Source organism: Exiguobacterium sp. s189 (genome assembly GCF_018617615.1).
In the GTDB taxonomy this organism is placed as follows: Bacteria; Bacillota; Bacilli; order Exiguobacteriales; family Exiguobacteriaceae; genus Exiguobacterium; species Exiguobacterium aestuarii_A.
Map to the genome: position 1 here is coordinate 115,344 of NZ_JACSKM010000002.1, position 56,493 is coordinate 171,836.

A 56,493-nucleotide genomic window follows, 5' to 3' on the forward strand; every position below is an offset into this window, starting at 1 on the left:
GACCAAAATCCTTAATTGCAGCTTCCATCAGCTTACGAGAATGACCTTTCCCTCGATGCGTCGCTTTCGTGACGACACGTCCGATGGCGACCGGAGAGGCTTCCGTCAACACGCGAAGGGCGGAGACAATCTCTCCATCTTCTTCAATCCAATAATGGATGGCTTGTTCATCTTTTCCATCGATTTCTTGATACGGACAGTTCTGTTCGACGACGAAAATCTCAGTCCGTAGCGCCAGTAAGCGATACAATTCTAATGTTGTCAGTTCATCAAATGCTTTTTTCTTCATCAATATCCCCCTAATCAATCGTCACCCCGAGTGCTCGGGCGACATGTAACCCGCTCGTCATTGCGCCAATCGTCCCCGCCCCTGGAAATACGGTATCCCCGCATACATAAAAGTTCGGCAAGCCAGTGCGATAACTCGCGGCACGGAACAACGCCTGGCTTGGTGTCTGGGCATATCCCCCAACTGCACCATGCGGTCGCTTCGTATACTTCACCCATGCCCCTGGTCCACCAGGAAGGAGAAGTGACGACTCACGGTCCCAATCGGGAAATGCAGTCGCGACGACGTCGACGAGACGATTGGTCCAATCTTGTTCTAGTTTCTCATATGCCGCCCGGTCTTTCCAATGTTGCCATTCTGATAAATCGATATGCGTGGATACCGTAATGGTCCGTTCCGGTTTTTCTGTTCGCAACACGTCATCCGGCGCCGACATGGATATGAACGCATGCCCACTCGGTAATCGCTCGTGATAGATTTGTTGAAATAGTGGTTGCTGTTGACAGACATCCTCAGGCAAGACGAGGTAGAGACTGAACGTGCCCCATTGTGATTGTTTCAATTGCTTACGATATTGCCGTTTAAACTTTCGCTGTTCCTGTCCTCGTAAAATCTCGCTCGTCCGCTCAATCGGGATGGCGGAAACAATCACATCGACCAGTTCAAGTCGTCCTCTTCGATCGGTGATGAGCCATCCATCCGTCACTCGTTCGATGGACTGGACGTCTCTCCCTAATTTCGTCTCGCCACCAAACGTTCGGACGGCGCGCTCTAACGCATGAGCCAATTGATACAGCCCACCTTCAACATAGTACGCTCCTTCGTGATAGACCGACAGCGCCACTGCACCGAGTAAATGACTCGCTTCTTTCGCACCGGTCTGCAAACTATCGAGCAGGATTCCATCGATAAATCGCTCGAACATCGTACCGTTTAATCCATGACGAGCCAACGTTTCACCGAGTGGCCGCTGGAGTTTCAGGAGCGTGGTAAGTTGGTTCGGTCGGAACCCCTTCATTGCGTATACCATATCCGATGTCGTGCGAAACGGAAGTGCAGGTAACTGCTGAAACAACGGACGAATCTTCTCAAAGTCACCCCACACTTCACGATAAAACTCATGGATTGCCTCGTGGTTCTCTGGGAACGCATGACTGAGCTCATCAAGCAGACGTTCTCGGTCGCGATAGTAAGTGAGGGTGACGCCAGGCAGATGAATGTCCATCACCTCATCCAATAAAGTGACCTCGACCGATTCGTCCAATTTCTCAAGGACACGCTGATGGACTCCACATTTTTCAAATCCCATTCCGAGCGTCGCGCCTGCCGGGAACAAGTAGTCACCCCGTTGAAACTTGCCGGCACATCCGCCCCATTCACGCGATGCTTCAAAGACGATTACGTCATGCCCTTTTTGCTGAGTTAGCGCAGCTGCCGTTAAACCCGCGACACCTCCACCTATGACCCCGATTTTCATGTACATCCCTCCTCTCTATATCATACCTGCTCATTCAAAAACTTGAAGAAATGAATCGGTTTTTGAGATTCCAGCGTTCTTTTGAAGGGAACTGATTCTCTTATGCAGAAATAGTTTACAGTCTGAAAAGGTAAGGTGATGAAAATGCGTAGTCGTGTCATGGTTTATTTATTGATTCCTATCCTCATCTTTATTGGTATACTGATTACCCCACCTTCCGAGGAATCGCTCAAGCTCGCGACGATGACAGTCGTCAGCATCCAGGAGATGATTCCTTACGAAAAAGAGTATACGGCACAGAAAGTGCTAGAAGAACGATCAATGGACGACAAATCAGCCATCATCGAAGAATGGCGTCTCGAGCAAGGAGCGAGGACGTCTTATAGTTATGTGCTCAGACTGAGAGGATTTGACCATGTGACACAGATTGATGCAGGCGCAGCCAACACGCGATCGGACGGGTATTACGCGATGCAGGCGCATAGCCCTATTTTCGAGACGGACAAACCCGTGTCAACGAACTATCCGATCGTCATGTTCAGTTCGGAACAACGACTCGTCATCGGACAGATGGATGTCCGCGTCATTTATGAAGAGGATGAGCAATTGAAGAAATGGATTGTATTGGAGGATGAACAAGAATAGATGAGCAACTTACCAATTAATCGCAATACAAGCATGAAACGAATCCTCATCATCGGTTCTGGCGGTGCAGGAAAGTCAACACTTGCCCGTCAACTCGGTGAACGATTACACCTCGATGTCTATCATTTGGATGCTCTCATGTGGAGACCGGGATGGGTGATGGCGCCGAGAGAGGAACGAATCGATATTCAACAACAACTCGTGAAGAAAGATCAATGGATCATCGATGGAAACTTCGGGAACACGCTTGATTTACGTTTACAGGCAGCAGATACCGTCATTTTGATTGACCTCCCGCGACTCGTTTGTGTATATCGCGTCCTCAAACGAGTCGTCCGATATCGTGGTACGACGCGACCAGATATGGGCGCTTCCTGTCAGGAAAAGCTCGATTTCGCATTCCTGAAATGGGTGTGGAATTTTCCTGACGTTCAACGGCCACAACTGTTACGACAAATTCAACAACATCCGTCACAACCTAATTTGATTCATTTGAAATCGTCACGGGCAGTCAGAAACTACTTGAAATCAATTTAGAACGCTTTCATTTCAAAAGCGTTTCTCTTTTTAATATTTTTTGTATTTTTATGCTTTACAATTAATAATCATACATATACACTTAGTCTCATCTACAACAGGGAGGCATTATACACATATGAAAAAATGGTTATTAGCAGGTACACTTATGTTGAGCGCGGCTTTACTCGGTGCATGTAGTCAAGAAACAGAAGGTGAAGCGACAGAGCAAAAAACACTAGTCATGGGGACGAGCGCCGATTACTTCCCATATGAATTTGTCGATACGGCAAACGGGGATGCGATTGTCGGATTTGATATTGAAATTGCAGAAACGATTACAGAACGTCTCGGTTACGAATTGAAAATTGAAGATATGGACTTCGGTAGCTTACTCGGGGCCTTGAACAGCGGGCGTGTCGACTTTGTCATGGCAGGGATGACACCAACAGAAGAGCGGAAAGAGAACGCCGACTTCTCAGATATCTATCTTTCCGCGACAAACTTGATTATGACAAAAGACGAGTCGCTTCAGGCAATCGAAGATTTGTCTGGTAAGAAAATCGGTGTCCAAACGGCTTCGATTCAAGAAAACATCGCAAAAGAACAAGCGCCTGACGCTGAACTCGTATCGTTGAACAAGATCCCTGAAATCGTTCAAGAGTTGAATACAGGTCGAATCGATGCAATGGTCATCGAAGACACGGTCGCACAAAAGTATCTCGATCAAGACGACAGCTTCTATACATTCGCTTTAAAAGAGGATGGCGAAAAAGGATCAGCTGCTGCCTTCAAATTAGATGATGAGTTACGCGACCAGTTCAACGAAGAATTGAACAAGATGATGGAGTCTGGCGAAATCGATGAATTGGTGAAAAAATGGTTCTCGATGGAGCCGACTGAATGAGACAAGTCAAGCTACCGATCTATCCCGTCGTTTATCCGACGGGACATCGGTTAAATCAAAATGAAAGTCAGTTCCCGTTACCTGACCGAATCAAGAGCCAGCTTGATTCGTTGACGTATCATGACTTACACGAATATCCAGTCGAACCAATCAATGAATTGTTCGAACAATACGCTGCCTACGTCGGTGTGACACCTGAGCAACTGCTCGTTGGTTGTGGGAGTGATGAAATGATTCATGTCGTGACGCAATCATTGCTCGCACCAAATGACATCGTCTTGTCCCCGGCACCTGACTTTTCGATGTATCCCATCTTTACGACCATCGCCCACGGGCAACATGTTCAAGCCGTTGATTTATCATATGAGGCAATTGTAGAGGCAATCGAGACGCATCATCCGAAGCTTCTTCTTCTCTCGAACCCGAACAATCCAACCGGGAAACTATGGACCGTAGCAGAATTGACGCACCTCGCCTCACTCGTTCCGTACCTTGTGGTGGACGAGGCTTACATGGACTTCACACCGGATGGCAGCATGATCCCGTTCATTGCGAACCATCCGAATCTCATCGTGCTTCGCACGATGTCAAAAGCGTTTGGACTGGCAAACGTACGAATCGGATTCATGGTGACAAACAACGAACTCGCACACTATTTCCGTCAATTTATCCCACCGTTCAACATTAGCGGGGTGAGTGCAAAGATTTGCAACATCTTCTTAAAAGATGCGACTTATCTTCAAGAAACAATCGAATGGCATGACGAGATGCGTCAAAAGTGGGCATCCGCATTTAATTCAATTGGTCATGTCCTACCTGCCTCAACAAACTTTTTGTACATCGAACTCGAGCAACCTGAAGCGGTATGGACGCATTTGACAGCATTAAACGTACACACGTCGAAACAACCGACGGGCATTCGAGTGACCATCGGTGACGAAGCGGCACTCCATCTTGCACATACAGCAATTCAGCATTTTATAGAAACAAGTCACGTAAAAAACTCCTGAACCTCATGTTCAGGAGTTTTTGTCAGTCAATCGTTTTAATCACGCGCGCCGGATTTCCACCGACGACTGTACGAGGTGCAACGTCTTTTGTGACGACCGCACCAGATGCGATGACGGCCTCATCACCAATCGTTACCCCCGGGTTGATGATGGCTCCTCCACCAATCCATACGCGGTCGCCGATGGTCACCGGTTTCCCGAACTCATACCCAGAAATCCGCTCGATCGGATCAATCGGATGTGTCGCCGTATAGATATGTACACCTGGTGCAAGCATACAGTCATCCCCGAAAATGATCGGACAGATGTCTAGAAAGACACAGTCAAAGTTCGCATAGAATCGTTCACCTAAGTGTATATTGTACCCGTAATCACATTTGAAATTCGGTTCGATGTAATACGACTCTTTCGTCGAACCGAGTAACGCACTAAGAATTTCTTTCCGCTCAGTCAAATCATCAATCCCGGAACGATTGAATCGCTCGGTCAATCGCCGGGCATGCTTCCGATCTTTAACGAGCGTCTCATCACTAGCTAAATATAATTCACCACGAATCATCTTCTCTTTTTCCGTCATCATGATCCCTCCTTACACTCAGTATAGAGGATTTTCAAATCATTTAGGGAATAGAGACAAGGATGAGCAGAAGGAGGAAGATGTGATGAAACGTATTTTAGAGTGTCGGGCAAGTGATTTTATCACGTTTAATCGTCAAGATTTAGTCGGATCGATTCGAAAGGCGGAAGGACGAACGGTCATGGCCGAGGTAATCCCAACGATTCAACCGCTCTACCCAGAAGTCACGAATGCAGAACTCGCGCGAGCGTTCGGTGCCGACTTGATCTTATTGAACATGTTAGATGTGTTCCATCCTTATATTAAAGGACTTGAAAGTCATGCGCTGTTCGGCGACATACCAGGTGATGAGATGAGTGACCATCCGATTCTGGAACTAAAACGACTGATTGGGTTACCGATTGGAGTCAATTTAGAACCTGTCGACTTTTCAGAGAGATCGTCTGAGATGAATGAAGTGAAACGAGGCAGACTCGCTTCAGTCGAAGCGTTCCAAAAAGCGTCTGAGCTCGGGATCGATTTCGTTTGTCTGACAGGCAACCCGAATACCGGTGTTACGAATGAAGCAATCGAACAAGCGATTATCCGAGGACGTCGTGAATTCGCCGGGATCATCATTGCCGGAAAGATGCATCAGGCCGGTGTCGGCAGCGTGTTAGATCGCGACGCATATATCCGCTTCGTTGAAGCAGGGGCTGACATCATTCTTCTGCCGGCTCCAGGAACCGTACCGAGTGTCCGTGAAGAGGCATTCCACGAACTCGTACAAGAACTTCAAGGACTTGGAGCACTCACGTTAGCCGCAATCGGGACATCTCAAGAAGGGGCTGATGTAGCGACTGTTCGTGAGATTGCACTCTCTTCAAAGCGTGGAGGCGCAGATATCGTCCATATCGGTGACGCCGGATTGTCAGGGATTGCCGTACCAGAGAACATTCAGGCACTTTCAATTGCTATTCGCGGGCGACGTCATACATACATTCGCATGGCTGCCTCGGTCAATCGTTGACATAAAAAAGGAAGGAGCGCGTCTCCTTCCTTTCGTTTACCATTCCGTGACGTCTCTTCGCGGCTTCGCAGGCGTCGTCGTACCGTGACGCTTGGCAAGTAACGCTTCTACATCTTCTAAGCGCACACCTTTAGCTGCCAATAAGACGAGTAGATGATACAGAAGATCAGCTGATTCTTCGACCAAGTCTTCGTCCGTCATTGCGGCAATCACGACCTCGAACGATTCTTCACCGAACTTCTTCGCGATTTTTTCGACGCCTTGTTCAAACAAATACGTCGTATATGAACCTTCTTTCGGTTCATTTTTTCTGGACTCAATCAATTGCTCCAATTCATGAATCATACGTTTACCTCCGTAAAGAAACAACTTCGATTTCCGGTATGACAAGTCGGACCATTCGCATGGACACGAACGAGAAGCGCATCCTGATCACAGTCGACGTGGATACTGACGACGTCAAGTGTGTTGCCGCTCGTCTCCCCTTTCATCCATAGCCGACCTTTTGAACGAGACCAGAATGTCACGACCCGTTCACGTAGCGTCTGACGGATGGCCTCATCGTTCATATATCCGAGCATGAGGACCGCATCATCCTCTTCTGAGACAATGATAGCGGGAATCAGTCCATTTTCGTCGAAACGAACCGCATCGGCAAGTTGTGACTCGTGCATACGTGCTTCACCTCTTCTACTGTCGTTTTTCGGTCATGTAAGATGGAGGCAAGTAGTGCGGCATCGACCTTCTCGAGCGCTTCGACTACGTGCTCGGCATTCCCCGCCCCACCTGAGGCGATAATCGGAATGTCGACGACTTCGCGAAGTTGTTCTAAAATTGCAAGGTCATATCCGCTTTGCTTTCCGTCTTGGTTCATGGACGTGACAAGAAGTTCACCCGCCCCGAGTGCTGCCACTTGTTTCGCCCATTCGACCGCTAATAGTTCTGTCTTCTGTTTACCGCCATATGTGTACACATAGTATTCCCCGTCTTCAAACTTCACGTCGATTGCAACGACGATACATTGTGACCCGAAACGATCGGCCGCTTCTCGAATGAGACTTGGGGATTCGACAGCGAGCGTGTTCAACGATACTTTATCCGCTCCTGCTTTTAATAATGACGAGATGTCATCAAGTGAACGAATCCCTCCACCGACCGTCAACGGGATGAATACTTTCCGTGCCACTGCACTGACGACATCTAGCATCGTCTGGCGGCGTTCCGTACTTGCCGTGATGTCGAGAAAGACGAGTTCATCGGCTCCGGACTCATCATAATACTTTGCGATTTCGACCGGGTCACCGATGTCTCGTAGTTGAACGAATTCAATCCCTTTGACGACACGGCCTTCCTTCACATCGAGACATGGAATAATTCTGCGTTTAAGCATAACGCGCCTCCCATTCAATCAGTTCATCGATACTTACTTTACCGGACAGAAGTGCTTTCCCAACGACGGCCTCATCAATCTTGGCCATCTTCAGTTCCTTCACGTCCTCTTCGGTCGTCACACCGCCTGAGGCAATCAGTGTGACGTTGACGATTTGGCGTAGCGCCTTCATGCGCGCAACGTTCGGTCCATTCAGTTTTCCGTCGGATCCGATGTCCGTATACAGAATCGTCTCGATTCCACGTTTTACGAGGTCTTGAGCGACCGAGATGTCATCGAGCTTTGTCGCTTCCTGCCATCCATTGATGGCGACCTTTCCGTCATAAGCATCGAGTGCCACAGCAACTCGTTTGCCATACTTTTCAATCGCCTTGTCTAAAAAGTCAGGATCCGTAAATGCCTTTGTCCCTAAGAGGACACGGTCCGCACCGGTTTCCATGACCGCATCGAGTGAGGCTTCTGAACGAATTCCACCACCTGTCTGTACGAGAAAACCAAGAGACTTCGCATAACGAACGACATCTAAGTGACGCGGTTCGCCTGCCTTAGCCCCTTCTAAGTCGATCAAGTGAATCATCGGCACTTTTCCTTGCCACGCTTTTAATAATTCATACGGGTCACCGTATTGTTCTTCCGTCGAAAAATCGCCTTCCGTCAAACGGACAATCTTGCCTCCAATTAAATCAATGGCGGGTAGTAATTTCACGCTCGACCGCCTCCTTCCATTCTTGAAGTAAACTGAGACCGAACGCCCCACTTTTTTCCGGGTGAAACTGCATGCCCGTGACGAGTCCTTTTTGAACAATCGCAGGAACACGTTCTCCCACATAATCCGCTTCCGCCACGATATAGGCATCGTCCGTCACGGCGTGATAAGAGTGAACAAAGTAGACGTCCTCATCGCGAAGGATCGAGTTCCATCCAACGTGTGGAAGCCGCTTCGCACGCATACGTTCTACCGTCCCTGGAATCAAACCGAGACCTTTCGTCGGCATTCCTTCCGTGCTTGAGTCAAACAACAACTGCATCCCAAGACAGATCCCTAAAAACGGCTTCGCTGTCGCCATCTTTTGTAATAGCGGGATGAGCCCCGTCTGTTCGAGTGATTGCATCGCTTGCGGGAAAGCACCGACCCCAGGAAGTAAAATGGCGTCCGCTTCTTCAATTTGGCTTGCATCATTCGTAATCACGACGTAGCAACCGATGGCCTGCAACGCACGTTCGACGTTGAATACGTTACCCATTCCATAATCGATGACCGCTACTTTCATCCTTCAATCCATCCTTTCGTAGAAGGGAGACGATCCGTCCCATCGCTCGAGACCGCCTCAGCAAGTGCTCGTCCGAACGCTTTGAACAACCCTTCAATCATGTGGTGTGAGTTCGATCCATACAGGACCGCGAGGTGAAGCGTGAGTCGACCGTTCATGGCAACCGCTCGGAAGAATTCCTCAGCGAGCTCGGTATCAAAATCCCCAAGCTTCGGATTGCGGATATCCGCCTGATAGACAAGGAAGGGACGTCCTGACACATCGACGACCGCTCGCGCTAACGTCTCGTCCATCGGCATATAACTCGACCCATAGCGGCGAATCCCGACTTTGTCTCCGAGAGATTTGGCGATGAGTTTACCGAGCGCAATCCCCACATCTTCCACTGTATGGTGGGCATCGACCCATGTATCTCCTTCGACTTTCACCTCTAAGTCCATCTGACTGTGAAAGGCAAGTAACGTCAACATGTGGTCAAAAAAACCGACTCCTGTTTGGATGGTGCTTTCTCCTGTACCATCTAGATTGACTCGAATCTCAATTTTTGTCTCTTTCGTCTCACGCTTTAGTTCAGCTGTTCTCAACAGAATTCACCTCTTCAATCGTTTGTCGGATATAGGCATACGCCTCATCTGTTCCTGCACTGACACGTAATCCATCCGGAAACGCACGTACATGGACGCCTTTTTCAAAGAAGCGGGATGCCCACCCTTCACTGTCATCGGTTTTGACATAGATAAAGTTGGCACGACTCGGTAAAATCTCACCGATCGGTCGTAACAACTCAGTTAATTTCTCACGTTGCGCCGTATGGAACTGAATCGACTCTTGGATATACGTCTCATCACGCAATACAACGTTGGCGACCGCGGCACTGAGTCCACTCACGTTGAACGGCGAACGGAACCGGTCGATCTGTTCGATGATTTCTTCTGACGCAATCATGAATCCAATTCGAAGGTTCGCAAGACCGAACGCTTTTGATAACGTCCGTAAAATAATGACGTTCGGATGCTCGTTCAAGCGAGACACAAATGAATCCTCCATCGTGAAATCGATATAGGCTTCATCCACAACGAGATAAGGAACACGTGTCGCAATGTCCGACAATTCTTCAAGTGTCCACATCTTACCGGTCGGGTTATTTGGATTCGAAATCAGAACGAGCTTCGGCTCATTCGTTTGAATGAGTTCGGTTAGCGCATCGTAACTCAATCCATGCTTCTCCGGTTGCATGAAGTGCCCTCTCGCAATTTGAGTGTAGATCCCATACATCGAAAAATCAGGTGCCGGAGCGAGGACACGGTCCTCTGTATCTAAAATAGCCTGACTTAAAATCGCCAACAGTTCGTCGCTCCCGCTTCCAACCATGAGTTGTGTCGATGCGACTCCTGCATAGTTCGCATAACTCGCTTTTAAGGCAATCAATTCTTCAACTGGATAGCGGCTGAGCGCCTCGAGTGAAACGTCTCGAATAGCTCGTTCAAGCCGCTCTGGTAACGGATATTGACTTTCATTTTGATTCAGCGCATACCCTGATACGGCGTGGGGCACATATCGCGGGATGTTCTGATAATTTCGTCTCATATATCCTCCATCCGAACAGCCATCGCACGGGCATGTCCTTCTAATTGTTCTTGTTTGGCGATTCGAATCGCAGCCTTTGTGATCGCCTCATCAAGCTCTGTCATCTCAAGGAACGTCTGACGGCGATAGAAATCATCCACGGACAATCCGCTCGAGAATCGCGCCGTCCCACTTGTCGGAAGGACATGGTTCGGTCCAGCGATATAATCCCCGAACGCTTCCGCCGCCTCGTGACCGAGGAAGAACGACCCGCCGTGACGTATCGCACGCATTAACGTTTCAGGATTTTTGACGGCCAACTGGACGTGCTCCGCAGCCATCGTGTTCGCGTACTCGATGGCATCTTCTAGTGATCGAACGATGACTCCGCCACGTTTCAATGATTCCCTGGCAATCTCTTGTCGTGGTAAGAGCGAAAGTTGACGCTCAAGCTCTTGGTCTACTTCATCACGAAGCGTTTCTGTCGTGACGAGTGCGATTGCCGTCGCTTCTACGTCATGTTCTGCTTGTGCGAGAAGATCCGCGGCAACCCACTTCGGATTTGCCGTTTCATCGGCAATGATCAACACTTCGGACGGTCCCGCTACAGAGTCGATCCCGACGATGTGCGAAACGAGCGCCTTCGCCGTCGCGACATACGCATTACCGGGTCCGACAATCTTATCGACCGGACGAATCGTTTCTGTCCCATATGCGAGTGCGGCAACGGCTTGCGCGCCTCCGACTAGAAAGCACTCATCAGCACCTGCAATTTTTGCTGCAATCAAGAGGGAAATGTCGATCCCATCTGCTTTTGGTGGGGTGACCATGACGACTCGTTTGACACCGGCCACTTTCGCCGGAATGATATTCATCAGGACGCTCGACGGATAGACGGCTGTCCCACCCGGTACGTATACACCGACCGAGTCGAGTGGCATATAGCGTCTTCCGAGTCGGAACATCGTATCTTCGAACACATCATCTTGACGTACTTGATGCGCGTGGAAGGCGCGAATTCGTTCTGCCGCTAAGGTCAACGCTTCCGTCAGTTCAGCATACGCTGCCGGCGGGGTAAAGCGAGACAAATCGACAGACTCGATTCGGTCGACCCCATCGAATTGACGCGTCCATTCAAGGAGCGCTTCATCTCCGCGTGCCTCAATCGATTCTACGATTGGTTTGACGGCTTCCGCCCAAGCTTCTCGCCGTGATCGGTTCGTTTCTGTACTCATGCGTTCTCCTCCTGACTCAGCTTTCGAATCCATGCCTTTAATTCGTCAGGCTGCTCTGCCAAAGCCGTTTCGCTCGTGATGAATTTTGCATTGATTGAAAAAATCGTTTCATATTCCTCTAAGTCATTCGCTGCTAGCGTCGCACCTGTCTCGACGATGTCGACGATGCAATCCGCCAGTCCCGTTAACGGAGCGAGTTCCACAGATCCATTTAACGCGATGACTTCTACGTTTTGTCGCTTTGACGCGAAGTGTGAGATGGCGATGTTCGGATATTTACTCGCCACTTTTAATTTCTTTGTGCCATTACGCCGAACTTTCGGACCACATACGGCCATCCGACAGCGTCCGAACGGTAAGTCGACGACTTCGAGTACACCTGGCGTTTTCTCTCGTAAAATATCGCCACCAACAATCCCGACATCAGCCGCTCCGTGCATCACATATTTATAGACGTCGTCCCCTTTGACGAAAATAAATTCATGATCTCCTGCTTTTACTGTGAGTTCACGTCCCCGCTTCTCTGGCCAAACGGGTAAATCACGTTCGACAAAAAATTGACGAGCTGCTTTTTCGATTCGTCCTTTCGCGACCGCTACCTTCATTTGATCACCTCATCTAACTGTTCTAAATCGAGTGACATGCCGAACGCTCGTCTTGAGTGTCCGAAATGACCATATAGAGAATCGTATCGTCCCCCTGAAAGGACACGCTTTCCTTCTACACTTCCCGTCACGGTCAAACCTGAATAGTAATCGAAATCTCCCGTTTGACCGAAATCGTACGATACGTCTAGACCGATTTCACGCAAATGTTGTACGGCCTCATCGACTTCATCGATGGCATCGTTTAGAGTACCTGGTGCCTCAGCACGTAATTCTTCGAGCGCTGAATTCCCAATTAAAAATGGTAGTTTTGCAATCAATGGATAGCGATACGTTTCGGCTAACTCACGTAGCGATTCTAAATTTCGAAGTGCTAAAATTTTTCGGAATGTCCGTTCTTGAATGCCCGTCTCTTTCGCAATGAGCGAGATGACAGCCGCTGATCCGATTTTGATTGTCAAACGCTCAGTAGGCAGGACTCCTTCCGTCATATCGAGAAATGATTCGATAAGATGACTGTCCTTCATTTCCCCGTCGACCCACTCGAGTCCGAGCTGTTGTCGTTCATGTGGTTGACCGGAATGCTTAACTGTACGACGATAGACGGCCCCAGCGTACGCGACACGCATCGGTTCATGACCGTCTGCTAGTTTTCTTGCGATTTGCAATGTATAGTCAGGGCGCATGACAAGGAGTTCCCCGTCATTCCCGAATAAACGATAATAGGCCGACTCGTCAAAGAGCGCCAAATTTTGATAGTGAGAATAGTATTCGAGTAACGGCGGGTCGATGACGGCATAACCGCTCGCCTCTGCCTTTTCTAAAAATGACAGCATCCACCGCTTTGGTCGAATGACATCTCCTGATTGTAGTTCATACCATCCTTCTGGAATTGAACCTTTCGAATTTGACCAAATCATGACAACCACCCTTTATCTTATTATCACTTTACCAAACTAAAGTAGTGTGTTAAATTTATCAAACAGAGAAACACCTGTCAACCAATTGAACTGAAAAGGACGTGTAACAGATGTTTAACTTTACCCATGATGGTCATGTGCATACCCCTTATTGTCCACACGGTACAAAAGACCCGATTGAACACTATATTCAAGTCGGGATTGAAAAAAACCTGCAAACGATGACGTTCACAGAACACGCACCGTTCCCACAGGCATTTACCGATCCGGTGCCGAATCAAGACTCCGCGATGTCGATTGACCTCCTTCCTGACTACCTTAATACGTTGCATCAGATGAAAAGTCAGTATCAAGAGGTCATTGACATTAATGTAGGACTAGAAGTCGACTTGTTACCACATCTAGAAGAAGAGACAATTGCTTTGTTAAAACCATATGCTCCCCTTCTTGATGAAGTCATCTTGTCCCAACACTTTTTATTGGTAGATGGTGTGTATATGCCGATAGATTATTCTGCTGAAACGTTTGACGACCTCGTTCAAGCGCTCGGTTCATTTGAAAACGTGATGAAAGCTTATTATGACTCGATTGAACGTAGTCTTAGCTTTCCATGGGAAACGATCCAAGTCGCTCGGATTGGACACATCGACTTACCGATTAAATATCAAAAAAATTATGACTGGGATCGTTCAGCAGTCAGACAAGAGGAAGAACGTCTCTTGCGAGCGATTGCCGGCAGAGGATTCGGTCTCGATTTTAATACCGCCGGACTTAGAAAGCCTGATTGTGGTGAGCCATACGTCGCAGGACTCGCCAAATATGCGAGCCAATTGAATATCCCTTTCACGTTAGGATCAGATGCTCACCTCGCTAAAGATGTAGCCGCTGGATTCGACATCATTGCACAAAAAAAAGCCACGTTCCTATGAACGTGGCTTTTTGACAGCGATCTAGCTATCTAGATCCCCATGCTTATGGTTGACAACGATATGGCGTTCCATTTCTTCATCTGTAAATATCATACCATAACGAAGAATAGATGCAACAAAAAATTGGGTGAAATGGTTCACCCAATTAATATCACATCGCTGCGTATAAAGTTTTCAAGTCGTTTGTCGCTGCCTCATCCATTTGGAGGGCTACAAGTTCAACATATTGAAGGGCAGGATCTTGATCTTTTGATAAAGCAACGATTTCAGCGGCTGCCTTATCGAGTGCTAACAAAATGCCTGACACCCCGAGTGTCGGATAGTAACGAAGAAGTGCACGGACATGCTTAATCTCAGAAACTTCATTTCCATTGATGGTCAACGATTTGACTGCCAATTCCTGATGCATGCCAATCGCAAATTTATCTTCCCATACTTCTTCAAGTGTGATTAACGCTTCTACTTCATATGCACCATCTGTAAAGCGAACGTGTTTTTCCATGAACAAATTCCCCTCTCCTGAATCTACTTTTATTATATAAGAGATTTTAGAGAGTATATTGTGAAATATTGAACATTATGTGTAAAGTTTGTCTCACTTCATTTTGAACAACAAAAAAGGCCCCTCCGAAGAGGGGCGAATAATGGAAGAGTAAAACACCATTGGCAGTACATTAATAATATATCATCTAATGAAAACGTTTACAATGTATTTTTGTACATTTTTTCAAGTGGCATATGTAACACTTCGATCCCACTCTCACGCATTAATTCTAATCCATCACCATGCTCATATCCGACCGCATAAACGACGCGGGCGACGCGCGCTGCAATCAGAGCAAGAGAGCAGGCATGACACGGTGAATGAGTGACGTAGGCCGTTGCACCGAACGCATTCGTCGAATCAGCAGCCAATTTTCCGATCGCATTGATTTCGGCATGAATCTCATGTTGCTTCGACCAGTGATGATGATCATACGGGTCCGTACATTTGATATATGTCACACCATCACGGATGAGCCGAGCGGGCTCATTGATCATATCGAGATCCGACGATGCAACGTAGTCGGCATGCTTATAGAAGCCGTCTTCTTGCTTGATATAAATCTCATTACAGTTCGTATGACCAGAAGGTGTACCGTTTAGACCAATTGAAATCGGTTTTTCATCTTTGACGATGACACAGGCAACGCTTTTCGATGCACACTTCGAATGTCGTTCTGCCATCATATCAGCGAAAAGTAGCCACGTCTCGTCCCACAATCGTTGTTTCTCCATATAAGCCCCTCCTCGTAGAAAAGGAAAGTCTGATTGCTCAGACTTCCCTTCTTAATATCCTGTATCTTTTGGCAGTTCTTTATTTTTTGAGGCAATCTCAATGACTTTCTCTTTGAGCTCATGCTCCATCCGATCAAGTTCACGCTCGGCGTCACGACGCTTTTGTTTACCTTCTTGTTGAATGCGTAACGTTTCATCAAGTGTCGAGAGTAAATTCTCGTGAGCGACTTTAAGGGATTCCACAGAGACAATCCCTTTTTCATTTTCTTGAGCGATTTCAATCGAAGAGTCTTTGAGCATCTTCGAGTTCTGCTCAAGCAACTGATTGGTCGTCTTCGTCACGTCCTGTTGCATGCGAAGTGCCGTCTTTTGACGCGTCAAACTAAGCGCGAGAACGACTTGGTTCTTCCAAAGCGGAATCGTATTGACGACCGCTGACTCGATTTTCTCAGCGAGGATTTGGTTGTTCTGTTGGATGACTCGGATTTGCGGCGCCATCTGCAGACTGATGGTACGGCTCAATTTCAAATCATGTAGCTTCTTCTCAAAACGATCTGCCAATTGAATCATATCGTTCAACTGTTGAAGTTTAGACTGATCTTTTGAAATTTCTACTTCTTGACGAAGTGGCGCGATTTCATGTTCACGTACATGATCAAGTTTCGTTTCACCCGCAGCGATATAGACGTTCAACTCTTCAAAATACCTCTTATTCTTATCATACATTTGATCGAGCATCGTGATGTCTTTCATCAGACCGAACTTCGCACGATCGAGGTTATGGATGACCTCTTCCAAATAGACGTTCATTTTTTCGAATTGAAGCTTATAGTTTTCGGCTTTCTTCTTTGCACGACCGATGAGCGGGATGTTGTCCATAAAACTCTTTTTCTCCGGTTGAAGCATGTCCGGGTCCATTTTTCGGACGTTCTGCATTAAGTCAGACAAGAGTTTCCCCGCATCCCCACCATCTTTCATTCGAACTTCCGTCAGAATTTGGTCAGAGAATTGTGAGAGTTCACGTTGAACGTTCGAGCCAAACAACATGACCGAATCTGTCTTTTTAATATCAATCGACTCCGCCAATCGCGTAATTCGCTCACGGTGCTCTTGAGGCACGTCTGGTTTGGCTTGGATGGCAGGTACTTCGTGAGGTTGTGAAACAGATGACCATTCCACAGATGGGTCACTAAACCCCTCTGTTTCTGTTTTCGTTTTCGTATCAGATGTCAGCTCTTCTTCCGGCCATGACTGCCAGTTCGTTTCATTCGATGAAGTCATGTTTCTTTCTCCCTTCCGGCTGATCAGATAAGACTCGCTCCATCATGATCAGTTCGCGTTCAAAGTCTACGGCGTCATCTTCAAGAAGACGTCCGCGTTGTTCTTTAAATTTATCGACAATTAGTCGCATATTCGTGATTAATTGCTCTCGAGTCTCTTCTTGAATGACGACTCGTTTTCCTTCAAGTTCTTTAAATTTCAAGACGACCGAGACGAGGGAATCTAAGTAGAATGTGAACAAGTCTCGAACATGTTTTGCGTCTTGTGGATTTTCGAAAAGTTCTTCGAACAATTCGTGTGCTTCTTTAGAGACAGCTTTCATCTCACGCCTTACTTCCACATCTTTGATTTCAGGAAGGACGCGGTCAATCTGTTGTAGCTTCTCATACCCTTGTTCAATCGTCCGTTGCAAAAATTGAAGTTCTAGATCGTCCGTCGCCTCGAATTGACGCGCCGGGACGGGTTCCTCAATCGGCTTGAGGATTCTTGAACCTGAGAAAGGTTCGTCCTCATCGAGCAACAGTTTTTTCTTGGCACGCTTTGCGACCATTGTCGGTGTTCGTTGACGGTTTTTGCGCTTGTTCGTCGACCAGACTTCATTCAAGACGAGCGCCCCTACTATAATGAATAACCAGGAGAAATCGAATACGTTGATGGCAAAGTATATGACTGCCCCTGTCAGGGCCCATTTCATCCATGTTTTCATTCTTTTCACCTCATCTCATGTTACTTCTATTGTACATTACGAAACCTATCAAAAAAAGTTTCGTCATCCCTATCATTTTAGCATAATAAAATTCGCTGTTCCCTCCGTCCACAGGTGTAAAAACGAGTACCTATATCGACTTCTTTCCCGTTGTGCTATGAAAAAAACCGTAGACCTTTAAGCCTACGGTTTGTCTATTATGTTGTGACCCACGTTGATACCATAACAATGGCTACTGTCACAGGAATGACGTAGCGAATGAGCGCATGCCAGATCGGATAAAGCTTCTTACCCGGTTCTGACGTTTGAATCTCATCTTTCAAAATACGTTGATCGACGACGTATCCGACAAAAATCGATGTCAAGAGCGCCCCGACCGGCATCAAAATATAGCTGACGAGGTAATCCATTGTATCGAAGAACGTACGCCCATTCCAAATCTGTAAATCACTCAATAGTCCGAATGACAATGCAGATGGAACGCCTACGACGAACACGAGAATGGCTGTCGTTACGGTTACTTGCTTTTTCGTCCAAGTCGATTTCTTTTCGTTCAACCGATCTGTCACACCCGCGACAACAACTTCTAACATCGCGATTGACGACGTGATTGATGCGAACGCGAATAAGAGGAAGAACAACACCATAAAGAACCCGCCAAGTGGTACTTGGTTAAAGACAGCTGGTAATACGACGAACAGTAACGCCGGACCTTCAGCCGGATCAAGTCCTGAAGCGAAGACTGCCGGGAAAATGGCAAGTCCGGCTAAGAGTGAAACCGTGATGTTCAATAGAACAATCATATTCGCAGAACGATTCAACGTCCCTTTCGTCTTAATATAAGACGCATATGTCAACATCGCTGCTACCCCTAACGATAAGGAGAAGAAGGCTTGTCCTAGGGCAAATAGTACCGATTCACCCGTCAATGCAGAGAAGTCAGGTTGTAAGAAGAAGCGAACTCCTTCCATCGCTCCGTCGAGTGTCAATGAACGGACGACGAGTACGATGAAGCTGATGAACAAGAGCGGCATTAAGATCTTGCTCATCCGTTCAATCCCTGCTTCGACCCCGCGTAAGACAATCAATAACGTGATCAATAAGAATAAGAATTGTCCGAGCACCGCGATGCCAGGTGTTGACACGACATTTCCGAATACATCTCCGAACTCGTCAGCTGTACGCCCACTTAATGTCCCACTCAAACCGAGACCGATATAAATGAGGACCCATCCTCCAATAACACTATAGAAGGAAAGCAACAAGAAACATGCGATGACTCCTAAATAACCGATAATACTCCAACGACCATGCCCTAATTGTTTGAAGGCAAGAAGTGCCGTCTTTTGAGTTGAACGTCCAACGATGAATTCACCAATCAATAATGGCAGACCAAGTAATAATGTGAACGTCAAAAACATGAGTAAAAAGGCACCGCCCCCACTAGTTCCAGTGACATATGGAAATTTCCATATCGCCCCTAAACCGATTGCCGACCCTGCGGCAGCTAGAATGAATCCAATTTTTGAGGCGAATGAGTTTTGCGCCATGATTACCCCTACTTCCTGTTTTTCATTTCATTTTCATAATAATAGTGAAATACTAACACGGTTCAAGGGTCAGGACAACATAAAAACAGAGAAAAGTCTGAATACTTTTCTCTGTTGATGCTTTATGGCGTTAAAAATGTGAGAGCCCGCTCTCGAATCTGGATTGCTAAGTGATCTGTTTCAAAATGTTCACCGTCGATATCGATAACTTGTGGCTCATTCAACTCAACTTCGACATATGAAATTTGAAAGTGATTCCACTCCTCTGATTTTTGATCGAGACCGAGCTGCTGGGCCAACAATTGTCGGATCATCGGAAATCCAATTGACGAACTGTGAACAACTTCTAACATGCCATCTGAAAACGATTGCGTCTCCAATTTCGTCGGTACGGTTCCGAGATAACTCCCGTTCCCTACATATAAGAAGCTGACGTCTCCATCGTAAAGAAGTTCATCTCCTCGACGTAAGCGAATCTGAAACGGGTCAGCTTCACGAAATTGGCGGATAGTTGCCAAAAAGTAGCCGATTGAACCTAAAGATTCTTTCTCATCCGGGTCGATTTGGCGTGAGGTATCTGCAATCAATCCGACTCCAACGAAATTGAGGGCATACATCTCATCTACTTGAATCACGTCCACATGTTGCTCATGGTTCGATTTGATGATGCTCGCGGCTTGTGTTGGTTGAATGGGAAGTTCGAGCGCTCGTGCGAAGTCATTACACGTCCCTGCAGGAATGATTCCTACTGTCGGTCGCTCCTCAAGGTCTAACGTCATCAACCCATTGACTACTTCATTGAGTGTACCGTCTCCCCCGATGACAATCAGATGGTCGAACGATCCACTTTCTTTTGCAAATCGAAGTGCGTCCCCGATTTCTTGTGTCTTCTTGATGATGATTTCTTCGTAGAGCGATTCAATCGTTCCGATGACTTCCCCGAGCATCGTTTCGCTCGTACCAGACTTCGGATTCGAAATAATCAATGCTCTCATAATAACCCTTCCTGTTCTAAGAAGTCTTTCGCTACATCATAGGCGCGTTCATTTCCGTACGCGACACGACGGTTCAATTCAGACATTTGTTCGTCTGTGATTTTACCTGCGAGCTGATTGAGTGCATCCTCAATTTCTGGATACTCTTCAAGCGTCTCTTCTTTCAAGAGCGGTGCCCCTTGGTATGGCGGGAAGAACTGTCGATCGTCTTCTAGAACGACAAGGTCGTTCTCGGCGATATCAGGATCCGTTGCATAAGCGTCTACTAAATTGACATCGCCTCGTGAAATGGCACGATAGCGTAATTTTTGCTCCATCGAGACGACGGATGGGAAATCAAATCCGTACTCGTTTTGAAGTCCTGGATATCCGTCTTCACGGTCGGTGAATTCAAGTGTAAAGCCTGCTTTAATATCTGACTGAACGTTTCGTAAATCTGAGATGGCCGAAATACCTTCTGCCTCGGCATAGTCACGTGGGATTGCGAGTGCATACGTATTGTTGAACTGCATCGGTTCGAGCATGACGTACCCGTCTTCGGCAAGCGCCTCTCTAGCTTGTTCATAGACTTCACGGGCATCGTTTGATTCTGGCGTCTCCTTGACGAGACTCGCGAGTGCCGTTCCGGTGAATTCTGGATAAATGTCAACATCACCAGATTGGAGTGCGCCCCATACAAATGTCGTCTCCCCAAAGTTCGGCTTCACCGATACAGTCAAATCTGTTTCTTCTTCAATCAATAACTTATACATATTCATAAGAATTTCTGGCTCTGGACCGAGTTTCCCAGCTACGACAAGGTCTGTCTCTTGCGAGCGACCAAATGCGAGCGGTGTGATGATGATGAGTGCGAGTACAGTAGAGACTGCAATCAATTTCGTCTTATTACGGGTCGCTGTCGCACCTTCCATCTGACGTAACAAGAAGTCAAACAGGAGAGCTAAAATGGCGGCCGGGATGGCACCCAGTAGAATTAAGTAATTATCGTTACGGTTAATCCCGAGCAAGATCAGCGTACCGAGTCCGCCTGCCCCGACGAGTGCGGCAAGTGTCGCCGTACCGACGATGAGGACCATAGCTGTACGGATACCTGCCATGATAACAGGTAGGGCGAGCGGAAGTTCGACTTTCATCAAACTTTGATTCGGTTTCATCCCACAAGCTCGAGCTGCTTCAAGTAATGATTTGTCCACTTCATTCAAACCAGTGAATGTGTTTCGTAAAATCGGTAGGAGCGCATATAAAACAAGCGCAATGATGGCAGGTAATGCCCCGATCCCGACGAGCGGAATCATCAATCCAAGCAAGGCAAGCGACGGAATCGTTTGAATAATCGCAGTGACACCAATGGCGGTTTCAGCGATTTTCTTGCGACGCGTCAGCCAGATTCCCAATGGTACGGCAATTAAGACGGCAATCAAAAGCGATACGACAGAGAGCTGTAAGTGCTCAATCAGTGCCTCGACAAGCTGTCCTTGTCTATTTTGGAACGTCTCAAGCATCCAGCTCACCTCTTCCACGTTGTGTAAATTCTAAGACGAACGGGTCTTCACTCGCCAAGATTTCTTCTGGTGTTCCGACTAGCATAAGTTCTCCATCACGCATTAACGCAATACGATCCCCGAGCTTCATCGCCTCTTGCATGTCGTGTGTGACAAACAGAATCGTCTTCCCGAGTTCGTCATTTAATCGTTTGATGTCATCTTGCAATTGGCCACGGCTAATCGGGTCAAGTGCAGAGAAAGGTTCATCCATGAGGATGACATCCGGATCTGCCGCTAAGGCGCGCAATACACCGACGCGTTGCTGTTGACCCCCAGATAGTTCCGAAGGCTTCTTCGAACGTAGTTTTGGATCGAGACCGGCAATTTTCATCAATTCCGTCACCCGGTCTTTTGTTCGTTCTTTTTTCCATTTCAATAGTTCAGGTACGACAGAAATGTTTTCTTCCACTGTCAAATGGGGGAATAAAGCAATTTGTTGGAGCACGTAACCAATGTTACGACGCAATTCGAAAATATTGAACTGGTAGATTTCTTTTCCATCGATTAGAATCTTTCCATCCGTATGGTCAATTAAGCGATTCACCATTTTCATTGTAGTAGTCTTTCCACAACCGGAAGGTCCGATCAATACAAATATTTCTCCCTTTTCTACTGTTAAGCTTAATTCTTTGACGGCTAACGTCCCGTCCTCATAACGTTTTGACACATCACGAAACTCAATCAACCTGATCCCTCCTCGACTATTTCCAAAATGGAAATTCAAATAGTATTTTGCCCTATTTTCTGCTTTGTTAAACAAAAAAAGGCTCTCCTTCCGGAGAACCTCATCATTAATAAAGCGTAACTTGAATATGTCGACGCCCCCACTGGATGGCATCCTGTTTCGAATCGACGAGTAAATCGACGATATGTCCTTTGATTCTACCGCCTGTGTCAAGGGCAATCGCATCACCGACACCTTGAATATGGACTTTAGAACCTAATGGAATAATGGCCGGATCGACGGCGATAATTCGCATCCCATTATAATAAATTGAATCTGTGACATCATGACCGGTTGCCGTTAAGACACGACCGCCATACGCCTTGTTGTCAGCCACATCATTTGAGTATGCTGTCGATTCGACTGTAATAACTTTCTTATTGGCCGACGTAGAAACCGGTGTTGCCGTGGTCTTCTTGCTCGAAGAAGCAGCTGCTTGTTGTGCTGCCGCACGTTCTTCTTCTTTACGCGCTTCTTCCGCTTTACGCTCTGCTTCGAGTTTAGCAAGTCTTGCTTTCTCTGCTTCCGCTTCTGCTTTCGCTTTTTCTGCAGCGAGACGTTCTGCTTCTAAACGTTTCTCTTCAGCGATGCGTTTTTCTTCAGCAATTTTCTTTTGGCGAGCGATTTCTTTTTGTCGTTCTTCTTCAATCGCTTGTCGTTCAAGTTCAAGAGGATTTTGGACGATCTTCTGTTCTGTCCCGATTCCGATCTGAGCAGCATCTGCTTGATCGACAAATGTGAACATCCCCATCATCGCGGTTCCAAATAGAATCATATATTTAATGAATTTCATCGTAGTAAGGTCATCACCTTTCTCGTTATGTAACGAACAGATGTTAATTTACCACGACCCGTCACATTCGAGTAGCCATTTTAACGAAGTGAAACATTCCTGACATATGACTTAAAAAGTGGTTACAGATTGTAACAATTGCAAAAAACGTTGCCATTACTAGGTTTCACAAAAAAATTACAGATTCGTTACAATAAGTCTTGTAACAAACCTGTAATCTTCCTGTCATGCGATTTACTTATTCAATTGGCTTTAAATCATGCAATCTGAGCATCCCCCACGGTGCAACATCGACTTCGACTGTGAACGATTTTTCACCCTCGACCCTATCCACTTCATCTAGAGGAACACGATACGACCCCATTTCTTCTATATAAAGGTTACGGTCATAATAGTTCGCGCGTACTCCTCCGAAAAACGGTTTTGACTCAACTCGGTCGATGACAGCAAAACCATCTTCCCCTTGTTCGAACGAGACGTAAACAGTTCCCGTCTCCACATTTTGGCGTCCTTCGAATTCATCGTACTCCAGATAAATCGAGTCCCCAAAGTACGGATCATACGGTTCGAACGAGGTACCCTTGAACGTGTATGTCTCTCCCACCCACGAGATGGCATAAACAAGAATGACAAATAAAATCGCAATCATGACTTGGACGGCAGGAATGATCCACGTAGACAACCGTTTCATGTCGTCACATCCCTTCTCGTACGATTACGCCACCATAATCCGAGTGACAAAGCAAAGACGATCAGTGCACCAATCAAGAAGAAGAGAGATATATCGAGACGGTCCCAAACGTAAATGAAATAAATCGTCATCTGGACGACTAAGAAATAGATGAAGGCAAAGATGGTTCGTTGTCTCGTCATGTCTTGACGAACGAGATAAGCCAATGCAATCACTTCAATTAATACCGCCAAAAGAACACCAGAGTCCTCGAACAACGCGAACGGGATGACTGCGAGCAAACTTACCCACATCAAATCGCTCCGACGATGAATCAAGTAGACGGAAACGAGCGCAATGGATAAAAGCGTAGCCTCTATAATCGAAGGCGGTCTTTGAGAGAGCCAGCTTTCCGTGACGTTCACTAAATAACCGATGGAGAGGATGGCTGCGACGAACAAATATACAGCTTGCCATGCAGCTTGTTTTCGATAAATGAGAAGCAGCACATGTAGAATAACAAGAGACCAAAGTGGCCATAGTCTACCTTCATAGTCGACATATTGTCCAAAGATATTAAGAATGCCATAAAAGGTAAGCCAAGCGAACGTTCGGTCTAACGATTCCTCTACAAAATGGAACCATACCCAAGTCACGATGAGTGCAAATCCGATCAACGTCAATCCGAGACTTTCGAAACTGTTCGTTACGGCCATAAATGCGGTGATAGCGGAAATCACGGAAAAGATGATGTGTTTATATAGGATTCGGTGAAGGACTGCCATTGTGAACAGAATCCAAAATAGAAACGTCAACTGTCCGGACAGATTATACGTTGTAAAGATGACCGCCATGGTCGCTACAAAAAAGACGAATCCTAGTACTCGTAATAATGTCACGTACCTTGGGGTTTTCAATCTGACCCGTTCGGCAAACACATAAAACCCCACCATAAAAATGAGAAATAATCCAATCTTCAAAAGGTCGGGAATCGCCTGCCAATTGGCTGCGACGAAGCTGAATAGACTGAGTGCCAGTAAAATTGAACCGACAATGACTAAAACAGGCGGCTTGTGATCATGTTGCTCACTAGCCGCCCGTTGTTTATGTTCATAGTCGACTAGTCTTTTACCGGTCGCTTCATCTAACAAACCCGCCTCTTGCCATTCACGTACTTTTTTGTCAATGGACACTTGAATCATCCCTTTCGGAAAAAAGGTCAGCTGGCGCGTTCAATCAATTCTAATTCTGATTTTAGTAAAACTTGTTTTTCAAACTCGAGTCCAAGCTGTTGGAACTCTTCCATAATCGATACGTCTCCGATTACAGTATTGGTCAGTACGGCGGTCACTTCTGCGACCCATCCTTCACGAGTCGACTTCACGATATCACCTACGAGGAATTCTTCAGACACACCCATTCACTTCCAATCTAAATTTGTTTCTATCATTATAACGAAATTATGTTGGTTTGAATACGTTTTCTTTTATACGTTGGATAAATTGTGTCAAAAATTTTCCAGTTAGTCCCCAAATGATGTAGTCCTCATGTTCATAAAAAGGTTCTCTCATTTTAATTACCCGTTTTTTGTACGCTTTAGCATTCGCCAATCGGTCTAACGGAATATTTTGATCTGGGTTCATTGTCCATTCCATCTCCCCATGAAACGGGTCAATCATGAGCAAGGTGGATACTGGTACCGTAAACAAATGATCGACCTCATCTGTCTCTTTTACGGTCGGTAACTCCGACAACATGCCTACAAAGGGATAAATCAATTGTCGATGGGGCGTGGCGAGCGGTCTCAATTTACCGATGACTTCGACTTGATTGGAGTCAAGCTCGAGCTCCTCACACGTTTCTCGAACCGCTGCTTCGACAGGCGTCTCCCCTTTTTCAAGTCGTCCACCGGGAAATGAAATCTCTCCAGGTTGCTGTCGCATCGTATGAGCACGTACTTCAAAGACGACGTGCCATTCATTCTCTATTTCAACGAGCGGTATCAAAACCGCTGCCGTCTGCTCATAATCTTCTTCCATTGTAAAGCTATCTCGAATTTGCTTTTCCTTGATCCATGGCTGCACGCTGTTCACTCACCTTCCGTCATCGAATTTCCTATACCGTTCTATACCCCACTTTTCGTTTAATCGCTGCCAATGTCGGAAATATCATTATTAATGATAGGAGTTGATCACTTTGGACGAACAAGTGGATGTACTAATCGTTGGAGCCGGACCGACCGGCCTAACACTCGGCCTCACCTTAGCCAGATATGGCGTATCATTTCAAATCATCGATCGAAAAACGACCCCGTCGGATAATTCTCGAGCCATCGGAATCCAACCGCGGACAATCGAAGTGTTTTCTCGTTTGGATGTCGCTCAAGAAGTGCTCGAACGGGCCCGGACGATTGAACGAGGGAATCTCTACTTCTCAGGTCAATGGACGGCAAAGTTGGAGTTTTCAAAACTTGTCACTCCTTATCCGTTCGTGACATTACTTCGTCAAAATGAAACAGAAGAAATTTTAGAAAATGCTTTAAAAAAACATGGTCACTCGGTGAAGCGCGGAGAATCACTCTCTTCCATCACACAATATCCTTCACGCACGATTGCTCATTTGACTGCCGAAGGCGGAACTCATCGTTCGGTCGAAGCCAAATATGTCGTTGCTGCTGATGGTGCAAATAGTTCGATTCGTCGAATGCTCGCCCTCCCATTCAGTGGAAAGTCGTTCAAAGAGGCGTGGGTATTGGCAGATTTGAAAGCCGATTGGCCGATTTCTCGCGAAGAGGTTCACATTTTCTTCTCAGACCAAGGGGTGCTCGAAGTATTTCCACTCACGGATGAAACGATTCGAATCACAGGAAACCTACGGACCGATGAGTCGTTTGTCGAATCAGACCTTCAACAATTCGTGGAGCAACGTAGTCATATGCCCGTTCACATACACAATGTCGAATGGTTCTCGCTCTTTCGGGTTCATAACCGGATGGTCGATACGTTCATCCATAATCGCGTCATTCTAATGGGTGATGCCGCCCATATCAATTCACCGGTCGGGGGACAAGGAATGAATACCGGGATTGCAGATGCATTCAACTTGGGCTGGAAACTATGGCTCCATTTGAAGACGGGGGCACCGCATCAAGTCGTCTCAACGTATCGGAATGAACGTGAACATGTTGCCAAAAATGTACTTCAGACGACAAATGTCGCGACTGTGATGCTCCAGACGACGTTGCCGATGCTATTACCGTTCCAAGCAATCGGAGCTGATGTCTTCACTCGCGTCAATCTTGTCAATCAAAAAATCACGGAACGGATCTCTCAACTTCATCTATCCTATCCAAAAACGCTACGCATGCCGTTTCGTCGCGTCGCAGAAGGGAAGATTTTCCCAGAGACGGAAATTTTACGAACAGATGATGGGTTCCGGACGAAGATTTCAGAGATTGCCGACGGTCGTTTCCAAGTACTTGTTTTCGACGATGGCAAACGTGATTTGACGTCAATCTATGAGTACTTAAATCAGCATCATCCGTTCATTCAGACCATCACCTTGTCGAAGACGAGTCGTCCATTTTTCGACCAAGGGAATGAACTCGCCAAGTCCCTGTTTATGAAACGTGGTATTTTAGTCATTCGTCCGGACGGTTATTTATTGCACAAGCAACATCACGTCCGTCTAAAACCGCTGCAAGAGAAGTTGGCCGTCTGGCTTCCATCATCTTAAAAGTTTATAAATGGAGAGCCTCACCGAATTGGTGAAGCTCTCCATGTCATTTACTCTTCAACATTTACATACAGAATACCTGGTTTTGAGAGCGTCAAGTCATAGAATGCTTCGAACGCTTCGATATCTTCTAGCTTGCGAAAGTCAATCTTGTCAGTCTCTTCATTCGGGATGGCAACGATAATCCCTTCCTCTGTCGACTTGATCATGCCCGTTCGCCCGTTGTGAATGCGAATATAGAGAACTTGTTGATTTTCAAGAAGCGAGATAGCCTCTCGTCTTGATTGAATCGGTTTTTTCATATAATCCCCTCTTTTCCATTTTAGTATAACGTTCAGTTCGTATTGCTTTCAACTCGCCACCCTATTAAACTTGTGTAAAGAAGGGGTTGAATGCGTTGGAAACATTATTCATCATTGTACTTGCCATCTTGTTCGTCATTTTAGTGACGATTCGGACGATTCGGAACTTAAAATGGATTCGCTTCGGTGAAGCGTTCGGGAAACAAGGGGAAGAACTTCTAGGTGACTATCATTACCTGACAGAACAGGGAATCACCTGTCGCATCGAGCAAGGACTTCCGACCGGAAAGTTATTAAAGCCGCTCGCGAAAAACTTAGACGACCGTGTCGCACTGTTCGTTCATCGAGATGATGCGGCAAAGGCAAGAGAACTCTTAAAATAAGAAGAAGGCCAAATCCAATATTTGGCCTTCTTCTTATTTATGTACTTGTCGTTCAGAACAATAGTAGGCAACCTGTTTAACAAGTGGCTCCGTCAACGTCTCAAGATTTGTTTTGCTGATGACCTGATTGACGAGCGTGAAAGAGTCCCCACAATTGGCTTTGACCCGCTTGAGCTTCAACTGTTCCGTCTCCGGGAAGATCAAGAAGGAATAGACAGGAATCGCTTGTCCACACTCTTTCTTCAACCGTGTCCGCACTTGTTTCGTCATTCGCTCTAGCTCCGTGACAGGATGTGGATAGATGTGCTTCCATCCCATAGACGTCTCCGTCCGACACTCGCGGTTCGTCAAATGGACAGGGGCTGGAGTTCGATTTAATTGAATTAAGAATACACCTTTCGGTCCGACGAGCACGTAATGTACAAGATCCTCGCCAAACTCGACTTGTTCAATCATCATCCAATCAAATCGACAGGTATGCCTGATGTTTTCGACGAGACGATCTGTATAGCTTGTCGGTGCTTTCATCACTTCTTCTTTCGTTCGAAACAGCTTTCTTGTTTGTTGTTTAACGGGTTGTTTCTCCGTAGCCGTTAACACTTGCAACATTCACTCCACCCCCTAGTCCTTATTCGCTTGGTCCCACTTGCTTTCCGAAGACTGCTTTTTCAAGATTTGAAATGCGACGCAACATATCATAGTTCGACGCAACGGGTTGCGCCGGTTTTGTAGGTTCTGCCACTGGTGTCGATTCGCGGCGCAATGAATCATTTTCTTTCTGAAGCCGTTCGATTTCTTTCGCCATCTTTTCATAATCGCGAATGACTACGTCTAAAAATTGATCGACTTCTTCTTGCGAGTAGCCTCGTAATGCCGTTTTAAATTCTTGTTTATAAATTGCCTCTGCCGTTAATTCGGTTTGCATTGTATCACTCCCATTGTTGTTCCCATTGTTTTTCTTCCTCAATGACACGTAAATCTTCCTGTGTGATGAGAAAGACCTCCATATTCGGCTTTCGCCGAGCCCCTTCGACTAGAAAACGGGGACTTCCCTCCGTTTCTTCGTCATACAAGGTAATCAATCCTTCTGCTTTATCTAAAAAGAATGCAGTTTTTGCGCGTAATTGACTCGGATCCTCATATGGACGTTGCGTCAACGGTTCAAAGAAATCTGCTTCGAGTTGAAGTTGAACAAATAATTCTTGTTCGAACGGTTTATAGCGTTCATCCATATTTAAGAACGGAGGAAATACCGCAATTTTAATCGGATATGTTTCTCTTAACTCTAACAATACTTGTCCGGCCCATAATTCACAACCGTTCATTCCACTAAAGATGAACCATTCAGCACCTAATTCAATGACTTCCAGGATTTTTTTTCGGTAAGCTTCTTGAATGATGTCGATCCCCGGATGGTTCGCTTTGAAAATCCCAAGTTCATGGGGACGATATCCTGTGACGGCTACAACTTTCATGATTGCTTCCTTTCTAGACGGGCAAGCCGATGTTCGAGCTCGGCCTTCTCGCGATTAACGGTTTGACGTAAAACGGTGCGCTTTTGCTCGAGCAATTCGATCGCTCGTTCCGTGTAATCGATTGCGAGTGCCACGTCCTTCTGTTTATGCTCTGCGTATTTGGCGAGCTCCACATACCCTTCAATCGTATGCAACGATTCAAAGAGCGGGATTGCTTGCTCCATACGACCTGTTCGTTTCAATAAGAGCGCTTGCCGCATGACCGCTCGCTTCGAAGGGTCAGATAGCTGTTCGAATTCTTTAAGCGCCTGCTCCTGCTCCCCTAGGTCATGCAACCAATGCGCACGCTCTTCTCCGAAATCGGTCTCAGGAGTCATGACGAGTTGACTGAGTCGCGTGTAAAGAGAGACGAGGCTCAAACAATCCGCATGATGGTGCTCAAGGACCGGCATGAGAATCTCAGGGTTGCGCTCTTTGACGTACTGAAAATAATGCATTGGAGCTAAAAATCCAGGTAGATCGTCCGTCCGTCCGTGACCGAAATACGTTTCGACCGCTTTGAGCGACACCGATTCTAACCTCGGTTTCAACAACCGTCTTGCCGCATGCAATAGATCGACATGACCGACGGAAGGCAATGCTTTTACCCGTGATTTGACAAACGTATGTCTCGTTTTGATTTGTGGCCAGTCAAAAGACTTTCCATTATAGGTGACGAACCGTACCTCATCCCCGATGTCCTGTAGAAAATGATAGTAAAAAGCAGTCTCAAAGGCAGGATGAGGCAAGACATACTGAATCATTTCAAGCTGTTCCGCACGAACCCGTGCAAATCCAATCAAGAAAATCGACGTCCCGGACCCACGTAATCCGGTCGTCTCTGTATCCATAAACAAGACTTGATCCGGTTTTAAGTCGACCGCAAAAAACGGATGTTCCGTTTTCTGCATCATTCGTCTAGCGTCTCCGAACGCATAGTCGTGATAAATCTCATCAAGCGGATAGGTGTTTCGGATTCGGACACACCATTCTCCTTCGAACGTTAAAATTTCTCCACCTTGTTCAATCCATTTCTGTTGTTCCAATTCATCAGGTGAAGTGACGCGCGGGCGTTCGACAGGTTCTTTCGTTTTAATCAATCTTGATAATTTTGCTTTCATAACGATCCTTTCAAAGCTTGTAACTGACGGATGACCTGATGCTTGAAGTCTCCGTATCCAATCATTCCGACACAGCGAGGGCATCCGCTCTCACATGGACAGTCTGATACCGTCCGCTCTGCTGCTTCGAGCACCATATCTGCATCTTTATAGAGTGCCTCACTGAGGCCGATGCCACCAGGATAGCGGTCATATAAATAAACGGTCGGTTTATTCGTATGAGTCGACTTCATTTGAATGGTTGTAAATAAATCGAGCGTATCACACATGAGATAGAGTGGGGCAAGCCGTCTGAATAAGTCACTGACCGCTTCGAGTTGATCTTCGAGATCTGCCTCCGAATAAGCAAAGCGCTCATCCAATGTGAACCATGTCGCTGTCGTATGCAGTTCTCGCTCCGGAAGATGAATCGGGCCTGACCCGATATTCTCATGCGTCCCAAATTTGATTTTTTTGAAGAGCGTGGCCATCGCAATGACCGACACTTCACCAAACGTTTTTGCACCATCCGTTTTGTTCTCTTCGAGCACTTTTAATTCTACTGCCAGATTCGCATCCGTATAGTAGTCGACATCGACACGACGGACGAACGCCTTCTTCTCTTCAAAGTCTAATTTCTCGACCTGATACTGTTCAGCTCCGTGTAAATAAATGGCTTCATCGTGTAACAAAGTCATCGCGCTGAACGTATCCATTTCACCGATCACTTGATGCTTCGCAGTTTGGTCGACGATGACGACATTCTCTTGGTCGCTCGTGCGAAGGGAGATATCGTGTGCCGGGAATGAATCAGTCATCCAATAGTATTTATTTGCCCGTTCATGTAGAACTTGTGCGTCTGTCAGGAAATCTAAAATATCTTCCGTGTCGACCGTTCCGAAGCACTCTCCTTTTTCAAACGGTAGCTCAAATGCGGCACACTTCATGTGGTCGACTAAAATGATCAAGTTGTTCGGGTCAAGACGTGCCGCTTCCGGCGAACGGTCTAAAATCATGTCCGGCTGTTCGACGACGAGCTGATCAAGTGATGAAGACGATGCGACAAATACGACGAGTGATTCGGAATGACGACGACCGGCACGACCTGCTTGTTGCCAGAGTGAGGCGACGGTTCCAGGATAGCCATTGAGGACACATGCTTGCAATTGACCAATGTCGACGCCGAGTTCTAACGCGTTCGTCGATACGACTGCTTTGATTTCGCCATTTCGTAAGCGCCGTTCAATCTCCCGTCGTTCAGACGGAAGATAACCGCCTCGATACCCGACGATTGACTTTGGTCCGAGTTCTCGTCGTGTCAGTTCTTGTAAATACGTCAGAAGCACCTCGACTCGGACACGCGAACGTGCGAAGACGATGGTCTGGATGTTCGCTTCCACAAGCTTCGATGCGATTCGTTTCGTCTCAAGCGTTGCACTTCTTCGGATTCCGAGCGCCTCATTGACGACAGGAGGATTGTAGAAGACGAGGTGTTTCTTCCCTTGTGGCGCTCCATTTCGGTCAATCAATACGACTTCCTCTTCCGTCAATAATTCGGCGAGTTCTCGCGGGTTGGCAATCGTCGCAGAAGTCATAATCCATTTTGGGTGACTCCCATAATAGGCACAAATTCGTTTCAAACGACGAAATACGTTGGCCACGTGACTGCCAAACACGCCACGATACGTGTGCAGCTCGTCGACGACGATGTACTCTAAGTTTTCAAATAGACGAATCCATTTCGTATGGTGCGGTAAAATACCGGAATGTAACATATCCGGATTGGTGATGACGATATTCCCCGCATCCCTGACTTTCGTTCGGGCAGCGGGAGACGTATCCCCATCATATGTGAAGCATCGTAAATTCCCTTCAAGTGCCTCGACCATCTCCATCAAGTCACTATTTTGATCCTGGGCGAGCGCTTTTGTCGGGTATAGATAAAGTGCTCGTGCTGTTGGTTTTTCAATCATCTTTGAAAGTACCGGTAAGTTATAACACAGTGTTTTCCCTGATGCGGTAGGAGTTACAATGACGGTCGAATGACCGGCAGCCGTTTGTTTCACGGCTTCAGCTTGGTGCGTGTATAGTTGCTCAATTCCCCGACTTTTCAATACGTTCGTCAACTGTTCCGGCACTTGCTCTGGAATGGGTGCATATTGTGCCGGGCGTGCATCGACTGTATGCCAGTGACGGACGTTTTTGGCAAAGCTCGGGTCTTCTTTTAATTCTTGAATCATCTCTTCAACGGAGCGTGATTTCCGCATCAGTTCACCTTCTTTTTTATGAGTTCGAAGGTGCAAGTTCGACTACGGTTTGTCGGATCGATTGAATCCGTTCATCACGTATCATTCTCGATACAGCGGGCATTTTTAAAATGGTCATGTGTTGAAACGTATCAGCCACGTGCGCATTCTCTTCTTCGAGACGGATGAGCGCGTCTAAAAACAGACGTTGCGTCGATCGACCGAATAAGACAATCGTATGTAGCTTCGTACATTTCGAATGAACCGCTAATAGATGTTTGGCGTAGCGTTGCACCGTTTTATAATAATCCTCGTCTGTCGATAACAGTTGACGGTTGCCACGAAGTAAGTCTGGATAATAAGACTCTTCACCCGTGAACATCGTTTCGACTCCGATTCGTTTTAAGTAAGAATGTCCAATCGCTTCAGCGACGGTCTGATCTTGGATGAGACGTCCGAGTGGAATCGACTCTTTTAATAGCAGATGGGAAAGCTTTAGTCCGAGATGTCCACTGAGCGGTACGCCGAAATCGTCGTCTTGCAGTCGATCTATAACAAATAACACTTTCATCTTTCGCTTTAAAGAGAGTTGAACCATGTGTCACCATCCTGTTCCCTTTCTTTTCATTATAACAAAGTCATACGAAAAACAGGGCGCACAATGTCGCCCTGCCTTCCTTAGTTATTTCCGTTATTCGAATTGCCGTTCCCACGTTCCATGGCTGGCGATTCATTATTCGATTGACCTTCTAGCGGAGCACCTTCATCGTCTCCATCCGTCGGTTGGTCTGTTCCTTCATCCGTACCTTCATCGGTCGCTGGCTCATCAGGATTTTGTTCCTCAGTGGTATCTTCATTGTTTCCGTTTCCGTTGCCGTTTCCGTTACCATTGTCGCTATTGTTCCCGTTACCGTTGTTCTCGTCCGATGGGTTGTCTTCGTTGTTCTCTTCACCAGAAGGATTTTCTTCTTCCTCCTGCGGTTCTTCTTTCGGCTCAATCGAGTAGCTCGCTTGTGCCGGGGCAGACTGCTGTTCACCCGTCAACGGGTTTGTCGCCTTGGCCACGATGGTAAACGTTGTGTCCCCTTCAGCCAAGTTTGCGATATCGATACTCGTCTCTCCCGTCGTACCGACGACTTGTTCACCGCCTTCGGCTGACTGTTGCGTCACGGTGAATGAGATGTCTGAGTAGCCATCTGCTTGTGCGCCATCAAAATCGTATGACCACGAGACAGATCCTGCTTGTGAATCTTCATCATAGTTGACGCTTGCGCCTGTTGGAGCAGTCAATTTCTCAGGTTGAAGATCTTTTGGCTTCGTCCCTTTGACATAAAGTTCATTCCCGAGAGACAAGACAGAGTCTGGACGCTCGAAACGATCAGGTTGACCCGTCGCGTTCGTCACCTGTTGCATCATATACTCGAAATAGTATTGGGCGTAGTTCGGTTTATTATTACTTTCTTTATTAACTTTACCTGTCCATACTGAAATCGAGTAATCGGTTGAATACCCTGTAAACCATTTGAATTGTTCGTTGTTCGTTGTTCCGGTTTTACCAGCTACATCCCATGGGAATGCACCTGGTTCATACGTTCCACCTTCGGCACTTACAACATCACGCAACATGTCTGTCAACATGTAGGCCGTATAGTCTTCCATCGCCTGCTTCGCCTTGACTGGCGAGTTGATACTAGAACCGTCATTAAATTCAATTTTTTGAATCAAGTGAGGTTTTGTATACATCCCGTTTGCACCGAGTGCAGCATAAGCTGCCGCCATCTGAGTCGTGCTTGCTTCAGCAGTACCAAGTGCATTCGACTCATTTAATTGATCGCCTGAATATGAAGGTTTGATTCCAACATTTTTTACAAACGACTCAATTGCCTCTTGACCGTACTCATCCCGCACTTCTTGGAATGCACGAACTGCAGGCGTGTTCGCTGAAATCTTCAAATATTGACGCATCGTGTTCATACCGCGATAACCGTCGTAGTAGTTCCTTGGTTTTCCTTCTGGAAATGCTGCATCAAGTAACATTTTTCCTGTTGACCATTGTCCATTTTCAATACCTGGTCCATAGTCAAAGAACGGTTTTGCCGTGGATCCAATCTGATATTTTTCATTTGAATAATCAATATAATATTTATCAGCTTGCTTCGCCTGTTGACTATCGATGATGGCAACAATTTCACCCGTCTTCGTATTCAGCACGGTTGCACCCATACGAAGTTCATCTGATGGAAAGGCACCATTAGGAATATTTACATTATCAGACTTAATGTCACTATTAAACTTTGTATGAAGTTCTTTATTGATTGACGTGTATACTTTCAAACCTGTGCCATAGATGTCTGATTGTTCAAGACCATAATCTTCCTCAAGCTCTGCTTGGACACGTGAATAAATCGCACGTGTGAACGCCTCTTCTTCCGTCTCTTCACCAGGTGAGATGACGTCAGCGATGGCAACATCAAGCGCTTCGTTATACTGTTCTTCCGAAATGTGGCCGTCTCGCTTCATCGCAGACAAGACTTGTTCTTGGCGATAACGCGTCAACTCTTGGTCACCATTGATTGGATCGTATGCACTTGGACGTTGCGGAAGACCTGCAAGGATTGCCGCTTCTTGATAGTTGACCTCAGAGACCGGCTTGTTGAAGTAGCGCTTCGATGCGGTTTGTACACCGTATCCACCACTACCATAGTAGTTTTTATTTAAATACATCTCTAAAATCTGTTCTTTCGTATACTCACGTTCAAGTTTGAGCGCGAGCCACTGCTCTTGAAGCTTACGCTTCAACTTCTTGTCTGTTGAAAGAAACGACTGTTTCACTAACTGCTGTGTAATGGTTGACCCACCTTCTGCACCGAAACCGTCAGTCAAGTTGGCCACGACTGCGCCACCGATCCGACGTAAGTCGATTCCGTTGTGCTCATAGAAACGACGGTCCTCAATCGAGACGACCGCTTGTTGCATCACTTCTGAAATATCGTCGATGGAGACGTATTCCCGAATCTGACCAGCTCCTTCGAGCGGTTCACCTTCAGCAGAGATTAGCTGAATCGGATACGTATCGACGAGTTTTTCTTCGTCAAGCTCTGGTGCCGTTGCAATCGCATATACGGTATATGCTCCAAACGCGATGACTGCTGCAATAAATAATAAGAAACCTAATAAAAAGATGCGTTTCCACATCGGTTTTTTACTCTTCGTCTTTGGTTGTTTCCCAGTTTTTTTGCGTTTATTCGTCGTCGAATCTTGTCGACGTGCGACCCTACTTCGCTCCATTCATGGTTCACTCCTTCTATTCAATCGAGCCATTGATCGAGCACCGCCAAATAGTCAATCGACGGCAAGGCTCTCGTCGGAACTTCAATCGCTTCCTCTTCGATAAAACGAAGTGGAATTGACTTGCGTCCCGTCAATCGTTGTTCCCACCACTGAACAAGTTGTTCCGTGGTCAATACATATTGCGTATTATAGCGACTAAAGCGGATGATGACAAAACAAATCCCTCCATGGCGTTCGCACTCGCGCATGTGTTCAATCTGGTGCTCGTGAAAGTTGCCGAGCGGAAACGACGTCTTATTATTCGTTTCTTTCGCTTCAAAGTCAATGTACCTGCCGCGATACACCCCATTATAGTCAGTCGTGGATGCCTGTTTGAAATAGGCTTCCGTCACTTTGGCTGCACTTCGTTTGGGGTAGTCGACTTTGACGATTTGTAGCGGTGTCGGTTTCTTATGAATGACGGCTCGTTGATGGATTCGATAAAATTCATTCGTTTCATTCAACAATGTCTCCAAATTCATTCCGCGATTCGCATAGGTTGGAGAATTCGAGGGTTGTTTCGAAATTCCTTCCTCCTTTGGTGTCTTTGTCACTTTTGCTTTTTTACCGTTTGGATAATGGAACAATGTCGTCACCCCATACATACATATTAACAGGTCGGTCCACTCGTTCCTTCCGTCTCAGGTCTGATTGTCGACTTCTGTCGGTCGACACTTGTGTGGATTTACCGCAACACATATCGTACCAAACTCCCGTATGTTAAACTAGTATGTAAGCGATTGTGTATCCAAATTGAAAAGCTCTCGTCACGTAAGACTTGATTGTTTTTCTATGATAATAGCACCTCTTCTGTTTAACCAAGATTGTACATCGATAAACCTAATTGATGTCATTCTTAAAAAAAGTGTGCAATACCTGTGCAATGGACGGCTGGAAATGCCGTCTGGAAATAAAATAGAATGCTTAAAGACGTTACTGTTAAGCCGTTTTGGAGGGATTGGATGGAAAGTGGAAAGAAGTATGTCATGTTCGTCGACGAAACAGGTACACCGAAAGGAAACACGCAGTTCAATTTGACTGGTGTTCTGATGGAGTACAAATATTCAATCGATGCGGATGAGACTGGAATGCCATGTGAATTGAAGCGACGTCTTCACGCGTTCAAGCGAGATGTTTTTAAAACCGAGCAAATCCCGCTTCATTTAAAAGAAATTTTAAAAGCCGAGCATCCTTATGGGAAAGAAGATGGCATCACGATCGACATGTTGCGTGATTTTTGGGACAAGTTACCTGATTTTTTACGAGGAATCGATTGTACAATCGTCAGTGTTGAAGTCGATAAACAAAAATTACATGACTTTTATTCGACGCCAAAAGATCCGTATGTAGTCGCCTTCGCCCACTTGATGAAGTCGTTCTATGCGTTCTTAGAGGAAACAGAGGCGGTCAGTGCACGCGTCGTTCTCGAATCACGAGATGATTACCAGAACTTACTCATTCAAAAAGCATTCTTCGATATTTTCAACTCGGGCACGGTCCATCTCGATGTCGAAAAGAGTCGTCAAAAAATCAAAGGGTTCATCTTCTCTGAGAAGCAGAACACGATGTATCAATCCGGTTTAGAAATCGCTGACCTTGTCTGTCTCCCACTTTCACGTGTTCGTCGAGGTGTGATCGAGGTAAAACCACGGTTCGTCCATTATGGGGACGAGAACCGAATCTTTAAAGCGATCAAGGACAAAATTTACATTCGTAAAGAAAGTCCGGACCAAGACTTCCGCAACTGGGGCTTCAAAAAGGTACCCATTACGAAAAAGCGTCGTGAGTGGAGCGACCACCCTTGGAACCATTAACACAAAAATGCATCGACACACATGTGCCGATGCATTTTTTATGTCGTGACTTTCGCGGATTTCATTCGTTTCTTTCCTTCCCGGCACATATGAAGAAGCGGGCACGTCTCACAGGCAGGTCTCTGGGCTTTACAATGATAGCGTCCGAAGAAAATAAATTGATGATGGAGTTGTGACCACTCCTCGCGTGGGAACTTCTTCATCAACGTATCCTCGACTTGACGGACGTTATCTTTCCAGCGGCAAATGCCAAGACGCTTCGACACCCGCTCGACGTGGGTATCGACCGCAAAGGCCGGTTCATGGAACGCGACCGACAGGACGACGTTGGCCGTTTTACGACCGACACCTGGAAGGGCCTCAAGTGATGCCCGGTCCGACGGCACGATGCCGCCATGCTCGTTCACGATTTTTTCAGAGAGTGCCTTCACGTTCTTCGCTTTATTCCGATACAATCCAATGCGTTTGATCAACGCCTCAATCTCTGAAACGTCTGCCGCAGCCATCGCTTCGACTGTCGGAAACGCTTCAAACAAGCCCGGTGTCACCTTGTTGACGAGGGCATCCGTCGCCTGGGCGGAGAGGGCCACGGCGACCACTAATTCGAATGGGTTTTGATGCGTCAGTTCGCAATGCGCATCCGGGAACATTTGCCTCATCGTATCAGACACTTCTTTTAACTGGACTTTCGTCAACATCATTTATTCCTCCGTTGATATTCCACGACATCCTCAAGCGTCTCGACTTGATGGTCCTGCCAGACGCGTAAGATTTTATCCATGTATTTGAAGTTTCGAACATTCCGAAGTTTCGCTTCGCGTAACGCGGCCATGATCAGTTCTTCGCTGAAATTATCTTCCGTCATCCACCCGACGATTTGTTCAATCTCAAACGGAGTGATCGTCCCAAATTCTCGTTCGAACGTATGGATGATATTTTCATTCAGCGTCTGTTGCGGTGCGATTTTTTCTTCTCCTTGTAACGCCTCAAATAACGGTAATAGACTATATCGCTCGCTATTCCCTGACGCGTCAATGGCAATCAATTCTTTCTGCAACAAGCCGAGTAACACAGAGCGCGCCTCATTCTCAGAGACGTTCAACCGTTTTCCTAACTCGCTCGGGAGCGGCATGACGATGCCTTCCCCCGTCATTTCAAGAAGATGGACGATGAGACTGAACTCGACAGGCGATAAGTCGAGCCGCCTAGCGTCAGTGAACAGTTTACGCGGAATAACGACCGGACTTTGTTCGAATAATTGAATCAATTGATGTGCATCCATGTCGCACTTCCTTTCTAAGACACATCAATCGGGGAGGACATGACGTCTTCCCCGATTAATCATTAAGGGTGGATTCGGTTTAATAAACGTGGGAATGGAATGGCTTCACGAATATGCTCGATTCCACTGATCCATGCAACCGTACGCTCAAGTCCTAGTCCGAAACCAGAGTGTGGGACCGAACCGTATTGACGAAGTTCGAGATACCAGTCGTATGCATCCGTTTCATCAAGACCTTCTTTAATGATCTCTTCTTTCAAACGATCGTAATCGTCTTCACGTTGTGATCCCCCGATGATTTCTCCATATCCTTCTGGTGCAATCAAGTCTGCACAAAGAACGAGCTCAGGATTCTCAGGGTCCACTTTCATGTAGAACGGTTTGATTTCTTTTGGCCAGTGCGTGATGAAGACTGGCTGGTCGTGTGCGTTAGCAATCGCTGTCTCATGCGGTGCACCGAAATCGTCGCCGTATTCGATATCGTCAAATCCTTCTGATTTCAAGAATTTGATTGCATCTTCATAACGGACACGTGGGAAAGGTGCTTTCACTTGTGCCAACTTCTCAAGGTCACGTCCAAGGAATTCAAGTTCATCCTTACAGTTCTCAAGCGCGGATTGTGCAATGTATGAGACGTATTGCTCTTGAATTTCAAGGTTCATGTCGTGATCGAAGAACGCCATCTCTGGCTCGATCATCCAGAACTCAATCAAGTGACGACGTGTTTTTGATTTTTCTGCACGGAAAGTTGGTCCGAACGAGAATACTTTACCGAGTGCCATTGCAGCGGCTTCCATATACAATTGGCCCGTCTGTGAGAGGTAAGCAGATTGACCAAAGTAGTCTGTCTCGAACAACTCTGTCGTCCCCTCAGGTGCACTGCTCGTAAGGATTGGTGGATCGATTTTGACGAATCCTTCTTTATTAAAGAATTCATACGTCGCACGAATGATTTCGTTACGCACTTTCATGATTGCGTGTTGGCGACGTGAACGGAGCCATAAGTGACGGTTATCCATCAAGAATTCCGTTCCATGTTCTTTCGGTGTGATTGGGTAATCCACTGACTCTGCAATCACTTCTACATCTGTCACCTCTAATTCAAACCCGAGTGACGTACGTCCACCATCCGACTTGACGTTACCTGTCACCCAGACAGAAGTCTCTTGTGTCACACCTTTAGCAAGAGTGAACAATTCTTCAGAGACGTCAGCCTTCACGACGACCGCTTGGGCAAATCCGCTACCGTCACGTAGTTGAAGGAAGGCAATCTTCCCGCTAGAACGTTTGTTGGCAATCCAAGCTCCGACGCGGACCGTCTGTCCTTCGTAGTCTTTAAATTGGTTAATCGAAATTGTTGTCATGTTCATTTCCATCCTTTCGCTTATCGAGCGCGCTTCGTAATGAAGTCTTCTACTCGATCGAGCGCTTCTAATACGCGTTTTAATTCTGTTGCATATGATAATCGTACGTAGTCTTCCTGTCCAAAACCAGAACCTGGAACAAGTGCCACGTTTGCCTCTTCAAGTACTGCCTCGCACCAAGCATCGACTGTGTCGTATCCACTCTCAGTCGCGGCAACTTTCGCATTGGCATATAAGTAAAATGCACCTTGTGGCTTCAAGCAAGTGATTCCTGGAATTTGTTCGAGACGGTTGTAAACGATGTCGAGTCGCTCTTCGAATGACTGACGCATCATCTCTACATCATCCTGTGGTCCATTGTATGCCTCAACCGCTGCCGCCTGAGCGACAGATGTCGGGTTTGATGTGGAGTGAGACGCTAAGTTTGTCATCGCGCTGATGATTGTCGCATCGCCCACGGCATATCCGATACGCCAACCTGTCATCGCATGAGATTTTGAGACACCGTTGATGATGATTGTCCGTTCTCGCATATTCGGGAGTGTCGCAATCGATACGAATGTTGCGTCACCGTAAATCAACTTCTCATAAATTTCATCGCTCACGACGAGAAGATTATGTCGAAGAACGACATCAGCGAGTGCCTGTAGCTCTTCTTTCGTGTAAATCATTCCTGTCGGGTTGGAAGGACTGTTCAAAATGACTGCCTTCGTACGATCTGTAATCGCACGTTCGAGAAGTTCAGGTGTCAATTTGAAGGATGTGTCTTCATTTGTATCGACATATACAGGTTCACCGTCAGCGAGTTTGATTTGCTCTGGATAACTGACCCAGTAAGGTGTCGGGACGATGACTTCGTCACCTTCATCTAAAATCGCTTGGAACAATGCATAAAGGGCATGTTTCGCACCTGAAGCGACCATCACCTCGTTGCGCTCGAACACTAATCCGCTGTCGCGTTTCGTTTTCTCAATAATGGCATCTTTCAAGGCGACGGTACCACCAGATGGTGTATACTTCGTATCGCCATCTCGAGCCGCTTGACACGCAGCATCGATGATTCGTTCCGGTGTATTGAAATCAGGCTCACCTGCGCCGAGTCCAATGACATCTTTGCCCGAAGCCTTGAGCGCCTTCGCTTTAGCTGTAATCGCTAATGTTGTCGACGGCGTGAGTTGTTTCACTCGTTTCGCTAATAGATGTTCCATCATTATCCCCCTCTAATTCGTCACATTTGATCGGTCAATTGGACGCGTCGAATAAACTCTCCAGTCTGTAACGTGTAATACGAATACGTATAAGATGCGTCTGCCTTTGTGACCACTTCGACGAGTGCTCTCTCGTCGAATCCGTACTTACAACTGATGAGTTGTCCGCCTGTATCTTGGACAGAACGAGCGCAGACGTCATTCGCATTCACTTCACCGATTTCACGTTGTTCAATTTCGAACTCGTCATCGAGTGGAACGAACCAAATCGAGTCTCCGTCCGCTTCCGGAAATACGACGTATGCCTCTGTCCCATTGAACAGCTCTCCTTGCCCCACTTGAACGTCTGGCGATTCCTCGTTCAATCGAATTAAGGCTTCCTCGATGAGTTGTTCCTTTTGATTTTCTGTGTGTCCAATCGTGAATCGATACATCACGCTAAAGACAAGGACGACACCGAGCAGTGCCGCCAGTAACGAGACGATCCATTTTGTTTTTCTGGTCATTCTGTACGATAGATGGTGAAGACCATCTCTTCCTTCTTCGGATCATTCACTTTCTTCTCAAGCGAAAGGCCGAACATCAAATCTTGACTTTTTAACGTCCGATTCAATAAATCGACAATCTTATAAACGTCCGCCGTCGGTTCGATGCGCACACTCGCAAGCGTCTCAATATTCGAATTCATGTTGACTCCTCCTCCAAAACCTATACGTATCATTATAAAACGATAACATCATGATGCCTAGCGTTATCTATCATTTCTTGTCACAGAGTTTTCCTTCTCATCTAAGAACAATTCTAACTCGGATAAGGATGTCTCTAGCGTCCCTTCAATCCGGTCCACCTTCGGTAAGCTATTGATGAATTGTTTCCCGTAACGAGTCGTCTCGACACGGCGATCGAACACAAAAATCGCACCATAGTCCGATTTCGATCGAATCAATCGACCGACACCTTGTTTGAAACGAATGACTGCTTGAGGAAGCGAAAGCTCGAAGAATGGAGATTTCCCCATCGATTCAATTTTTTCCGAACGGGCTTGCATGATTGGTTGATCAGGCGGCGCGAACGGAAGACGCACGATGACGAGGCATGTCAACGCCTCACCTGGAATATCGACACCTTCCCAAAAGCTGGCCGTCCCGAATAAAATCGACTGTTCCATCCGCTTGAACTGTTTCGTCAATCGGCTTCGCGATCCCCCACTGACTCCTTGTGCAAGAAGCGTATACGAAGGATCGAGATGATCTTTTACTTGTTCGTAAGTAAGACGTAACAATTCATTCGAGGTGAAGAGGACGAGCATCCGTCCTTTTGTCACGTTTGCAATTTGAACAATCGATTGAGCGGTCTGATCAACGAACTGAGGAAGCGGCACATCATTGATCAACGGGAAGTCTGACGGAACAAACAGTTTTGCCTGTTCCTTAAAGTTGAACGGTGAAGGCAATACGACTCGTCTGACCGGTTCTCCTTCAAGTCCGAGTCGTCGCTCCATAAAACTAAACTTGCCCGAGACCGTCATCGTCGCCGACGTTAAAATCGTCGGTCTCTTCTTAAATAATCGTTCGTGCAGCAACGGACCGATTTCAACCGGTTGCGTGTAGATGGATGTCAACTTACGGTTGCCCAAATTCAACTCGACCCAACTGACCGCATCATCATTACGTGTCAGCATCGTCTCATAAATGACACTTTCGAGTTCACGGACGTCGCTAATCAATGTTTTCAAATCACTCAAAAGCGCGCGTTGTTTGAACGTCATGTGCTCTTTACGCTCATCGAGCAGTCGATGGAGATGTCTGAGTGACGTCCGTAGTGTACGTAACTTGTCCTCTAATCGATTCGCCACTTCACGAATCGGTCTGAATGATGCGCCTTCTCGCTCGAATCGAACAGTTTGCCGGGGTTCTTTTTTCTTTCCTAGCGACTGTAGTGCCGTCAAGAGGTCTTCGAGCTCTTCCTCGACCCGTGCGAGCGCAGAATCAATCTGTTGACTGAACGCTTCTGCCTCTTCTGTCACAGACGCCAAATCGGCTAGCTGAATGATTCGAGAATGAAACTTCCCGTCCGCACCGTATCCGAACCATTTGAACAACCGATCAAATTGGATGGCATCAAACGTCACACCGAAATGGTGAGAGGCCACTTCTTCGACTTGATGCGCCTCGTCTAAAACGAGCGGAGTATCGGTCGGTAAGATGCCTGCTTGATGTTGTAAATCAGAGAACAAGAGCGCGTGATTCGTCACAATCAAATCTGCTTCTTTCGAACGGAGGACTGCTTTTGTGAAGAAATCTCGGCTATACCAAGGGTCGAACCGTCCGAATTCACTTGAAGCATCAGCTTGAATCAACCGTTTAAAAGAAGCAGGACCTTGTGTCGCAGATCCTGGGAATGAGAGTTCCTCTAAATCCCCCGTCTCAGTCTCGGTTAACCAGACGAGTACCATCGCCTTACACATCGAAACCAACAATCCATCATTCGACTCATCGAGTACCATCTCGAATTTACGTAAATCAATATAGTTCCGTCTTCCTTTTAACAAGGTGAATTCAATTTCCGGAAAGATTTGTCGAAGTACTGGCAAATCCCGGTTCAGGAGCTGTTCCTGTAATTGAATCGTATGCGTACTGATGACGACAGGGCGCTTCGTCTCAAGTGCATGATGGGCACTCGGGATTAAGTACGCCAACGTCTTCCCGGTTCCCGTCCCCGCTTCGACTAACAACGTTTCCTCGTCGTCTAACGCTTTATAGACGTGACGCATCATTTCAAATTGACTTTGTCTCGGCTCAAATTGATCAAAGATTGACGGGAGCGTTTCTTCGATTGTGCGAAGGAGAAACGGTTCAAAGGGTTCTCGTTCTTCTGCCGGAACGAACGTATCGCTTGGACGGTGTAACGCAATCTTTCGATGAATATCAAAACGCGTTTCGTCGTCTGGTCGAATCCCAACCTCGAGGATGATTTCATCGAGCAACGGCTCGACGTGACTCGTCCACGACTCAGACAAGTCGCGAAGTCGTTTCAATGTCACGACCGGTAAGTCGCGCAAGCGCTCGAGCATTCGGATAAAGAGCTCGGCCGTTGCTTCCGCATCACTGAGTGCGCGGTGTGCGTCTGTATGTACGAGATTGAATGTTTCCGATAACGCTTCTAGGGCATGACTCTCAAGTGTCGGGTAGAGGATACGAGCGAGTTCAACCGTATCAATGGCCCTCCCCTGAAACGAAAGATAGCCAGCTTGTTCAAGGCTCTCGTTTAAAAAAGTTAAATCAAATGCGACGTTATGCGCGACAAATACCCGTCCATCTAGTATTTTCCAAATGTCGGGGATCACTTCTTCAAATGTTGGTGCATCACTTACGTCATCATCGCTAATCGTTGTTAATTGCGTAATAAAAGGTGGGATTGGTCGACCCGGTCGGATCAAGGTGCTGTAGCGCTCGATCACTTCACCATCTTGTACGACAACCGCCGCAAACTCAATCAGTTCATCACCGGACTTTACGGAATGACCCGTTGTCTCTATATCCACAATCACATACGTGTCCATAACATCCATCCCATCTTAGGCACGCTCGTGCTTTCTGTCTGTCTCATCTTACCATAGAACGAACGACGAAAAAACGGGGATGCCTTTGTCGACACCCCCGAATGTTTTATAAAATCGTGTGAGCGATTTCTTCGTAAAGAAGTTGATCGACCTCGTTTTGCTCGTTCAATACGGCTACTTTCGGACGATGCATTTTCGCTTCTTCTGCAGTCATTTGACCGTACGCCATGATGATAACAACATCACCGACCTGGAAATGTCTTGCTGCCGCACCGTTTAAACAAATCACACCAGAACCACGTTCGCCTTTGATGACATACGTCTCGATACGAGCGCCATTGTGGTTGTTCGTGATGTGCACATGTTCATTTTCCATGATGCCTACTGCATCCATCAAGTCCTCATCGATTGTAATCGAACCGACGTAGTGTAAGTTTGCTTCTGTCACCGTTGCTTTATGAAGCTTTGCGTGCATAAATGTACGAATCATTGGATTCATCCCTTCTTCCAAATCACATTATCAATCAATCGGGCTCGCTCAAACTGAACGGCCACCGCCATCAATATTTCATTCGAATCGCTTGAAGCGTCAGCAAGCGTCGGGTAGTCAACAAGTTCGACATAGTCGATCTGACTGTTCGGGATCTCGTGTAATCGTTCGGTCAGTCGTTGCTTCACTTCTTCAAGATCATGACCTGCTTCAAGTGTTTCTCGCGCTGTCGTCAATGCTTTAAAGATTTGACTCGCATCTTCTTTTTCAGTGTCTGACAAATATACGTTTCGAGAAGACTTGGCTAGTCCTGTCTCCTCACGAATAATTGGGCAACGTCGAATCTCGACCGGGACAAAATAGTCTCGGACGTACCCTTCGATGAGCGCCACTTGCTGGGCGTCTTTCAGACCGAAGTAAGCACGGGTCGGTTGAACAAGGTTAAATAATTTCGAGACGATTGTCAACACACCATCAAAATGGCCGGGACGACTCGCCCCACATAATACATCTGCCCCTTGGCGAACAGTGACGCGCGCCATATCAAGCGGGTACATCGTCTCCGTCGTCGGATAGAAGAGAAGATCGACACCGGCTTCTCGTGCCAATTTTTCATCTCGTTCGAAGTCACGAGGATATCGGTCGAGGTCTTCGTTCGGACCGAACTGAGTCGGATTGACGAAAATACTCATGACAACGACGTCATTCTCACGTCGTGCGTTCTCAACCAGACTCATGTGTCCTTCATGCAAATATCCCATCGTTGGCACAAAACCAATCGTTTGATCCGTTGGCAACGTGTGACGTAACTCTTCAACTGTTGATACGATTTTCATCATTTTCCTCCATACAGCGAGTCGAGCAATGACTCATCCATCGTGAACGTGTGACGTTCAAGCGGGAATTGTCCAGCTTTCGTCTCTTCCACATAAGAACGGATGGCATCTGTCGCCACTTCATTCACGTCGGCATAAGCCTGAACGAATTTCGGTAAGCGGTCCACACCATATTTCAATACGTCATGATAGACGAGTACTTGTCCGTCGACCTCTGCCCCGGCACCGATTCCGATGACTGGAATCGTCAACTCTTCTGCGATTCGTTTCGCCAACTGATGCGGTACACACTCAAGGACGAGCATTTTCGCACCGGCACGTTCGGCAGCCAAGCTATCTTGAAGCAGTGTCTCTGCCGCCTCAAGGGATTTCCCTTGTACTTTATACCCTTCTAGTACACCGACTGATTGCGGGGTCAACCCTAGATGGGCAACACAAGGCATTCCTACTTGAGTGAGTCGTTCAATCGTCTGAAGAACTTCACCTGCACCTTCTAGTTTGATTGCATCCGCATGTCCTTCTTGGAAGAGACGGGACGCAGCCTGAAGTGTTCGGTCAAAATCACCATGGTATGTCGCAAATGGCATATCCACCACGACGAATGTGTTTTTCGCTCCACGGCGTACTGCCTTCGAATGATGAAGCATATCTTCTGTCGTCACCGGGATTGTCGAGTCATACCCGAGGACGACCATCCCAAGAGAATCGCCAACCAAAATCAAATCGACCCCTGCCGCTTCGGCAAGTTTGGCTGACGGGTAATCATACGCCGTCAACATGACGAGCTTTTCTTGCTCGTTCATCTTTTTCAATAATGAAGTCATCGTGTGCATCTGTTTCTCCTCCTAAACGTGGAGACAGGAAAGAATAAACGCCTTCTTACACGGTTGGCAAGAAGGCGCACGAAAAACAATTTCATGGTTTTCATGAGTAGTGTCCTTCTGTCCCTGTCAAAATGATCAAGGCAGACAACTGATTGTGACAGTCTGCAAGCGCGGTACACTTCAATAACTGATAGCGTCCGACACATTAAGTATAGTTGATGGTCTCGCTTTCATCAATCATTCCACACTGCAATCTCAGCAGAGTAGACCGATTCAACTTTTCCTTCTTCTTCAAGAAGCAATGCGCCCTCTTCGGAAATCCCTCGCATGACCCCTGTACGAGAAGTACGAGAAGCGTTCAACGTGACTTTTTCATTCAAGTAGGCGGCATGTTGCATCCAATTGATCCGGATTGGATCAAAACCACTTTCGAGGAATCGGTCATATTCGACTTCAAGTTCAGCCAGTAGTTCAGCCAACAGTTCACTTCGACGGAATCGCTTTCCGGTCTCTAGATAAAGAGAAGTGGCCCGATGAGCTAACTCGTCTGGAATCTCCTCACCATTGACGTTCATCCCGAACCCTAGGATGACAGCCTGGATTCGATCACCCTCCGTCTGCATCTCTGTCAAAATGCCACCAATTTTCTTCCCATTCAATAATAAATCATTCGGCCACTTGATCATGACATCCAAATTTTTGTTGTTGAACGCCCGTGCGAATGCACTCGCTGCCATCAATGTCAGCTTCGATGCGTCTCGGATCGGTAAATCGGGTCTTAGGATGATGCTCGCCGCAATATTGACATGTTTCGGATTATGCCAATGACGACCGAGTTGTCCTCGTCCGGCAGTCTGTTCCTCACTGATGACAATTGTCCCTTCCGACACATGCTGTTGTGCCAATTCATGGGCGATTCGTTGTGTCGTATCGACTTGTTCATACGCATGGACCGTCTGACCAAATCGACCTTTACGGAATGAGACAAATGCTGGTTCATCCAGACGGTCACTCTGTTCGATCAGTTGATATCCTTTACGGGGAATGGTATGGATCGCATATCCGTCTTGCTTCAAGGTTTCGATATGTTTCCAAATAGCGGTACGTGAAATATTCAATTGGCGCGCCAATTCTTGTCCGCTCCACACTTCCCCATTTTGTAATAACGTCAAGACACGCCCGCGCGTTGAAGCCATCGTCTCGCCTCCTCTTTTAATACGGTCCCGTGATTCGGAATCTCTTGTGAAATGACACGTCGTTCGAGATCAAGCAATAGATGCTTGATCGCCTCGCCTGTCGCACCGAGTTCAAGCGCATCCCGTCCATTGAATTTCAGTTCTTGGCGGGACTGGATTGGGAGTGACTCCTTCAGTTCACGACTGCGGTCTGGTTCACCATTCATTTTAAAATAAGTCGAGAGAGTCCGCTCATCCGTCGTGTAAACCGTCATCACATCGAGTCCGGTCTCACAGAGCTGCGCAAGCACTCGAGCCTCCCGCTTGATTGCATTCGATCGTTTCCATGGCAGTAGCCATGCCTCATCTTTTGCGTGATAGAGGAAGATGGCCCACCCACTGACCGCATTCACTGGAGTGCGATCATCTTGTTGCACCCGTTGCATCAGTTCGGTCGTCACATTCGGTAGATGACGATGGATGCCGAGCTCGACCATCTCTGCTAACGCCTTTCGATAGGCCGGTCCCGTCAACAATTTCTCAAACTCGATTGCGATGCGTTCCATTGCGATTTGTTCAAGTTTGTGACTAAGCGAACTCGCTGCGTGACGCAATTCTTCGTGTAACGTGAAGTCGAGCTGAGACATGAAACGGAGCGCACGCATGATTCGAAGGGCATCCTCACCAAACCGCTCGAAAGGACTCCCGACCGTGCGAATGATGCGTTCATCTAGATCGTGTTGCCCTCCGAATAAATCGACGACTTGTCCGTCATGAAACGCCATCGCGTTCATTGTGAAGTCACGACGTAACATGTCTTCTTCGAGCGATACACCGAGTGCGACATGGTCCGGACGTCTTGAATCTGAATATGATCCTTCAGACCGAAATGTCGTCACTTCGAACGGATGATGGTCGATGATGACCGTGACCGTTCCATGTTCGATACCGGTCGGGACCGATTTCGGGAACAGTGCCATCACTTCTTCCGGGAAGAGGGACGTGGCCAAATCGATATCATCGGGCAAATTTCCAAGGACATAGTCCCGAACGGCTCCGCCAACGATGTACGCCTCGCCGCCATGTCTTTCAATCGTCTCAATGATCTGTTTTGCATACTCCCATTCTGTCATGATGTCACCACCTGTTCATACAAGCGTTCATATTGTGTCACGATGTCTTGTGAGGCGAATCGTTTTGATTTCACCAACCCGTTTTGTCTGAAACGCTCCTGTAACGTTGTATCTTTCAACAGCTGTTGCATCGCCATAGCGGCTTTCGTTGCATCACCTCGCGGAACGACGAACCCGTCCTCGCCGTCCGTGATCACTTCAGGTAGTCCGCCGGCGTCACTGACGACCGACGGGACTCCCGTTGCCATCGCCTCGAGTGCCACAAGTCCGAACGCCTCTTTGTCTGATAAGAGAACATGAACGTCACTAATGGAGAGCAGTGCAGCGACTTGCTCTTGTTTCCCGGCAAAGATGACTTGATCTTCAAGCCCCATCTCCGTCACGAGGCGGCGCATGGCACCCATGAGCGGGCCGTCTCCGACGAGTAACAGTTTTTTATTTGGAACATCCATCTGATTGAACGCATCGAGGACGAGGTCGACGCGCTTGACGGGACGGAAGTTTGAAATATGGATCACGACCCGGTCGTCTACTGTCAAGCCGTATCGTTCCCGTAAAGTCGGGTCGAATTGTGGGGTGTATACCGATTCATCAATAAAGTTGTGAATGACTTGAATCGGCAAATTGCTAGCAATCCGTTCCTCCGTCTCCCGTTTCAAACTGTGCGAGACAGCCGTAATCGCGTTAGATTGGCGCAACCCATATAAAATCGCCGGTTTCAATTCCTCATCCTCACCGAGAACGGTGATATCGGTTCCGTGTAGCGTCGAGACGATCGGCGTCTTCACACCGGCCATCTCCCGACCGAGCGCGGCACACACGGCATGTGGTACGGCATAATGCGCATGAATGACATCAAGACCGAATGACTGGATGACACTCGCGATTTTCGCGGAGAGTGTCATATCGTACGGCGGATAGCGAAAGACCGAATATTGGTTGATTTCGACTTGGTGGAACGTGATATTCGGATGATAGGCGTTCAAACGAAACGGCATACTGCTCGTAATGAAATGAACGTCATGTCCTCGGTCTGCAAGCTTCATGCCGAGTTCCGTCGCTAAAATCCCCGAACCACCGACAGATGGATAACACAGAATTCCGATTCGATACGTCATGTGAGCTCACCTGCCCGTTTCACGACATACGGTCGCACGCGTTTCAACCCTTCCGCATACGACACGCCAATCAAACTCCCAAAATGGCGTTCACGGGCAATGACCCGTTCCACGTATGCATCGGTGAGCGGTGTTTTCACCCCATCGACTGGAGTGAACTGGCTTGCGTAACATTGGAGTGCCCGTGTCTTCACTTCAATCGTGTCACTAATATCCACGCATACATCCGGCTCAACATGTGCATTGATCATATATTGATACACACTTTCTGGTCGATATGCCGGAAGCTCCGGTAAATATTTTCGAATACCCGCGTTGAATAACGCCTCTGTCACGAGATAAGCGCATGCCGCATGGTCGGGATGGCGGTCGACTTCATATGGATACAATAAGTGCGTTGGACGCTCACGTCGAATCAAGGAGACGATTGCCTTGAGCTGTTCTTCTCCCCCGTCAATTCCCCGGTCTTTAAATCCGAGATTGATTCGACGGACACCAAGCACGTCATCTGCCATACTGGCTTCTTGTTGTCTCGTTTCTACATCACCATTTGAAGAAAGTTCCGCTCTCGTCAAATCGACGTAAACGACCTCAATCTTCTCTTTCGTCCATTGGGCGGTCATCCCTGCAATCCCGATCTCGATATCATCTGGATGTGCCCCGATGGCTACTACTTTCATTTACATCACCTCTTCTTTGAAAAGTATAGCCGACTCGTTTCTGAATGTCATATGTTCAGGGTAGTCAATCGAACTGTTTTTCGAGTACTCTATCTAAGGGGAGGTGAACCTAATGACGGTACAATTACCGATTCGTGTTCGAAATATTATTTTCATCTTAATAGGTTCTTTTATTTTTGCATTCGGCGTTTATCACTTCAACGTCCAAAACAACTTGGCAGAGGGTGGGTTCACCGGGATCACCTTGATTCTACGTGGTCTCTTTGATATCTCGCCTTCCATCACGAACTTGGCGTTAAATATCCCGCTCTTTTTCATGAGTTATAAGTTGTTAGGTCGAACGACTTTCGTTTATACACTTATCGGGACGTTCTCATTTTCACTTTGGTATGCACTCATCGCTAAATATTCTACACTCGTCATCGACCTGACGGATGACATGGTGCTCGCAAGTTTGTTTGCCGGTCTCTTTATCGGAGTCGGACTCGGAATCATCTTTAACAATGGCGGAACGACTGGTGGCGTCGATATCATCGCGCGACTCGTACAACGCTATATCGGCTGGTCGATCGGAAAGACGTTCCTCATCTTTGACTTCTTTGTCATCGTTCTCAGTTTGACGTATCTCGATATCCGCGAGGCGATGTATACGCTTCTCGCTGTCTATATCGGGGCACGTGTCATCGACTCGATGCAAGAAGGAACGTATGCCGGTAAGGCGGCGATGATCATCAGCGACCACCGGACTGCCATCGCCGACGGTATTCATGCGACGATGAATCGCGGCACGACAAGACTACTTGCCAAAGGTGGCTATTCGAACCGTGAACTTGAAGTATTGTACGTCGTCGTCGGGCGAAATGAAGTGAATCGCTTGAAGACGATCGTCAAACAGATTGATCCTCATGCGTTCGTCACATTCCATCACGTCTATGAAGTGGGCGGTGAAGGCTTTACGTTCGATGAGAATCGAATGCCGCTGAAATAAGCAAAAAATCGCCTCGTTCATAGTAATGAACGGGCGATTTTTTATGGCTCGATGTTGAGCACCTCGACTTGAATCGTGCCTCCGGGCGTTTCAACTTGAATCGTTTGACCAATTGTCGCCCCCATCAAACTACGACCGAGTGGCGATGTCATCGAAATAGTTCCTCGTTCTAGATCTGCTTCTGCCTCACTCACGATTCGATAGCTCTCGGTCTCCTCGTCGCCTTCACGAATCACGACCCGATTCCCGAATGTCACGACTTCCGACTGTTCGGATTCGACGATTGTCACGTCGGCAAGCAGGCGCTCAAGGTCTTGATAATCCGCCTCTACCCGCTCATATTCCCGTACTGCCTCAGTATAGGTCACATCTTCTCGAAAATCACAAAATTTCCGCGCCGTACGTATACGTTCACGTGCATCCGTCCTGTCTTGCTTTAACATGGCTAGTTTATTTTTCAATTGCTCATGACCGTTCTCTGTCAGTTGCAGTTTCATCAACAACATTTCCTTTCATCAAAAAATAAAAAAATCCCGCCGATTTTGACGGGATTTCGTTCTACTCCTCACGTGGCATAAACACGATGAGTGCCAAACGGATAAGTTCGGCAACCGCAACGAGCGTAGCAGCCACATACGTCCATGCTGCGGCATTCAATACTTTCCGTGCGCCAGACTCTTCTGTCGCCGTCACGATTCCGTGTGACGTCAACTGAGCCATCGCCCGTTTCGAAGCATCGAACTCGACCGGTAACGTGATCAATTGGAACACGACCGCCCCGAGCATCATGATGACACCGAGTTGTGCCAATCCGAGTGCACCGAACAAGAAACCACCGAGTAACAATGGGAACGACAAGTTCGACGTGATGTTGACGACTGGAACAAGACTATGTCGAACGCGCATCATCTTGTAGTCCGTCGCGTCTTGAATGACATGACCGATCTCGTGGGCCGCAATGGCCGCCGACGAAATCGTCGATCCTTGATACACTTCACGAGAGAGACGGACGACTTTATTGACCGGGTCATAGTGGTCACTCATGAGTCCATCGACCATCTCGATTCGTACGTTGTGGACACCGTTCTGTTTCATGATGAAGTCAGCGACTTGTGCGCCTGTGACACCGCTTTGAAGCGGTTGTTTTAAGAACTGTTTATACGTGCTTTTCACTCGCATCTGGGCCCATAAAGGGATGAGCATAATCAGTGCAAGATAGAAAATATAGCCACCTAATGACATTTTCTATTTCACCTCTGCGTGTATTTGATAATTTGATTTTACATTCTTATGAACTTATTTTCAAGCGAGGGGCGTAGAACGAACGCATATCCCATAAAAAAACATAATCCCGTTAACCAAAACGAGCCGTAGCCAATCCACATGATATGTTCCGCGAGTGACGGATAGCGCGGCCACTGACCGAGCACGTAATCGACCACGTCATTATGAATTACCCAAATCAATGAACAGACAAACGAAGTAATGGTCCATTTCATAAACGGTGCATAGATGAGTGCCTGAAGCGCCATCGCTCCATGAGAAACCATCAACATGACCGCCATTAAGATGGTGATGGTCGGTGCATCCGCGGGTAACGTTCCTAAAAACATGATATTCATGATGACGGCCCAGACGCCGTATTTGATTAAGGTAATGAATGCAAGCGTCTCGAATAATGGTGAACGCTTCTTTACGATCCATAATCCGAGGATAATCGTAAAGAAGAGGGATGCTGTCGGGCTGTCCGGGACAAACGGCCAATAGACGTATGGTGTGTCTCGCAGCTGAGGCTCATACCAAATATAACCGTAAATCGTACCGCCTAAGTTGATCACAAATAATAGCGTCAGTACGATTCGATTCATTAAGAAAGTGTTTAAAAACGTCGGGTTCATGTTCTCAATCCTTTTTTCTTCAGTTTATCGCAATACGAATACATAAGTAAAAAAGTGTAGCCTGGTTTCTCAGGCTACACTTTATGGCTTACTCGTTATTTTCGCCGCCCTCACCATATGAAGCGATGAATTCAGATAGTACTTGTAAATCTTCAGGTGAGCCGTCCCACTGACCAGCAGGCATCGTCCCAATCCCGTTTACAGCGATATCCGCAATCTCTTCAGCTGTGTACTGTGTTCCGACGAGTGCTGGAGCTGCTGCTCCACCTTCTAGGTTTTGACCGTGGCAGTTCACACAAGATTGAGCTGAATAAATCTCATATCCTGGTGCAGCTGTATCAATTTCAGGACCTTCACCTGGAATTTGAAGTTCACCTTGAGCGTGGACTTGATCCCAGTGTGTCGTTTGAACAGATTCCCAAGTCAAGTAGAAGACCGAGAGAATACCGAGCAACATGAAACTGATGGCGACTGGACGTTTCGCCGGACGACGCTCGAGACCTTGGTCAAGCCAAGGTGCGATGAGAAGTGCCGTGAACGCCAAACCTGGAATGATGACCGTACCAAGCAAGATCCAGTCTCCTGCAGCGAATTGATATTTGAGTAATTGATACAAGAACAAGAAATACCAGTCCGGTAATGGAATGTATGACGTGTTCGTTGGATCGGCGATATTTTGAAGCGGTGGTGCTTCGACGATTGTCAAAGCGATGAAGCCGATCAAGAAGACCGACCCTACCATCCACTCTTTAAGCAAGAAGTTCGGCCAAAACGCCTCTGTGCGTCCTGGGTATTCTGAATAGTCTTTTGCAATGTTTTGTTTCCGATTCGAGATTCCTACTCGAGAGTCGGTTACAAATTTCATCCCTTTACCGCGATGCATATCGTTTCTCCTCCTTTTTCTCCTTGAATCGGCTTATAGCGGTCCAGAAACCCCTTGTTTACGAATCATCAAGAAGTGGGCTCCCAATAGTCCGAACAATGCCGCCGGTAAGAAGAAGACGTGGATGGCGAAGAATCGTGCGAGCGTGCTCGCCCCGACAATCTCACCACCGGCGAGAAGTGTCTTCGCAATACCACCGATGACCGGTACACTTTCAGCAATTTGAAGCGTAACTTTCGTTGCGAACAATGCTTTCATGTCCCATGGAAGCAAGTATCCTGTGAGTCCAAGCGCCAAGACGACGAAGAACAAGAGAACACCGACGACCCAGTTAAGCTCACGTGGCTTCTTATACGATCCCGTGAAGAACACGCGGAGCGTATGTAAGAATAACATGACGATTGCAACGGATGCGCCCCAGTGGTGCATCCCACGAACGATTTGTCCGTGTGCGATTTCATTTTGCAAATAGTATACCGACGCGTGCGCGTTGATGATATCTGGTACATAGTACATCGTCAAGAACATCCCTGAAAGGATTTGGATGACGATTGTAAAGAACGTCAAACCACCAAAACAATAGACAAATGCAGAGAAGTGATGGGCAGGGTTGACGTGTTCTGGTACTTCGTGGTCTGCGATATCGCGCCAAAGTGGTGTGATGTCTACGCGCTCATCGACCCAATCATAAATTTTTTGTAACATCGACTAGTCCCCCTCTCACTTCTGTGAAATTGGGCT

62 protein-coding genes and 2 pseudogenes (2 of these 64 running past the window's edge) are annotated in these 56,493 nt (G+C 47.0%); 10 read left to right on the top strand and 54 right to left on the bottom strand.

The genetic code is table 11. The features are described 5' to 3' along the window. On the bottom strand, positions 1–289 hold the 5' portion of the coding sequence (locus KNO99_RS03355) for a GNAT family N-acetyltransferase (protein ID WP_214745281.1). The gene continues 170 nt to the left of window position 1, outside the view; 289 of the gene's 459 nt are visible here — the first part of the coding sequence; it begins with the start codon at positions 287–289; the stop codon falls past the left edge of the window. Positions 290–299: 10 nt separating this feature from the next. After that, entirely contained in the window at positions 300–1,766 is a 1,467-nt protein-coding gene (locus tag KNO99_RS03360; RefSeq protein WP_214745283.1) for a phytoene desaturase family protein, read from the bottom strand. 138 nt (positions 1,767–1,904) lie between these two features. On the opposite strand from KNO99_RS03360, the gene KNO99_RS03365 reads away from it, so the two are divergent. The 4 genes from KNO99_RS03365 (at position 1,905) to KNO99_RS03380 (ending at position 4,844) form a co-directional block, all read left to right on the top strand. Then, entirely contained in the window at positions 1,905–2,411 is a 507-nt protein-coding gene (locus KNO99_RS03365; RefSeq protein ID WP_214745284.1) for a hypothetical protein, read from the top strand. A 33-nt stretch (positions 2,412–2,444) separates the two neighbouring features. Beyond that, positions 2,445–2,948 carry a DNA topology modulation protein gene (locus KNO99_RS03370; protein ID WP_214745661.1) on the top strand — a complete coding sequence of 168 codons (504 nt, stop codon included), beginning with the start codon at positions 2,445–2,447 and terminating at the stop codon, positions 2,946–2,948. Positions 2,949–3,066: 118 nt separating this feature from the next. Further along, positions 3,067–3,834: a transporter substrate-binding domain-containing protein gene (locus tag KNO99_RS03375; RefSeq protein ID WP_214745287.1), complete on the top strand. Its 768-nt coding sequence runs from the start codon at positions 3,067–3,069 to the stop codon at positions 3,832–3,834. After that, positions 3,831–4,844: a pyridoxal phosphate-dependent aminotransferase gene (locus tag KNO99_RS03380; protein WP_214745289.1), complete on the top strand. Its 1,014-nt coding sequence runs from the start codon at positions 3,831–3,833 to the stop codon at positions 4,842–4,844. The genes KNO99_RS03375 and KNO99_RS03380 overlap by 4 nt, the downstream gene beginning before the upstream one ends. Before the next feature lie 22 nt (positions 4,845–4,866). On the opposite strand, the gene KNO99_RS03385 is transcribed toward KNO99_RS03380, so the two are convergent. Beyond that, the gene (locus tag KNO99_RS03385; protein ID WP_305794021.1) at positions 4,867–5,421 is read right to left on the bottom strand and encodes a maltose acetyltransferase domain-containing protein; all 555 of its coding nucleotides are present in this window, start codon (positions 5,419–5,421) and stop codon (positions 4,867–4,869) included. Between the two features lie 85 nt (positions 5,422–5,506). On the opposite strand from KNO99_RS03385, the gene KNO99_RS03390 reads away from it, so the two are divergent. Next, the gene (locus KNO99_RS03390; protein WP_214745293.1) at positions 5,507–6,430 is read left to right on the top strand and encodes a DUF7916 family protein; all 924 of its coding nucleotides are present in this window, start codon (positions 5,507–5,509) and stop codon (positions 6,428–6,430) included. Between the two features lie 36 nt (positions 6,431–6,466). Here the strand turns inward: KNO99_RS03390 and hisIE are convergent. From hisIE to KNO99_RS03440, 9 genes and pseudogenes are all read right to left on the bottom strand, one after another. Beyond that, a pseudogene (gene hisIE / locus KNO99_RS15475) lies at positions 6,467–7,104 on the bottom strand (bifunctional phosphoribosyl-AMP cyclohydrolase/phosphoribosyl-ATP diphosphatase HisIE). After that, positions 7,053–7,820, bottom strand: a complete 768-nt coding sequence (hisF, locus tag KNO99_RS03405) for an imidazole glycerol phosphate synthase subunit HisF (protein ID WP_214692002.1) — start codon at positions 7,818–7,820, stop codon at positions 7,053–7,055. Before hisF ends, hisIE begins: the two are co-directional and overlap by 52 nt. Beyond that, entirely contained in the window at positions 7,813–8,526 is a 714-nt protein-coding gene (gene hisA, locus KNO99_RS03410; RefSeq protein WP_214745297.1) for a 1-(5-phosphoribosyl)-5-[(5-phosphoribosylamino)methylideneamino]imidazole-4-carboxamide isomerase, read from the bottom strand. Before hisA ends, hisF begins: the two co-directional genes overlap by 8 nt. Continuing rightward, positions 8,504–9,091 carry an imidazole glycerol phosphate synthase subunit HisH gene (hisH, locus tag KNO99_RS03415; protein WP_214745299.1) on the bottom strand — a complete coding sequence of 196 codons (588 nt, stop codon included), beginning with the start codon at positions 9,089–9,091 and terminating at the stop codon, positions 8,504–8,506. Before hisH ends, hisA begins: the two co-directional genes overlap by 23 nt. Further along, complete coding sequence (gene hisB, locus KNO99_RS03420; RefSeq protein ID WP_214745301.1) at positions 9,088–9,675, bottom strand: imidazoleglycerol-phosphate dehydratase HisB; 588 nt, start codon at positions 9,673–9,675, stop codon at positions 9,088–9,090. The genes hisH and hisB overlap by 4 nt, the downstream gene beginning before the upstream one ends. After that, complete coding sequence (locus KNO99_RS03425; protein WP_214745303.1) at positions 9,662–10,678, bottom strand: pyridoxal phosphate-dependent aminotransferase; 1,017 nt, start codon at positions 10,676–10,678, stop codon at positions 9,662–9,664. Before KNO99_RS03425 ends, hisB begins: the two co-directional genes overlap by 14 nt. Next, positions 10,675–11,892, bottom strand: a complete 1,218-nt coding sequence (gene hisD, locus KNO99_RS03430) for a histidinol dehydrogenase (RefSeq protein WP_214745305.1) — start codon at positions 11,890–11,892, stop codon at positions 10,675–10,677. Before hisD ends, KNO99_RS03425 begins: the two co-directional genes overlap by 4 nt. After that, entirely contained in the window at positions 11,889–12,497 is a 609-nt protein-coding gene (hisG, locus tag KNO99_RS03435; protein WP_214691980.1) for an ATP phosphoribosyltransferase, read from the bottom strand. Before hisG ends, hisD begins: the two co-directional genes overlap by 4 nt. After that, the gene (locus KNO99_RS03440) at positions 12,494–13,417 is read right to left on the bottom strand and encodes an ATP phosphoribosyltransferase regulatory subunit (RefSeq protein ID WP_214745307.1); all 924 of its coding nucleotides are present in this window, start codon (positions 13,415–13,417) and stop codon (positions 12,494–12,496) included. Before KNO99_RS03440 ends, hisG begins: the two co-directional genes overlap by 4 nt. A 110-nt stretch (positions 13,418–13,527) precedes the next feature. Between KNO99_RS03440 and hisJ the strand changes: the two genes are divergently transcribed. Continuing rightward, entirely contained in the window at positions 13,528–14,346 is an 819-nt protein-coding gene (gene hisJ / locus KNO99_RS03445) for a histidinol-phosphatase HisJ (protein WP_214745309.1), read from the top strand. Positions 14,347–14,497: 151 nt separating this feature from the next. Here the strand turns inward: hisJ and KNO99_RS03450 are convergent, their stop codons facing one another. The 13 genes and pseudogenes from KNO99_RS03450 to KNO99_RS03510 form a co-directional block, all read right to left on the bottom strand. Then, entirely contained in the window at positions 14,498–14,848 is a 351-nt protein-coding gene (locus KNO99_RS03450; RefSeq protein ID WP_074034584.1) for a hypothetical protein, read from the bottom strand. 200 nt (positions 14,849–15,048) lie between these two features. After that, on the bottom strand, positions 15,049–15,624 hold the full coding sequence (locus KNO99_RS03455) for a deoxycytidylate deaminase (RefSeq protein ID WP_214745311.1): 576 nt from the start codon (positions 15,622–15,624) through the stop codon (positions 15,049–15,051). Between the two features lie 51 nt (positions 15,625–15,675). Beyond that, positions 15,676–16,905: a toxic anion resistance protein gene (locus KNO99_RS03460; RefSeq protein ID WP_074034586.1), complete on the bottom strand. Its 1,230-nt coding sequence runs from the start codon at positions 16,903–16,905 to the stop codon at positions 15,676–15,678. Continuing rightward, positions 16,889–17,611: a 5-bromo-4-chloroindolyl phosphate hydrolysis family protein gene (locus KNO99_RS03465; protein WP_214691961.1), complete on the bottom strand. Its 723-nt coding sequence runs from the start codon at positions 17,609–17,611 to the stop codon at positions 16,889–16,891. Before KNO99_RS03465 ends, KNO99_RS03460 begins: the two co-directional genes overlap by 17 nt. A gap of 197 nt (positions 17,612–17,808) precedes the next feature. Then, positions 17,809–19,161 (bottom strand): sodium-dependent transporter, encoded by a 1,353-nt coding sequence (locus KNO99_RS03470; RefSeq protein ID WP_214745313.1) that lies wholly within the window; start codon positions 19,159–19,161, stop codon positions 17,809–17,811. Between the two features lie 122 nt (positions 19,162–19,283). Beyond that, positions 19,284–20,156, bottom strand: coding sequence for a diacylglycerol/lipid kinase family protein (locus tag KNO99_RS03475; protein ID WP_214745315.1), 873 nt, complete (start codon positions 20,154–20,156; stop codon positions 19,284–19,286). Next, positions 20,153–21,658: an ABC transporter permease/substrate-binding protein gene (locus KNO99_RS03480; protein ID WP_214691955.1), complete on the bottom strand. Its 1,506-nt coding sequence runs from the start codon at positions 21,656–21,658 to the stop codon at positions 20,153–20,155. Before KNO99_RS03480 ends, KNO99_RS03475 begins: the two co-directional genes overlap by 4 nt. Positions 21,659–21,668: 10 nt before the next feature. After that, positions 21,669–22,385 (bottom strand): annotated as a pseudogene (locus tag KNO99_RS03485) (ABC transporter ATP-binding protein); the annotation flags it as partial. 106 nt (positions 22,386–22,491) lie between these two features. After that, positions 22,492–23,217 carry a 3D domain-containing protein gene (locus KNO99_RS15445; protein ID WP_305794022.1) on the bottom strand — a complete coding sequence of 242 codons (726 nt, stop codon included), beginning with the start codon at positions 23,215–23,217 and terminating at the stop codon, positions 22,492–22,494. Between the two features lie 238 nt (positions 23,218–23,455). Beyond that, a complete protein-coding gene (locus tag KNO99_RS03495) occupies positions 23,456–23,908 on the bottom strand; it encodes a GDYXXLXY domain-containing protein (protein ID WP_214745317.1) in 453 nt (150 codons plus the stop codon). After that, complete coding sequence (locus tag KNO99_RS03500) at positions 23,905–25,089, bottom strand: DUF2157 domain-containing protein (RefSeq protein ID WP_214745319.1); 1,185 nt, start codon at positions 25,087–25,089, stop codon at positions 23,905–23,907. The genes KNO99_RS03495 and KNO99_RS03500 overlap by 4 nt, the downstream gene beginning before the upstream one ends. Positions 25,090–25,106: 17 nt before the next feature. Beyond that, complete coding sequence (locus tag KNO99_RS03505; RefSeq protein WP_012726121.1) at positions 25,107–25,307, bottom strand: DUF2187 family protein; 201 nt, start codon at positions 25,305–25,307, stop codon at positions 25,107–25,109. Between the two features lie 40 nt (positions 25,308–25,347). Continuing rightward, positions 25,348–25,971: an NUDIX hydrolase gene (locus tag KNO99_RS03510; protein WP_371743037.1), complete on the bottom strand. Its 624-nt coding sequence runs from the start codon at positions 25,969–25,971 to the stop codon at positions 25,348–25,350. A gap of 112 nt (positions 25,972–26,083) precedes the next feature. Between KNO99_RS03510 and KNO99_RS03515 the strand changes: the two genes are divergently transcribed. Then, positions 26,084–27,622, top strand: a complete 1,539-nt coding sequence (locus KNO99_RS03515) for an FAD-dependent monooxygenase (RefSeq protein WP_214745323.1) — start codon at positions 26,084–26,086, stop codon at positions 27,620–27,622. A 50-nt stretch (positions 27,623–27,672) separates the two neighbouring features. Here KNO99_RS03515 and KNO99_RS03520 read toward each other — a convergent pair whose 3' ends face one another. Beyond that, positions 27,673–27,924 carry a hypothetical protein gene (locus tag KNO99_RS03520; RefSeq protein WP_214745325.1) on the bottom strand — a complete coding sequence of 84 codons (252 nt, stop codon included), beginning with the start codon at positions 27,922–27,924 and terminating at the stop codon, positions 27,673–27,675. Between the two features lie 95 nt (positions 27,925–28,019). On the opposite strand from KNO99_RS03520, the gene KNO99_RS03525 reads away from it, so the two are divergent. Next, entirely contained in the window at positions 28,020–28,307 is a 288-nt protein-coding gene (locus KNO99_RS03525) for a hypothetical protein (protein ID WP_214691937.1), read from the top strand. A gap of 33 nt (positions 28,308–28,340) precedes the next feature. Here KNO99_RS03525 and KNO99_RS03530 read toward each other — a convergent pair whose 3' ends face one another. From KNO99_RS03530 to recU, 8 genes are all read right to left on the bottom strand, one after another. Next, entirely contained in the window at positions 28,341–28,916 is a 576-nt protein-coding gene (locus tag KNO99_RS03530; RefSeq protein WP_214745327.1) for an NERD domain-containing protein, read from the bottom strand. 19 nt (positions 28,917–28,935) lie between these two features. Further along, the gene (gpsB, locus tag KNO99_RS03535) at positions 28,936–29,232 is read right to left on the bottom strand and encodes a cell division regulator GpsB (RefSeq protein WP_074034598.1); all 297 of its coding nucleotides are present in this window, start codon (positions 29,230–29,232) and stop codon (positions 28,936–28,938) included. A gap of 4 nt (positions 29,233–29,236) precedes the next feature. Continuing rightward, positions 29,237–29,782, bottom strand: coding sequence for an SLOG family protein (locus tag KNO99_RS03540; RefSeq protein ID WP_214745329.1), 546 nt, complete (start codon positions 29,780–29,782; stop codon positions 29,237–29,239). Then, positions 29,779–30,942 (bottom strand): ribonuclease H-like domain-containing protein, encoded by a 1,164-nt coding sequence (locus KNO99_RS03545; RefSeq protein ID WP_214745331.1) that lies wholly within the window; start codon positions 30,940–30,942, stop codon positions 29,779–29,781. Before KNO99_RS03545 ends, KNO99_RS03540 begins: the two co-directional genes overlap by 4 nt. Further along, positions 30,939–33,188, bottom strand: a complete 2,250-nt coding sequence (locus tag KNO99_RS03550; RefSeq protein ID WP_214745333.1) for a DEAD/DEAH box helicase — start codon at positions 33,186–33,188, stop codon at positions 30,939–30,941. The genes KNO99_RS03545 and KNO99_RS03550 overlap by 4 nt, the downstream gene beginning before the upstream one ends. Positions 33,189–33,204: 16 nt before the next feature. Next, entirely contained in the window at positions 33,205–33,765 is a 561-nt protein-coding gene (locus tag KNO99_RS03555; RefSeq protein WP_214745335.1) for a hypothetical protein, read from the bottom strand. A gap of 80 nt (positions 33,766–33,845) precedes the next feature. Continuing rightward, positions 33,846–36,455, bottom strand: a complete 2,610-nt coding sequence (locus tag KNO99_RS03560) for a transglycosylase domain-containing protein (RefSeq protein ID WP_214745337.1) — start codon at positions 36,453–36,455, stop codon at positions 33,846–33,848. A gap of 20 nt (positions 36,456–36,475) precedes the next feature. Further along, positions 36,476–37,102: a Holliday junction resolvase RecU gene (gene recU, locus KNO99_RS03565; protein ID WP_214745338.1), complete on the bottom strand. Its 627-nt coding sequence runs from the start codon at positions 37,100–37,102 to the stop codon at positions 36,476–36,478. 357 nt (positions 37,103–37,459) lie between these two features. Here recU and KNO99_RS03570 point away from each other — a divergent pair, with 357 nt between their 5' ends. Then, complete coding sequence (locus KNO99_RS03570) at positions 37,460–38,311, top strand: DUF3800 domain-containing protein (RefSeq protein ID WP_198930015.1); 852 nt, start codon at positions 37,460–37,462, stop codon at positions 38,309–38,311. A 38-nt stretch (positions 38,312–38,349) separates the two neighbouring features. On the opposite strand, the gene nth is transcribed toward KNO99_RS03570, so the two are convergent. The 14 genes from nth to bshB1 form a co-directional block, all read right to left on the bottom strand. Next, positions 38,350–39,009, bottom strand: coding sequence for an endonuclease III (nth, locus tag KNO99_RS03575; protein WP_214745340.1), 660 nt, complete (start codon positions 39,007–39,009; stop codon positions 38,350–38,352). Continuing rightward, the gene (locus tag KNO99_RS03580) at positions 39,009–39,593 is read right to left on the bottom strand and encodes a DnaD domain-containing protein (protein ID WP_074034606.1); all 585 of its coding nucleotides are present in this window, start codon (positions 39,591–39,593) and stop codon (positions 39,009–39,011) included. Before KNO99_RS03580 ends, nth begins: the two co-directional genes overlap by 1 nt. A gap of 62 nt (positions 39,594–39,655) precedes the next feature. Further along, the gene (gene asnS, locus KNO99_RS03585) at positions 39,656–40,957 is read right to left on the bottom strand and encodes an asparagine--tRNA ligase (protein WP_214745342.1); all 1,302 of its coding nucleotides are present in this window, start codon (positions 40,955–40,957) and stop codon (positions 39,656–39,658) included. A 20-nt stretch (positions 40,958–40,977) separates the two neighbouring features. Next, positions 40,978–42,165, bottom strand: coding sequence for a pyridoxal phosphate-dependent aminotransferase (locus tag KNO99_RS03590; protein ID WP_214745344.1), 1,188 nt, complete (start codon positions 42,163–42,165; stop codon positions 40,978–40,980). Between the two features lie 20 nt (positions 42,166–42,185). Then, positions 42,186–42,671, bottom strand: coding sequence for a hypothetical protein (locus tag KNO99_RS03595; protein WP_214745346.1), 486 nt, complete (start codon positions 42,669–42,671; stop codon positions 42,186–42,188). Continuing rightward, positions 42,668–42,853 carry a YpmA family protein gene (locus KNO99_RS03600; protein WP_015881492.1) on the bottom strand — a complete coding sequence of 62 codons (186 nt, stop codon included), beginning with the start codon at positions 42,851–42,853 and terminating at the stop codon, positions 42,668–42,670. Before KNO99_RS03600 ends, KNO99_RS03595 begins: the two co-directional genes overlap by 4 nt. Before the next feature lie 63 nt (positions 42,854–42,916). After that, the gene (dinG, locus tag KNO99_RS03605) at positions 42,917–45,727 is read right to left on the bottom strand and encodes an ATP-dependent DNA helicase DinG (RefSeq protein ID WP_214745348.1); all 2,811 of its coding nucleotides are present in this window, start codon (positions 45,725–45,727) and stop codon (positions 42,917–42,919) included. Between the two features lie 106 nt (positions 45,728–45,833). Further along, positions 45,834–46,217, bottom strand: coding sequence for an aspartate 1-decarboxylase (gene panD, locus KNO99_RS03610; protein WP_214745350.1), 384 nt, complete (start codon positions 46,215–46,217; stop codon positions 45,834–45,836). Positions 46,218–46,222: 5 nt separating this feature from the next. After that, complete coding sequence (gene panC, locus KNO99_RS03615; RefSeq protein WP_214745352.1) at positions 46,223–47,053, bottom strand: pantoate--beta-alanine ligase; 831 nt, start codon at positions 47,051–47,053, stop codon at positions 46,223–46,225. Then, complete coding sequence (panB, locus tag KNO99_RS03620) at positions 47,053–47,886, bottom strand: 3-methyl-2-oxobutanoate hydroxymethyltransferase (RefSeq protein WP_214691902.1); 834 nt, start codon at positions 47,884–47,886, stop codon at positions 47,053–47,055. The genes panC and panB overlap by 1 nt, the downstream gene beginning before the upstream one ends. Positions 47,887–48,110: 224 nt before the next feature. Beyond that, the gene (locus KNO99_RS03625; protein ID WP_214745354.1) at positions 48,111–49,073 is read right to left on the bottom strand and encodes a biotin--[acetyl-CoA-carboxylase] ligase; all 963 of its coding nucleotides are present in this window, start codon (positions 49,071–49,073) and stop codon (positions 48,111–48,113) included. Then, complete coding sequence (locus KNO99_RS03630; RefSeq protein WP_214745356.1) at positions 49,046–50,185, bottom strand: CCA tRNA nucleotidyltransferase; 1,140 nt, start codon at positions 50,183–50,185, stop codon at positions 49,046–49,048. Before KNO99_RS03630 ends, KNO99_RS03625 begins: the two co-directional genes overlap by 28 nt. Then, positions 50,182–51,303 carry an N-acetyl-alpha-D-glucosaminyl L-malate synthase BshA gene (gene bshA, locus KNO99_RS03635; RefSeq protein WP_214745358.1) on the bottom strand — a complete coding sequence of 374 codons (1,122 nt, stop codon included), beginning with the start codon at positions 51,301–51,303 and terminating at the stop codon, positions 50,182–50,184. Before bshA ends, KNO99_RS03630 begins: the two co-directional genes overlap by 4 nt. Continuing rightward, the gene (bshB1, locus tag KNO99_RS03640; protein ID WP_214745360.1) at positions 51,300–51,983 is read right to left on the bottom strand and encodes a bacillithiol biosynthesis deacetylase BshB1; all 684 of its coding nucleotides are present in this window, start codon (positions 51,981–51,983) and stop codon (positions 51,300–51,302) included. Before bshB1 ends, bshA begins: the two co-directional genes overlap by 4 nt. 112 nt (positions 51,984–52,095) lie before the next feature. Between bshB1 and KNO99_RS03645 the strand changes: the two genes are divergently transcribed. Beyond that, on the top strand, positions 52,096–52,971 hold the full coding sequence (locus KNO99_RS03645) for a YitT family protein (protein WP_074034617.1): 876 nt from the start codon (positions 52,096–52,098) through the stop codon (positions 52,969–52,971). A gap of 41 nt (positions 52,972–53,012) precedes the next feature. Here KNO99_RS03645 and KNO99_RS03650 read toward each other — a convergent pair whose 3' ends face one another. From KNO99_RS03650 to KNO99_RS03675, 6 genes are all read right to left on the bottom strand, one after another. Beyond that, a complete protein-coding gene (locus KNO99_RS03650) occupies positions 53,013–53,468 on the bottom strand; it encodes a GreA/GreB family elongation factor (RefSeq protein WP_214745362.1) in 456 nt (151 codons plus the stop codon). 61 nt (positions 53,469–53,529) lie between these two features. Then, complete coding sequence (locus KNO99_RS03655) at positions 53,530–54,213, bottom strand: zinc metallopeptidase (protein WP_214745364.1); 684 nt, start codon at positions 54,211–54,213, stop codon at positions 53,530–53,532. 38 nt (positions 54,214–54,251) lie between these two features. Continuing rightward, the gene (locus tag KNO99_RS03660; protein ID WP_214745366.1) at positions 54,252–54,869 is read right to left on the bottom strand and encodes a DUF1405 domain-containing protein; all 618 of its coding nucleotides are present in this window, start codon (positions 54,867–54,869) and stop codon (positions 54,252–54,254) included. Between the two features lie 88 nt (positions 54,870–54,957). Further along, positions 54,958–55,752: a menaquinol-cytochrome c reductase cytochrome b/c subunit gene (locus tag KNO99_RS03665; protein WP_074034621.1), complete on the bottom strand. Its 795-nt coding sequence runs from the start codon at positions 55,750–55,752 to the stop codon at positions 54,958–54,960. A gap of 33 nt (positions 55,753–55,785) precedes the next feature. Beyond that, positions 55,786–56,457 carry a menaquinol-cytochrome c reductase cytochrome b subunit gene (gene qcrB / locus KNO99_RS03670; protein WP_015881478.1) on the bottom strand — a complete coding sequence of 224 codons (672 nt, stop codon included), beginning with the start codon at positions 56,455–56,457 and terminating at the stop codon, positions 55,786–55,788. Between the two features lie 15 nt (positions 56,458–56,472). Further along, on the bottom strand, positions 56,473–56,493 hold the 3' end of the coding sequence (locus tag KNO99_RS03675; protein WP_214691882.1) for a QcrA and Rieske domain-containing protein. Its footprint extends 483 nt past the window's final position; the window shows 21 of its 504 coding nt (coding positions 484–504); its start codon lies off the right edge, out of view; it ends in the stop codon at positions 56,473–56,475.

What these genes read in the sequence shown, in the direction of transcription:
- KNO99_RS03360 (WP_214745283.1), bottom strand. Translation starts at nt 1,766, where the DNA reads ATGAAAATCGGGGTCATAGGTGGAGGTGTCGCGGGTTTAACGGCAGCT.
- KNO99_RS03365 (WP_214745284.1), top strand. Translation starts at nt 1,905, where the DNA reads ATGAAAATGCGTAGTCGTGTCATGGTTTATTTATTGATTCCTATCCTC.
- KNO99_RS03370 (WP_214745661.1), top strand. Translation starts at nt 2,445, where the DNA reads ATGAAACGAATCCTCATCATCGGTTCTGGCGGTGCAGGAAAGTCAACA.
- KNO99_RS03375 (WP_214745287.1), top strand. Translation starts at nt 3,067, where the DNA reads ATGAAAAAATGGTTATTAGCAGGTACACTTATGTTGAGCGCGGCTTTA.
- KNO99_RS03380 (WP_214745289.1), top strand. Translation starts at nt 3,831, where the DNA reads ATGAGACAAGTCAAGCTACCGATCTATCCCGTCGTTTATCCGACGGGA.
- KNO99_RS03385 (WP_305794021.1), bottom strand. Translation starts at nt 5,421, where the DNA reads ATGACGGAAAAAGAGAAGATGATTCGTGGTGAATTATATTTAGCTAGT.
- KNO99_RS03390 (WP_214745293.1), top strand. Translation starts at nt 5,507, where the DNA reads ATGAAACGTATTTTAGAGTGTCGGGCAAGTGATTTTATCACGTTTAAT.
- hisF (WP_214692002.1), bottom strand. Translation starts at nt 7,820, where the DNA reads ATGCTTAAACGCAGAATTATTCCATGTCTCGATGTGAAGGAAGGCCGT.
- hisH (WP_214745299.1), bottom strand. Translation starts at nt 9,091, where the DNA reads ATGAAAGTAGCGGTCATCGATTATGGAATGGGTAACGTATTCAACGTC.
- KNO99_RS03425 (WP_214745303.1), bottom strand. Translation starts at nt 10,678, where the DNA reads ATGAGACGAAATTATCAGAACATCCCGCGATATGTGCCCCACGCCGTA.
- hisD (WP_214745305.1), bottom strand. Translation starts at nt 11,892, where the DNA reads ATGAGTACAGAAACGAACCGATCACGGCGAGAAGCTTGGGCGGAAGCC.
- hisG (WP_214691980.1), bottom strand. Translation starts at nt 12,497, where the DNA reads ATGAAGGTAGCGGTCGCGAAAGGACGAATCGAAAAAGCAGCTCGTCAA.
- KNO99_RS03440 (WP_214745307.1), bottom strand. Translation starts at nt 13,417, where the DNA reads ATGATTTGGTCAAATTCGAAAGGTTCAATTCCAGAAGGATGGTATGAA.
- hisJ (WP_214745309.1), top strand. Translation starts at nt 13,528, where the DNA reads ATGTTTAACTTTACCCATGATGGTCATGTGCATACCCCTTATTGTCCA.
- KNO99_RS03450 (WP_074034584.1), bottom strand. Translation starts at nt 14,848, where the DNA reads ATGGAAAAACACGTTCGCTTTACAGATGGTGCATATGAAGTAGAAGCG.
- KNO99_RS03455 (WP_214745311.1), bottom strand. Translation starts at nt 15,624, where the DNA reads ATGGAGAAACAACGATTGTGGGACGAGACGTGGCTACTTTTCGCTGAT.
- KNO99_RS03460 (WP_074034586.1), bottom strand. Translation starts at nt 16,905, where the DNA reads ATGACTTCATCGAATGAAACGAACTGGCAGTCATGGCCGGAAGAAGAG.
- KNO99_RS03465 (WP_214691961.1), bottom strand. Translation starts at nt 17,611, where the DNA reads ATGAAAACATGGATGAAATGGGCCCTGACAGGGGCAGTCATATACTTT.
- KNO99_RS03470 (WP_214745313.1), bottom strand. Translation starts at nt 19,161, where the DNA reads ATGGCGCAAAACTCATTCGCCTCAAAAATTGGATTCATTCTAGCTGCC.
- KNO99_RS03475 (WP_214745315.1), bottom strand. Translation starts at nt 20,156, where the DNA reads ATGAGAGCATTGATTATTTCGAATCCGAAGTCTGGTACGAGCGAAACG.
- KNO99_RS03480 (WP_214691955.1), bottom strand. Translation starts at nt 21,658, where the DNA reads ATGCTTGAGACGTTCCAAAATAGACAAGGACAGCTTGTCGAGGCACTG.
- KNO99_RS15445 (WP_305794022.1), bottom strand. Translation starts at nt 23,217, where the DNA reads ATGAAATTCATTAAATATATGATTCTATTTGGAACCGCGATGATGGGG.
- KNO99_RS03495 (WP_214745317.1), bottom strand. Translation starts at nt 23,908, where the DNA reads ATGAAACGGTTGTCTACGTGGATCATTCCTGCCGTCCAAGTCATGATT.
- KNO99_RS03500 (WP_214745319.1), bottom strand. Translation starts at nt 25,089, where the DNA reads ATGATTCAAGTGTCCATTGACAAAAAAGTACGTGAATGGCAAGAGGCG.
- KNO99_RS03505 (WP_012726121.1), bottom strand. Translation starts at nt 25,307, where the DNA reads ATGGGTGTGTCTGAAGAATTCCTCGTAGGTGATATCGTGAAGTCGACT.
- KNO99_RS03520 (WP_214745325.1), bottom strand. Translation starts at nt 27,924, where the DNA reads ATGAAAAAACCGATTCAATCAAGACGAGAGGCTATCTCGCTTCTTGAA.
- KNO99_RS03530 (WP_214745327.1), bottom strand. Translation starts at nt 28,916, where the DNA reads ATGTTGCAAGTGTTAACGGCTACGGAGAAACAACCCGTTAAACAACAA.
- gpsB (WP_074034598.1), bottom strand. Translation starts at nt 29,232, where the DNA reads ATGCAAACCGAATTAACGGCAGAGGCAATTTATAAACAAGAATTTAAA.
- KNO99_RS03540 (WP_214745329.1), bottom strand. Translation starts at nt 29,782, where the DNA reads ATGAAAGTTGTAGCCGTCACAGGATATCGTCCCCATGAACTTGGGATT.
- KNO99_RS03545 (WP_214745331.1), bottom strand. Translation starts at nt 30,942, where the DNA reads ATGAAAGCAAAATTATCAAGATTGATTAAAACGAAAGAACCTGTCGAA.
- KNO99_RS03550 (WP_214745333.1), bottom strand. Translation starts at nt 33,188, where the DNA reads ATGCGGAAATCACGCTCCGTTGAAGAGATGATTCAAGAATTAAAAGAA.
- KNO99_RS03555 (WP_214745335.1), bottom strand. Translation starts at nt 33,765, where the DNA reads ATGGTTCAACTCTCTTTAAAGCGAAAGATGAAAGTGTTATTTGTTATA.
- KNO99_RS03560 (WP_214745337.1), bottom strand. Translation starts at nt 36,455, where the DNA reads ATGGAGCGAAGTAGGGTCGCACGTCGACAAGATTCGACGACGAATAAA.
- recU (WP_214745338.1), bottom strand. Translation starts at nt 37,102, where the DNA reads ATGTATGGGGTGACGACATTGTTCCATTATCCAAACGGTAAAAAAGCA.
- KNO99_RS03570 (WP_198930015.1), top strand. Translation starts at nt 37,460, where the DNA reads ATGGAAAGTGGAAAGAAGTATGTCATGTTCGTCGACGAAACAGGTACA.
- nth (WP_214745340.1), bottom strand. Translation starts at nt 39,009, where the DNA reads ATGTTGACGAAAGTCCAGTTAAAAGAAGTGTCTGATACGATGAGGCAA.
- KNO99_RS03580 (WP_074034606.1), bottom strand. Translation starts at nt 39,593, where the DNA reads ATGGATGCACATCAATTGATTCAATTATTCGAACAAAGTCCGGTCGTT.
- asnS (WP_214745342.1), bottom strand. Translation starts at nt 40,957, where the DNA reads ATGACAACAATTTCGATTAACCAATTTAAAGACTACGAAGGACAGACG.
- KNO99_RS03590 (WP_214745344.1), bottom strand. Translation starts at nt 42,165, where the DNA reads ATGGAACATCTATTAGCGAAACGAGTGAAACAACTCACGCCGTCGACA.
- KNO99_RS03595 (WP_214745346.1), bottom strand. Translation starts at nt 42,671, where the DNA reads ATGACCAGAAAAACAAAATGGATCGTCTCGTTACTGGCGGCACTGCTC.
- KNO99_RS03600 (WP_015881492.1), bottom strand. Translation starts at nt 42,853, where the DNA reads ATGAATTCGAATATTGAGACGCTTGCGAGTGTGCGCATCGAACCGACG.
- dinG (WP_214745348.1), bottom strand. Translation starts at nt 45,727, where the DNA reads ATGGACACGTATGTGATTGTGGATATAGAGACAACGGGTCATTCCGTA.
- panD (WP_214745350.1), bottom strand. Translation starts at nt 46,217, where the DNA reads ATGATTCGTACATTTATGCACGCAAAGCTTCATAAAGCAACGGTGACA.
- panC (WP_214745352.1), bottom strand. Translation starts at nt 47,053, where the DNA reads ATGAAAATCGTATCAACAGTTGAAGAGTTACGTCACACGTTGCCAACG.
- panB (WP_214691902.1), bottom strand. Translation starts at nt 47,886, where the DNA reads ATGCACACGATGACTTCATTATTGAAAAAGATGAACGAGCAAGAAAAG.
- KNO99_RS03625 (WP_214745354.1), bottom strand. Translation starts at nt 49,073, where the DNA reads ATGGCTTCAACGCGCGGGCGTGTCTTGACGTTATTACAAAATGGGGAA.
- KNO99_RS03630 (WP_214745356.1), bottom strand. Translation starts at nt 50,185, where the DNA reads ATGACAGAATGGGAGTATGCAAAACAGATCATTGAGACGATTGAAAGA.
- bshA (WP_214745358.1), bottom strand. Translation starts at nt 51,303, where the DNA reads ATGACGTATCGAATCGGAATTCTGTGTTATCCATCTGTCGGTGGTTCG.
- bshB1 (WP_214745360.1), bottom strand. Translation starts at nt 51,983, where the DNA reads ATGAAAGTAGTAGCCATCGGGGCACATCCAGATGATATCGAGATCGGG.
- KNO99_RS03645 (WP_074034617.1), top strand. Translation starts at nt 52,096, where the DNA reads ATGACGGTACAATTACCGATTCGTGTTCGAAATATTATTTTCATCTTA.
- KNO99_RS03650 (WP_214745362.1), bottom strand. Translation starts at nt 53,468, where the DNA reads ATGAAACTGCAACTGACAGAGAACGGTCATGAGCAATTGAAAAATAAA.
- KNO99_RS03655 (WP_214745364.1), bottom strand. Translation starts at nt 54,213, where the DNA reads ATGTCATTAGGTGGCTATATTTTCTATCTTGCACTGATTATGCTCATC.
- KNO99_RS03660 (WP_214745366.1), bottom strand. Translation starts at nt 54,869, where the DNA reads ATGAACCCGACGTTTTTAAACACTTTCTTAATGAATCGAATCGTACTG.
- KNO99_RS03665 (WP_074034621.1), bottom strand. Translation starts at nt 55,752, where the DNA reads ATGCATCGCGGTAAAGGGATGAAATTTGTAACCGACTCTCGAGTAGGA.
- qcrB (WP_015881478.1), bottom strand. Translation starts at nt 56,457, where the DNA reads ATGTTACAAAAAATTTATGATTGGGTCGATGAGCGCGTAGACATCACA.